This is a genomic window from Variovorax sp. YR266 (genome assembly GCF_900107295.1).
Taxonomy (GTDB): Bacteria; Pseudomonadota; Gammaproteobacteria; order Burkholderiales; family Burkholderiaceae_C; genus Variovorax.
The window spans coordinates 446,496-501,927 of sequence record NZ_FNPM01000002.1 but is presented as its reverse complement, the minus strand read 5'-3'; the positions used below and the strand labels follow the sequence as shown (position 1 = coordinate 501,927).

The following is a 55,432-nucleotide window of genomic DNA, read 5'->3' as shown; positions in this document are numbered from 1 at the left end:
CGCCATTTCCGATGGCGTCGACGAACTCTGGCGCGATCCGCACAACGCAGGCGACATCCTCGTCTTCCTGCCCGGTGAGCGCGAAATCCGCGAGGCGGCCGACCACCTGCGCCGCCACCTGAGCCACCAGCCGCTGCTGCGCAATGCCGAGGTGTTGCCGCTGTTCGCACGGCTCTCGGGTCCCGAGCAGGACCGCATCTTCGACGGCCACACGGGACGGCGCATCGTGCTGGCCACCAACGTGGCCGAAACCTCGCTCACGGTGCCGGGCATCCGCTACGTGATCGACACCGGCACGGCGCGCGTCAAGCGCTACAGCTTCCGCAGCAAGGTCGAGCAGTTGCTGGTCGAGCCGATCAGCCAGGCGGCGGCCAACCAGCGCGCGGGTCGGTGCGGGCGCGTGGCGAACGGCATTTGCATCCGGCTCTACGACGAGAAAGATTTCGAAGGCCGCCCGCGCTTCACCGATCCGGAAATCCTGCGTTCGTCGCTGGCCGGCGTGATCCTGCGGATGAAGTCGCTGCGCCTGGGCGACGTGGCGCGCTTTCCGTTCCTGGAGGCACCGTCGCCGCGCGCGATTGCCGACGGCTACCAGTTGCTCAACGAACTGGGCGCGGTCGACGATGCCAACGAGCTCACGCACACCGGCGCCGAGCTGTCGAGGCTGCCGCTGGACCCGCGCGTGGGCCGCATGATCCTGGAAGCCCGCTCGCGCGGTGCGCTCGAAGAAGTGCTCATCATCGCGTCGGCCCTCAGCGTGCAGGACGTGCGCGACCGCCCGATGGAAGCCCAGCAGCAGGCCGACCAGGCGCATTCGAAGTTCGACGACGAGAAGAGCGAGTTCAGCGGCTACCTTCGCCTGTGGAAATGGATCGCCGACGCGCGCGGCGGCCACGGTGACACGCACAAGCTCAGCAACCGGCAGTACGAACAGCTGCTGCGGCAGAACTTCATCAACATCCGCCGCGTGCGCGAATGGCGAGACATCCATTCGCAGCTGCTCACGGTCGTCACCGAGCACAAGTGGCGCCTGAATGCGGAGCCTGCCGGCTACGAGCCGCTGCACCTGTCGATGCTCGCAGGCCTGCTGGGCAACGTCGGCTGGAAGCTCGAAGACGACGAGGCGTACCTCGGCGCGCGGGGCATCAAGTTCTACAAGCACCCCGGCGCGCACCTGAAGAAGAAGCCGGGCCGATGGATCGTCGCGGCCGAACTGGTCGAGACCACGCGGCTCTTCGGGCGCGGCATCGCCAACATCGAGCCGCAGTGGCTCGAACAGGTGGCGGAGCATCTGCTGAAGAAGCAGTTGCTCGATCCGCACTGGGAGAAAAAAGGCGCGCAGGTGTCGGCGCTGGAGCGTGCAACGCTGTACGGCCTTGTTGTCTACAGCGGGCGGCGTGTCGATTTCACCAAGGTCGATCCGGTCGCGGCGCGCGAGATCTTCATCCGCGAAGCGCTGGTCGCCGGGCAGTGGGAGAGCAAGTTTCCGTTCCTGCAGGCCAACCGCAAGCTGGTGCGCGAGGTCGAGGGGCTGGAACACAAGTCGCGCCGGCAGGACGTACTGGTCGACGACGAACTGATCTTCGCCTTCTACGACGCACAGCTGCCCGTCGACGTGGCCAGCGGCATCACTTTCGAGAACTGGTACCGCCAAGCCTCCAAGGAACAGCCGCGCCTGCTGTTCCTGACGCGCGACGAGCTGATGCGCCACCAGGCGGCCGGCATCACGACGCAATCGTTCCCGCCGACGCTGCGGCTCGGCGGCGTGGATTGCGCCGCGACATACCTGCACGAGCCCGGCGACGCGAAGGACGGCCTCACGGCCAGCGTGCCGCTGTTCGTGCTCAACCAGGTGAGCGAGGAGCGCTGCGAGTGGCTGGTGACGGGCATGCTCAAGGACAAGATCCAGGCACTGCTCAAGAGCCTGCCGCAGCGTCCGCGCTCGCGGCTGGTGCCGCTGCCCGAGTCGGCCTCGAAGCTGGCGGAAGAGCTGTCCGTGCCTGAGCTGTTCGGCACCGGCTCGCTGACCGACGTGCTGCTCAAGCGCGTGCGCGACATGACCAGCATCGACGTCAAGCGCGCGGACTTCAAGCTCGACATGCTGCCGCCGCACCTGTTCATGAACCTGCGCGTGATCGACGAGCACGGCCGGCAATTGGGCATGGGGCGCAACCTCGGTGCGCTGAAGGCCGAGCTTGGAGCGCAGGCGCGTGGTGCCTTCCAGGCGCTGGCTGGGCTCAACGTCAAGGCGTCGCCGGAGAAGAATGCGGCTGCTGTGTCCGAAAGCAGGTCCGGGGCGCCCGCGAAGGACGCGAGCCAGCCCGCACCCGCCCCATTGCCTGCCGGCCAGCGCTACACGGGCTGGACCTTCGGCGAGCTGCCCGAGCTGATGGAAGTGCGCCGCGGCTCGCAATCGCTGATCGGCTTTCCGGCGCTGCGCGATGAAGGCGACGCGGTGACCATCGAAGTGTTCGACGAGCCCGCCGTGGCAGCTGCCAAGCACCGCGCCGGCCTGCGCCGCCTGTTCGCGCTGCAGCTGAAAGATGCGCTCAAGTACCTCGAGAAGAACATTCCCGACCTGCAGAAGATGTCGGTGGCCTACATGCCGCTAGGCACCTCCGAAGAGCTGCGTACGCAGATCATCGATGTGGCGATCGACCGCGCCTTCCTGCAGGAGCCGCTGCCGACCGACGAGTTCGCGTTCAAGCGCCGGCTGGAGGAGGGCCGTGGCCGCCTCACGCTGATCGCCAACGAGGTGGCCCGGCTCGCGTCGACCATCCTCATCGAATACGCGGCGGCCGCGCGCAAGATCAAGGACACGAAAATCCAGCCCGACGCCGTGCAGGACGCCGCGCAGCAACTGCAGCGCCTCGTCGGCAAGCGCTTCATCGCCGATGCGCCGTGGACGCAGCTGCAGCACTTCGCGCGCTACCTCAAGGCCATCGTGCTGCGGCTCGACAAGCTGCGCGCCGACCCGGCGCGCGATGCCGCCAAGCTCGCCGAGCTGAAGCCGCAGGACCAGCGCTACTGGCGCCTTGTGGCCGAACGCAAGGGCGTGGTGGACGACCGCATGCTCGAGTTCCGTTGGCTGCTCGAAGAACTGCGCGTGAGCTTCTTCGCACAAGAGCTGCGCACGCCGCAGCCGGTGAGCGTGAAGCGGCTCGACAAGGCCTGGGCGCAGTTGCAGGCCTGATCCGCTGGCCGCAGTGGACGAAAAAAAGCCCGCTTGCGCGGGCTTTTTCTTTGCGGCGTGCCTGGGCCTATATGCGTCCCATGAGAACCAGGATCACGACGATCAGCACGACCAGGCCGACACCGCCGCTGGGACCATAGCCCCAGGCCCGGCTGTATCCCCAACTCGGCAGCGCGCCGATCAATATCAGGATCAGGACGATCAGCAGAATGAACGAGAGCGACATGTTTTCTCCAGGGCGGTTGTTGTGACGAGCTTTCATGCTCCCCCTGACATGTCGCGCGGATCGCCGGAGAGCCGCCCCTTCGGTGGTCGGTGAACGTCCTACCCTGGCCGTCGGCGCGTTGCCGGCGCCAGCGCAGGCAGGAACAGCATCGCCACCGCGACGAGCAGGAAAACAAGGCCAATGCCGCCGGTGATGGCGGCGCCGCCCCACAGCGAGAAAAAGCCGTTCAGCATGGCGTCCTGCGGGTTGCGTGGATCGAAGAAGACGTCGACTTTCTCGCCGACGTCGTAGGCCGGCGGGTTGCTGCTGCTCGACGGAGTGAACTCGATGATCTCGCCGCCCGGCGCCTTGAAGCGCACCAGCGGCTTCCAGGTGCCCGAACTGTTGCTCTTCGAGCTTTCCACGTGGAGCAGCCGCAGGACTTCGCCCTGCGTGCGGCTGGCCGACGCGATGAAGGCCGACGTATGCTGGTACAGCAGCAGGGCAATGCCGCACAGCAGCGCGCCGACCACGCTGAAAACGAGCCTGATGATGGTGGTGGGCTGTTTCGTCATCGACGTGCGGCTGCCGCAGGCGTCAGAGCCGCGCGAGGCGCTCCAGCGCGGCGAGCAGCGTCTCGTCCTTCTTGGCGAAGCAGAAGCGCACCACGCGCTGGTCGAAGCCGTCGCCGTAGAAAGCCGACAGCGGGATCGCCGCCACGCCGATCTCGCGCGTGAGCCACAGGCAGAACTCGGCTTCGGACAGGTCGCTCACCGCCGAGATGTCGACGCACTGGAAGTAGCTGCCTTCGCTGCGCAGCAGCTTGAAGCGGGTTTTTTCGGCCAGGCCCGCCGCGAACAAGTCGCGCTTGCGCTGATAGAAGGCCGGCAGTTCGAGGTACGGCTTCGGCTCGCCCATGTACTGCGCAAGCGCATGCTGCATCGGCGTGTTCACGGTGAACACGTTGAACTGGTGCACCTTGCGGAATTCGGCCATCAGCGGGGCCGGCGCGGCCACGTAGCCGACCTTCCAGCCGGTGACGTGGTACGTCTTGCCGAAGCTGCTGACGATGAAGCTGCGCGCTGCCAGGCCCGGGAAGCGAGCCACGCTTTCGTGGCGGGCGTTGTCGAACACCATGTGCTCGTAGACCTCGTCGCTGATCACGAACACGTCGGTGGGGGCGAGCAGTTCTTCGAGCTGCCGCATCTCGGCTTCGGTCCAGACCGTGGCGCTCGGGTTGTGCGGCGTGTTGATGATGATGGCGCGCGTGCGCGGAGTGAGCGCTGCGGCGATCTTGTCGAAGTCGGGGCGGAAGGTGCCCGGCGTGAGCGGCACGCGCACCACGCTGCCGCCGGCCAGCTCGATGTTGGGCACGTAGCTGTCGTAGCAGGGTTCCAGCACGATCACTTCGTCGCCCGGGCGCACGATGGCGAGGATGGCAGTGATGATGGCTTGCGTGGCGCCGGCGGTAACGGTGATTTCCGTGGCCGCGCTGTAGCTGTAGCCGTACATCGCCGAGATCTTGGCGGCGATGGCGTCGCGCAGCGCCGGGATGCCGGGCATCGGCGGGTACTGGTTGTGGCCCGCGGCCATGGCGGCCGTGACGTCTTCGAGCAGCTTCGGATCGCAGTGGAAATCCGGAAAGCCCTGGCCCAGGTTGACCGCGTTCTTCTCGGCGGCCAGCGCCGACATCACGGTGAAGATGGTGGTGCCGACGGCCGGCAGCTTGGTGACGATGTCGGGCGTGCGTGGGGTTTGAACTGTGCTCATAGCTCGTAGTCTTGTTGGTGGCCGCTCAGGGCCTTGGCGATCAGGTTGCGGTCGAGGCGGTCGGACAGCAGCTCTGCGAACTTGAAGACGAAGTTGCGCAGATAGGCGCTGCGCTTGAACGCGACACGCGCAATATTCTGGCCGAACACATGCCCCATCGGGCGCACCACGAGGTCGGCGTTCGACTCGTCGCGCACGGCCATTTCGGCCACGATGCCCACGCCCAGCCCGAGGCGCACGTAGGTCTTGATCACGTCGGAGTCGATGGCTTCGAGCGCGATGCGCGGTGTGAGCTTTTTCTGCGCGAACGCATGGTCGATGCGCGTGCGGCCGGTGAACGAGGGGTGGTACGTGATGATCGGCTCGCTCGCCAGGTCTTCGAGCGAAATGCGCTCCTTGGCGGCCAGCGGATGGTCCTTGGGCAGCACCAGAACGTGCTGCCATTCGTAGCAGGGCAGGGTCACCAGCTCGGCGTAGCCGTCGAGCGATTCGGTGGCGATGCCGATCTCGGCGATCTCGTCGATCACCATGCGAGCCACCTGGTCGGGCGAGCCCTGGTGCAGGCTCACGTTGACCTTGGGATAGGCCTCGCGCAGGTTCGCCACGGGCACGGGCAGCACGTAGCGCGCCTGCGTATGGGTGGTGGCGATGGAGAGGGTGCCGCTGTCCTGCGCGCTGAACTGTTCGCCGATGCGCTTGAGATTGCCCACCTCGCGCATGATGAGTTCGATGCTGGCGATGACGTGCTGGCCCGGCTCGGTAACGCGTTTGAGCCGCTTGCCATGGCGCGCGAAGATTTCAACGCCCAGTTCTTCCTCGAGCTCGATGATGGCCTTGGAGACACCGGGTTGCGAGGTGTGCAGCGCCTTGGCCGCCTCGGTGAGGTTCAGGTTGCGCCGCACGGCTTCCTGAACAAACTTGAACTGATGCAGATTCATATCAAATTCCGTCTTATTACGGAATTCATTATGCCTTCGGAATCTATCGAAATTGCCGGATGTTCACTATTTGACCGCAATTCTGGCCAGGAGATCGACCAGTTCGGGCTCTTCGCCGACGATGCGCGCGAGCGAAAAGTCAATGGCGGGCCATTTCTGGCGCAGTGCCTCGAGTTGGTGCGGCAGGTCTTCGCGAGCGTGCTTGCCCATGCCCAGGAACAGCGGAACCACGCGGATAGCGGTGGCGCCACTGGCAATCAGCGCCGCCGTCGCCGTGGGCAGGTCGGGCGTTGCCAGCTCCATGTAGGCGCAGGCCACGCGGGCATTCGGCTCGTTTTTGCACACGCGTTCGGCCACGGCCTCGATGGGCTCGCGCCAGCGCTCGTCGCGCGAACCGTGCGCCAGTAAAACGATGCCCTGGGTCATCGTCGCAAGACCAGCCAGCTGAAGGCCGTCAACGACATCACCGAATAGATCATGCCCGGCGCCGCCGCCGTGAGCCATGGCGACCAGTTGCTGAGGTTGCCGAGGTAGCCGAACACGTTGTTCAGCAGGAAGAAGCTGATGCCGATCATCACGCCGCCGAACACATAGGTGGTGATGCCGGCCTGGCGGAAGTGCAGGTAGGCGAAGGGCAGGGCGAGCACCACCATCACCAGGCACGAGAGCGGATAGAACACCTTGCGCCAGAACTCGATCTCGTAGCGCTGCGCGGTCTGGCCGTTGGCGTCGAGGTGGCGGATGTAGTCGAACAGGTCGATCGTGCTCATGCGGTCGGGGCGCAGGAGCGCGACCGAGACCATTTCGCTGGTCAGCGAGGTGGCCCAGTTCAGCTGCGGGGTCTTGGTCGTGGCGATGCGGGCCTGGTCGGCCGCGCCGCGCGTGTCGTACTTCTGCTCTTCCACGTCGGTGAGCATCCAGTGCCCGTCGCCGATGCGGGCCGAGCCTGCGGTGATCTGGGTGCTGATGTAGCCGTTGTCGTCGAATTCGAAGATGCGCGGGCTCTTCAGCGCGCCTTTGCGGTCGATGGACAGCACGTTCACCGCGTACGAGACATTGCCCCGTTTTTCCTTGAGCCAGGCGCCCGTGTTGCCCGCCAGCGAATAGATGCCCTGGTACTTGGCCTTGAGCAGTTGCCCCGTGCGCTCGGAGGCCGGGGCGACATAGTCGCCGACGGCGAAGGTCAGCACGACGAAGCCGACGCCCAGCAGCAGCAGGGTGCGCAGCGCACGCCAGGGCCCCAGCCCGCTGGTGCGCAGAATGGTGTATTCGGAGCTTTGCGCCAGCCGGGCCATCACGAAGATGGAGCCGATCAGCACCGTGATCGGCAGCAGTTCGTAGAGGTGGCTCGGCACCAGCAGCATCACGTAGGCCAGCGCCTGTGCGGGCCCGTAGTTGAGGCTGTCCGGCTTGCCGATGGATTGCAGTTCGTCGACGAAGTCGAAGAAGAAAAAGAGGCTCAGGAAGCCGAGCGTCACGAACGCAACGGCCTTCAGCACCTCCACGTAGATCAGGCGTCTTATCGTTTTCACGTGGGTTCGATCTTGGGTGTGGGCAGCACGGCGGCAGACGAGCTTTGCTTTGATCGCCGGCCCCAGTTGTTCTGGCGAACGCCGAGCCATGCCAGGTTGATCAGCAGCACGCCGCCATGCAACAGCAGCATGAAACTGCCCATGCTGTATTTGCCCGAGCTGATCCAGCTTTGGCCCAGGTTGAGCATGTTGTAGTACACGACGAACGCGAACAGCGCGAGAAGCAGGTTGCCGCTTCGGCCGACGCGCGGGTTGGCGCTGGATACATTCAGCGCCAGCAGCACGAAGTTGATGGCCGTCAGCAGCATGCCGATGCGCCAGGCCAGTTCGCCGCGGCTGGGGTCGCTGGTGTCGGGCAGCAGGGACAGCGTGCTGCGCGCGCGCGGCGGTGTCGCGTCGTTGACCAGGCCGCTGTTGCCGCCTGCCCGGGTGCCGTAAGTCTTGAACTCGCTGATCTTCAGGCCGGTGTTTGTCATGGGCTGCTCGAGCCGCTGGCCGCTGTTGAGCAGCAGGTAGCGCGAATCGCCGATGTTCTCGATGCTGCCGCTGCGCGCCGAGGTCGTGATCTGCATGTTGCGCTCGATCGACCAGATGAAGACGTTGGTGGCCTTGGAGTTGTCCGGCGTCTCCTTGTCGATGAAGAACACGCGCACCCGGCCAGCGGATTCGCGGAACTCACCAGGCGCCACCCGCTCGATGTCGCTGCGCTGCTCGTACTGCTTGCGCATGCCGATGGTCTGCGAGTTGGCCCACGGCCAGCCCACCAGCGCCATCACCGCGATCAGGATCAGCACCGGCCAGGCGAAGCGGAAGAGTGGCTTGATGAAGTCGGTCAGGCCGCGGCCGCTGGAAAACCAGATCACCATTTCGCTGTCGCGGTACATGCGCGACAGGGTGCCGACGATGGCGATGAACAGGCTCAGGCTCAGGATGGTCGGCATGTAGCCGAGCACCGTGTAGGCCATCACCAGGAACACCTCCTGCGGGTTCACACTGCCCTTGGACGCGAGCCCGAGGGTACGGATGAGCATCATGGTCATCACGATGGTGACCAGTACCACGAGGGTCGCTCCGAAGCTGCGGGACAGCTCCTTGCGTAGGGAAGAATGGAATAACATCGTTCGAGGAAAAAAAGGATTATGGACTTTCAACTCAAGACCCTCACCGTCGCCCAGGCCGCAGCCGAGAAATCCGATGTCCTGATCGTGCTCGTCGGCAGCGCTCCTCTTACCTCCAAAGACCCGTTGTCGGTGCTCGCCGCCAGTGCCCGCAAGGCCGGCGACCTGCCTGACAAGGCCGGCAAGCTGCTGGGGCTTTACCGTCCGGAAGACGTCGTGGCGTCCCGCGTGGTGCTCGCCGCCATCGGCGACGGCAAGCCCGCCTCGGTTCGCAGCGGCGTGGTTGCGGCGGTCAATTCGGCCAAGGCCCAGGCCCCCAAGCGCGTGACCGTGGTGTTCGCCCAGCCTGCCGAGGGCGCGGCGGTGGCCAGCGCCGTCACGGCGGCGGCTGACGCCAGCTACGTCTACACCGCCACCAAGTCGAAGGCCGAACCCCGCAGCATTCGCCACCTGACCGTCGGCGTGGCTGATGCCGCCGCCGTCACCGGCGCCTTCGACGCCGCCCGTGCCACTGTCGCGGGCATCGAACTGGCCAAGGAGTGGGGCAACCGGCCCGCCAACCACGCCACGCCCACGCTGCTGGCCGAGGCCGCCAAGGGGCTGGCCAAGCTGCCGAACATCAAGTGCGAGGTGCTGGGGCCGAAGGAAGTCGAAAAGCTCGGCATGGGCTCCTTCGCCGCGGTGGCGCAGGGCTCGGCGGAGCCGCTGCGCTTCATCGTGCTGCGCTACCACGGGGCGCCCAAGGACCAGGCGCCCGTGGTGCTGGTCGGCAAGGGCATCACCTTCGACACCGGCGGCGTCTCGCTCAAGCCCGCTGCCGAAATGGACGAGATGAAGTTCGACATGTGCGGCGCGGCCAGCGTGCTCGGCACCTTCCGCGCGCTCGGCGACATCCAGCCCGCCATCAACGTCGTCGGCCTCATTCCTTCGTGCGAGAACATGAACGACGGCCGCGCGGTGAAGCCGGGCGACGTGGTGACCAGCATGAGCGGCCAGACCATCGAGGTGCTCAACACCGACGCAGAAGGCCGGCTCATCCTGTGCGACGCGCTGACCTATGCCAAGCGCTTCGAGCCGGCGGCAGTGATCGACATCGCCACGCTGACGGGCGCCTGCGTGGTGGCCCTGGGCGGCGTGCGCAGCGGCCTGTTCTCGACCAACGAAGCATTGGCCGCGGCGCTCGAAGCCGCTGGCGAGACCTCGCAGGACCGCTGCTGGCGCCTGCCGCTCGATGACGACTACGCGGAAGGCCTCAAGAGCAACTTTGCCGATGTGGCGAACATTGCCGGCCGCGCGGGTGGCGCCATCACTGCCGCCAAGTTCCTGCAGCGCTTCGCGGGCGACTTCGCCTGGGCGCATCTGGATATCGCGGGCACTGCGTGGAAGAGCGGCGCGGCAAAGGGTTCGACCGGGCGGCCGGTGGGCTTGCTGGTGTCGTACCTGACGAGTCGCGCGGCCAGCGGCGACGCCAAGACCGGCAAGGCCAAGAAAACCAAGACCCCTGAAGCTCCAGCCAAAAAGGCCCGGGCCACGAAGTGACGGAAATCGGCTTTCACTACAACGCGCGTGACAAGCTGAACTACGCCTGCCGGCTGGTTCGCAAGGCCGTGAACGCGCGCGGCCTGCGCGTGGTAGTCGTGGGCGATGCGCAGGCGCTCGACGCCGTGGATGCGGCACTCTGGCAGCTGTCGCCGGTGGACTTCGTCGCGCACTGCCGAGGCGATGCGCCGGCTCATGTGGTCGCGCGTTCGCCCGTCGTTCTGTCGGCGCAGGGCGCTGATGCGGCCTCGCTGCCGCACCGCGAAATGCTGGTGAATCTGGGCCTCGAAGTGCCTGCGGGCTTCGAGCGCTATGAACGCATGATCGACATCGTGAGCGACGAGGACAACGACCGCCAGGTCGGTCGTTCGCGCTGGCGCCACTATGCCGATCGTGGCTACACCATCCAGCCGCACGACTTCGCAAAGAGTCCCTGACATGGCCAGCACACTGCGCACGCCGCCCCGGTTCGTTCCCACGCTGACCACGGTGCTCGAGATCCCGGAGGAGCCCGCGGTCCCCGAGCCGCAGGTCGCACCAGCACCCCAGCCTGACCCGGCGAGTGCCATGGCATTGCCGCCGGCCGCGCAGCTTTCGCAGGCGGAAATCGTCAGCCTCGAAGAGCAGTTGTTGCACCGCGTCCTGCAGCGCGTCGACCTGTCTCTGGAAGAGCGTCTGAGCGACACCGTGTCAGCTGCCGTTCAGCATCAACTCGATGCGATGGTGCCGCGATTGCGCAATGAAATCGAAGCCGTTTTGCGTGCGTTGGTGATCGAGGCCATGGCCGCCGAACTCAGCGAAAACACAGGGTCTACGCCAGCTTCCGGAGCCTGAATCCTCGGCTAAACTGCGCCGCAGGTCGGAAGGGCGTGAGGGTGCCGCTGGTCCGCGGCGCGAAACTTGCGAGGTCTGCGCGCCCGGATCACACGACCGGTTTTTTATTCTTTTCATCCAAGTTCTGGAGGTTCTCATGCAATTGAAATGGACTGCGGTCGCACTGGCTGCAATCACGCTCGTGGCTTGCGGCAAGAAGGAAGAAGCTGCTGCTCCCGCTGCAGCGCCCGCGCCAACGGCTGCGGCCCCGGCTGCACCTGCACCCGCACCTGCCGGAGAAACCCTGGTCGTCAAGATCGGTCACGTGGGACCGACCAGCGGTGCCATCGCCCACCTCGGCAAGGACAACGAGTTCGGCGCCAAGATGGCCATCGAAGACCTGAATGCAAAGGGCCTCAAGATCGGCGACAAGGTTGCCAAGTTCGAACTGATCGCCGAAGACGACGCAGGCGATCCGAAGCAGGGCACGGCTGTGGCCCAGAAGCTCGTGGACGAAAAGGTCAACGGCGTGGTCGGTCACCTGAACTCGGGCACCACCATCCCCGCCTCGAAGCTCTACAGCGACGCAGGCATTCCACAGATCTCGCCTTCGGCCACCAACCCGAAGTACACGCGTCAAGGCTTCAAGACCACGTTCCGTGTGGTGGCTGACGACACGCAACTCGGCGGCACGCTGGGCAAGTACGCAGTCGAAACGCTCAAGGGCAAGAACATTGCCGTGATCGACGACCGTACCGCCTACGGCCAAGGCGTTGCCGAAGAGTTCGAGAAGTCGGCCAAGGCCGCTGGCGCCACCATCGTGGGCCACGAGTTCACCACCGACAAGTCGACCGACTTCAACGCCATCCTGACCAAGCTGAAGGCCTCCAAGCCCGACGTCCTGTTCTTCGGCGGCATGGACGCCGTTGGCGGCCCGATGCTCAAGCAGGTCAAGCAACTCGGCCTGAACGTCAAGTTCATGGGCGGCGACGGCCTGTGCACCAGCGAACTGCCGAAGCTGGCTGGCGATGCCATCGGCGAAGAGATGGTTGTTTGCGCCGAAGCCGGCGGTGTGGACGGCGACTTCAAGCAGCCGCTGGAAGACTTCAAGGCCAAGTTCAAGACCAAGAACGGCGTCGAAGTGCAGATCTATGCACCGTACGTGTACGACGCGGTCAACGTGCTGGCCGAAGCCATGGTGAAGGCCGGTTCGTCCGACCCCGCCAAGTACCTGCCTGAAGTTGGCAAGGTGCAATACAAGGGCGTGACCGGCCCGATCGCCTTCGACGAAAAGGGCGACATCAAGAACGGTGCCCTGACGCTGTACACCTACAAGGGTGGTGCACGCACGCAGATCGCCGTGGTGCGCTGATTCATTTCGGCAAACCTGCGGTTGTCCGCAAAAGAGAAAAGGGCCTTCGGGCCCTTTTTTCATGGCCGCTTCGAAGGCGGCTTATTCAGAGCTCAGAGCGGAGCAAGGCCCGATGGACGGTTGGCATTGCAGTACTCGATGAAGGCATCGAGGTCGCGTGACTTGTCGAATACCGCATCGGCGCCGAGCGCCGTGCAGCGCGCCCGGATATCCGCCGTCACGTAGTTGCTGAGCACGACCACTCGCTGGCTGGGCTTGCGGGTCTTGCAGCCGCCCAGCACGCCGAGGCCGGAGCCTTCCTTCAGGAACAGGTCGACGATCAGGAGCTGCCAGTCGTCGGGATGCGCCGCGAGCCATGCAAGGGCTTCCGTTTCGGTTTCGGCGAAGCCGACCACGCGGCCATTGACCAAATCCTCGAGTGCCGGGACCAGGTTATCCCTGATGGTCTTGTTGTCCTCGACGAGGAACGTGATGAGGGCCATGCCGTGGTTTCGCTTTGAGAACCAATAGCGTAGCGTGCCTGACGCTGATGCAGCGTAGGAGAAAGGATACGGACGGCGTATTGCGCGCCGGTCAGTCGGAGCTTTCGGCGCGGATCTTTGCCTTGAGCTTCTCGGCCAGAGCCTGGCTTTCGTCGCGCTCAGCCGTGACCTCGAGACGCTTCTCGATTTCCTCGCTCAGCGCGGCATTGACCTCGGCCAGCTTCTCGGCGGACTTGGCCAGCTTCTCTTCCAGCTGGCTGGTGTGTTCGATGGCCTGTGCCACCTCGCCAACCTGCACTTCTTCGGGCAGTTCCTGTTCGAGCACCGTGTTCACCACGGCGAGGTTGTCCGACGCCCGTTGCACGTCGGCAGCCACCTGCTCGCTCTTTTCGAGGGTGCGGTCCAGCGGTGTCTTGCCACGCGGCTGGGTTTTCGGTTGTCCGGCCATCGAGGCTCCTTTGTGGGCTTGAAATGAAAACCTTTGGATGGTACTGCCAGAAGAAAGTGTCTGAGTTCGGGGGGCAAGTTGTTGCAAAGCAACGCACTGCCTTTCAAGTCTGGTTGGGCCAGACGACAAAAAAGCCCAAGTGCTTGTGGCAACTTGGGCTTCTTGCTTTGTCTGCTTGTTCGCGAACGGTTACGAACAATCAATCTCTGGCGGAGCAGGCGGGATTCGAACCCGCGGAGGGCTATTAACCCTCACACGCTTTCCAGGCGTGCGACTTAAACCGCTCATCCACCGCTCCTGAGCCCACGATTGTAGCAGTCAGTTCAGGTCGGATTCGACGGCTTGCCTGCCTGGACCATGCGCATGGCCGACGCGATGAGCGCGGCGGTCTCGCTCATGTTGCTCGGCACGATCAGGGTGGTCTTGGAATCGGCCGCGACCTTGCCGTAGGCGTCGACGGCGCGCTCGGCTACCTTCAGCTGTACGGCCTGTTCGCCGCCCGGCTGGCGGATGGCTGCTGCCACGCGTTCGATGGCATCCGCCGTCGCGGTGGCGACTGCGGTAATGGCGGCGGCTTCACCCTGGGCGTTGTTGATCTGCGCCTGCTTCTCGCCTTCGGAGCGGGCGATGAAGGCCTCGCGTTCGCCAGTGGCGATGTTGATCTGCTCCTGGCGGCGGCCTTCGGAGGCCGCGATCAGCGCGCGTTTGCCGCGCTCGGCCGTGATCTGTGCCTGCATGGCCAGCAGGATTTCCTTCGGCGGCGTCAGGTCCTTGATTTCATAGCGCAGCACCTTCACGCCCCAGTTGAGCGCGGCCTCGTCGATGGCGGCAACCACCTGGGCGTTGATGACGTCGCGTTCCTCGAAGGTCTTGTCGAGCTCCAGCTTGCCGATCACGCTGCGCAGCGAGGTCTGTGCGAGTTGCGTCACGGCCACGATGTAGTTCGACGAGCCATAGCTCGCGCGCATCGGATCGGTCACCTGGAAGTACAGGATGCCGTCGACCTGCAGCTGCGTGTTGTCGCGCGTGATGCAGATCTGGCTCGGCACGTCGAGCGGGATTTCCTTCAGGCTGTGCTTGTAGGCCACCCGGTCGATGAACGGAATCAGGAAGTTGGGGCCGGGCGTCATGGTGCCGTGGTACTTGCCGAGGCGCTCGCGCACCCAGGCGTTCTGCTGCGGTACGAACTTCACCGACTGGCTGATGAAGATGATCGCGATGACCAGGATGATGAGAGGGACCGAAAATTCCATGGTGCGCTTCCTTTTCTGAGTTCTACGTATTGACTAAACCTTGTCGACGACCAGCCGGCTGCCGATGACTTCGACCACGCGGTGCTCGCCGGTCGACGGCGTGCGGCCCGCGCGCTGGACCACCGTCCATTGCGCGCCCCGGTAGCGCACGGTTGCCGTGCCGTCGGCATTCCAGGCGTCGACGTGAACGGTCTCGCCGATGTCGAGGTTCACGTCGCGGTTGGTTCCGGTGGGCGGGGCAGGGGGGCGCTTGCGCTGGATCGAGTACCAGGTCAGCACGGCACCCACGCCGATGACCGAGGCCACGATCAGTTGGGTGACGGTGCCGAAGCCCAGGTGCGCCGCGATTGCCGCGGCCGCGAAACCGGCGGCCAGCAGCAGAAGATAGACGGTGCCCGAGAGCAACTCGACCACGATGGCTACCCCCGCAATCAGCCACCAGACGGTGGAATTCGCCATGTCGACTCCTCTTTTCCTTATTCGATGCGCGCCATTCTGATGCATCTGCTCCAAGCGCTTGCCCTGCGTAGGGGTACTGCGCCCGAGCCGACGAAAGGGACCATGCCGGACAGGCCCGAATGGCTTGCACGAGCCTGACCAGATTCGTCATCCGAATTCCGTACACTTCGCGCCTCGCCTTATTGCCTGTCTGTCAGCCTGCCCGGAGCCCCGCTCATGAAATTCCGCTTTCCCATCGTCATCATTGACGAGGACTTCCGCTCCGAAAACACCTCGGGCCTCGGCATTCGCGCGCTCGCGCAGGCCTTCGAAAGCGAGGGCTTCGAGGTGCTGGGCGTCACGAGCTACGGCGACCTGAGCCAGTTCGCCCAGCAGCAAAGCCGTGCCAGCGCGTTCATCCTGTCGATCGACGACGAGGAGTTCACGGTCGGCCCCGACCTCGACCCGGCCGTGCTGAACCTGCGCAACTTCATCGGCGAAGTGCGGCGCAAGAACGCCGACGTGCCGATCTACATCTACGGCGAGACCAAGACCTCGCGCCACATCCCGAACGACATCCTGCGCGAGCTGCACGGCTTCATCCACATGTTCGAGGACACCCCCGAATTCGTGGCGCGCCACATCATCCGCGAGGCCAAGAGCTACCTCGAGGGCGTGCAGCCGCCGTTCTTCAAGGCGCTGATCGACTACGCGGAAGACGGCTCCTATTCGTGGCACTGCCCGGGCCACTCGGGCGGCGTGGCGTTCCTGAAGAGCCCGGTGGGCCAGATGTTCCACCAGTTCTTCGGCGAGAACATGCTGCGTGCCGACGTCTGCAACGCAGTTGAGGAACTGGGCCAGCTGCTCGACCACACCGGCCCGGTGGCGGCCAGCGAGCGGAATGCGGCGCGCATCTTCAACGCCGACCACTGCTTCTTCGTGACCAATGGCACCAGCACCAGCAACAAGATGGTGTGGCACCACACGGTGGCGCCGGGCGACGTGGTGGTGGTCGACCGCAACTGCCACAAGTCGATCCTGCACGCGATCATCATGACCGGCGCGATTCCGGTGTTCATGAAGCCCACGCGCAACCACTTCGGCATCATCGGCCCCATTCCCAAGAGCGAGTTCGAGCAGAGCGCCATCAAGGCCAAGATCAAGGCCAACCCGCTGCTGGCCGACGTGGACCCCGACAAAGTCAAGCCGCGCGTGATGACGCTCACGCAGTCGACCTACGACGGCGTGATCTACAACACCGAGACCATCAAGAACATGCTCGACGGTTACGTCGACACGCTGCACTTCGACGAGGCGTGGCTGCCGCACGCGGCCTTCCACCCGTTCTATGGCGCCTATCACGCGATGGGCAAGCGCCGCGTGCGCCCGAAGGAATCGCTGGTGTTCGCCACGCAGTCGACGCACAAGCTGCTGGCCGGCATCAGCCAGGCCAGCCATGTGCTGGTGCAGGACTCGCAGAATCGCCAGCTCGACCGCGACCTCTTCAACGAGGCCTATCTGATGCACTCGTCGACCAGCCCGCAGTACGCGATCATCGCGAGCTGCGACGTGGCTGCCGCCATGATGGAGCCGCCCGGTGGCACCGCGCTGGTGGAAGAAAGCATCCTCGAAGCGCTCGACTTTCGCCGCGCCATGCGCAAGGTCGAGGCGGAGTTCGGCAAGGACGAGTGGTGGTTCAAGGTCTGGGGCCCCGAGAAACTCGTCGAAGAAGGCATCGGCCGCGCCGACGACTGGATCATGCAGGGCGAGAAGAACGGCAAGCCCAAGAACAAGAAGTCTCCGCGCAACTGGCACGGCTTCGGCGAGCTGGCCGACGGCTTCAACATGCTCGACCCGATCAAGTCGACCATCGTCACGCCGGGTCTCGACCTCGAAGGCAACTTTGCTGAAACTGGCATCCCGGCCAGCGTGGTGACCAAGTTCCTCGCCGAGCATGGCGTGATCGTGGAGAAGACCGGGCTCTACAGCTTCTTCATCATGTTCACCATCGGCATCACCAAGGGCCGCTGGAACACGCTGCTGACGGCGCTGCAGCAGTTCAAGGACGACTACGCGCGCAACCAGCCGATGTGGCGCATCCTGCCCGAGTTCTGCCAGCAGCATCCGGGCTACGAACGCCTCGGCCTGCGCGACCTGTGCCAGCACATCCACCAGCTGTACGCGCGCTACGACGTGGCCCGCCTCACGACCGAGATGTACCTGAGCGACCTGACGCCGGCGATGAAGCCCAGCGACGCCTTCGCCCACATCGCGCACCGCAAGACCGAGCGCGTGGAAATCGACGAGCTCGAAGGCCGCATCACCACCAGCCTGATCACGCCTTACCCGCCGGGCATTCCGCTGCTGATTCCGGGCGAGGTGTTCAACAAGAAGATCGTCGACTACCTCAAGTTCTCGCGCGAGTTCAACACGCAGTGCCCGGGCTTCGAGACCGACATCCACGGCCTGGTTGCGCGCGTCGACGAGACGGGCAAGAAGCGCTACTACGCGGACTGCGTCAGGGAAGTGAAGTAAGGAAGCAGGCCGGCTGGACGGGCCGGCCTAACCTTCGCGCACCCGCATGAAGCGCGCGAATCGCGGCAGGCCCTTGGCGGTGGTGCCGTTGTAGCGGTAGGTCACCCAGCTGCCGACGGCGGGCGGGTTCTCGCGTTCGGCGTCGGTCAGTCCGGTGCCGAGCTTGAAGCGTTTGCCGTCGGCCGTCTCGACCACCAGCGCGCCGAGCCGGCCACTGTGCTTGCCCTTGCCGGGCACGTGCTCGACCACGCGGGCTTCGGCGTCTTCGTAGGGCTTGACCTTCAGCAGGTCGCTGTTCCGCTCCCCACGGTACGGGGAGCTGCCGCGGTGAAGCATCAGGCCCTCACCGCCCATTTTTACCGTCTTGTCGAGCAGCGCCTGCAAGGCGGCGTGCGTGGTTGCGCGTTCCTGCGGAACCGCGACGACCCATGGTGCGTCGGTAATCGGCAGCAGTCTGCGCAGCACGGCGAGGCGCGTCGTGAAGTCGCCACCCTGCGCGGGCAGGTCGAACACCATGAAGTGCATTTCGCGCCAGGCGATGTCGTTGGGCGTCTGGCTGCGCACCGTGGAGACGGCGCGTGTGAACTGGCCGCGGCCCACCCACAGTTCGCCATCGAGGGGTTGCTTCGGCAGCGGTGCGGTGAACCATGCCGGCGCCACGATCCGTTCGCCGCCGCGTGTCCAGAGCTGCTTGCCGTCCCAGTAGCCGCGTACGCCGTCGTACTTCTCGCTGACCCAGTAGTCGTGCAGCGACATGCCGGGGCGGTAGACGTCGGCCAGCATCAGCGAGGGCGCCGCCTCGCGCGCGAACGCGGCAGGCGCGGCGACCGCGCCGAAAGCGGCAAGCAGGAGGGAGCGTCGGTTCAGCACGATGCTATGAAATGAATAGCGCAGCACGGCCATCTGGTGGCCGTGTCGGGACTCGATGGCAGGATTACTCGGCCATCCCGCCGACGACGTTGCTGAAGCCGCCGTCCACGTAGGTGATCTCGGCGGTCACGCCGCTGGCCAGGTCGCTCAGCAGGAAGGCGGCCACGTTGCCGACTTCCTCGATGGTCACGTTGCGGCGGATGGGCGAGGCGTCGGCCACGGCCGCCAGCATCTTGCCGAAGCCCTTGATGCCGCTGGCTGCCAGCGTCTTGATCGGGCCCGCACTGATGCCGTTCACGCGCATGCCCTTCGGGCCGAGCGAGGCGGCGGTGTAGCGCACCGAGGCTTCGAGCGAGGCCTTGGCCAGGCCCATGGTGTTGTAGTTGGGCAGCGCGCGTTCGGCGCCCAGGTAGGTCAGCGTGAGCAGGGCCGCCTTGTCGTTGAGGTAGGGCAGCGCCGACTTGGCCATGGCCGGAAAGCTGTACGCGCTGATGTCGTGCGCGATCTTGAAGCCTTCGCGCGAGAGCCCGTCGAGGAAGTCGCCCGCAATGGACTCGCGCGGTGCGAAGCCGATGCTGTGCACGAAGCCGTCGAACTTCGGCCAGGTCTGCGAGAGGTCTGCAAAGAGCTTGTCGATCTGCGCGTCGTCGCCCACGTCGCAATCGAAAATCAGCTTCGAGCCAAAGTCTGCGGCATATTCGGTGATACGGTCCTTGAATCGCTCGCCGACATAGCTGAAGGCGAGCTCCGCGCCCTGTTCATGACAGGCCTTGGCAATGCCATAAGCAATGGAGCGATTGCTCAACACACCGGTGATCAACAGTTTTTTGCCGGAAAGAAAGCCCATGAAGTTGCCTCGTGAAAATCTTGGGCAGAATTCTCGCATGCGAGGTTGGCTGCTTCTGATGTTGGCTCTCTTGGCGCTCCCCTCGTGGGCAGCGCATGGTCTGGGCATGGGTTACGAGCCGAAGTACCCGGCGTCGTTCAAGAATTTCGACTACGTGAATCCCGATGCCCCCAAGGGCGGCGAGCTGATCCTCTCGGCCAGCGGAACCTTCGACAAGCTCAACCCCTTCACGCTGCGGGGCGTGCCGCCGCAGGGCATGGGCTACAGCGCCAATGGTTTTGTGTTCTCCGAGTACGGCCTGATCTTCGATTCGCTGATGACGCCGAGCGAAGACGAGCCCTTCTCCAACTACGGCATGCTGGCCGAAGACGTGCAGCTTGCCGCAGACCGCCTGAGCGTCACTTTCCGCCTGAACCCGAAAGCCAAGTTCTCCGATGGCTCCCCGGTGCTCGCGAAGGACGTGAAGTACTCCTTCGACACCCTGATGAGCAAGCAGGCAGGGCCGACCTTCCGCTCGTACTGGGTTGACATCAAGGGCGCCGTGGTGGTGGGGGAGCGCACGATCCGCTTCGACTTCAAGCGCCAGAACTCCGAGCTGCACATGATCATCGGCCAGCTGCCGGTTTTCTCGAGTGCCTGGGGCAAGGGCAAGCCCTTCGACCAGATCGTGAGCGAGCCGCCCATAGCCAGCGGGCCGTACGTGGTGGACAAGGTCGACTTCGGGAAGTACATCTCGTACCGCCGGCGGCCGGACTACTGGGCCGCCGATCTTCCGGTGCGCAAGGGGATGTTCAATTTCGGCGAGGTTTCGTACCAATACTTCAAGGACGCACTCGGAGAGGAAGAGTCTCTCAAGGCCGGCTCGCTCGACGCGATGGAAGAGCGTTCGATCATCGCCTGGGTGCGCCGCTACAAGGGGCGGCGCTTCGATTCCGGGGAGCTGGTCAAGGAAGAGATTTCGCACCGCCGCTTCACCGGCATGCAGGGCCTCTCGCCCAACCTGCGGCAGCCTCGCTTCCAGGACATGCGCGTGCGACAGGCATTGGCGCTGGCCTTCGATTTCGACTGGCTCAACCAGCATCTCTTCTACGGACGCAGGGCCCGCACGATGAGCTACTTCCAGAACAGCGATGACCTCATGGCCCAGCCCGAGATCAGCCCCGAGGAGCAAGTGCTGATCGAGCACCTCAAGAACAGGCAGCGATACATCGACAACACGAAGGGCGAACTACCGCGCCCCGCCAGCAGCGGAGACACCTCCGAAGGCCTGCGGCGCAACCTGGTCCGCGCGCAGGAACTGCTCAAAGAGGCGGGCTGGACATACAGGGATGGTGTCTTGCGCGACAAGGATGGCACGCCTTTCGTCATCAACTTCGACATTCCGGACCGCAGTTCGGGCGTGGTGCTGGCGCCTTACGCGCGCAACCTCGCCAAGCTGGGAATCGCGCTGGACTATCGCTTGCGCGACCCGAGCCTGATAAAGAAGAAACAGGACGATCTCGACTTCGACATGGTCATCAACATCGCGGGTGGCTCATCGAGTCCGGGCAACGAGCTGTACGACGATTTCGGCTCGAAATCGGCCAACGAAAAGGGGAGCCAGAACCTCAGCGGCATCAGCGATCCGGTGATCGACGAGATTCTCGAAGTGATCGTCAACAGCCCGGACCGCAAGTCGCTCGCAGCAGGCGCGCGGCTGCTGGACCGTTACTTGCTCCACCAGCATTACGTGATCCCGATGTACTACGGCAAGCAATATTTCATTGCCCACAAGCGCAAGCTGCGCCGCCCCGAAGCGCCATTGCCGCAACGTCTTCTCGCCGGCTCGGCGATGCTGACGACGTGGTGGATCGACCCGGCAGCGAAGTAGACGACAGACACAGACAGACCGCATGGCCGCCTACCTGCTCCGACGCCTTCTGCTGATCATTCCCACGCTGTTCGGGGTGCTGCTGATCAATTTCGCCATCGTTCAATTCGTTCCGGGCGGTCCGGCCGAGCAGTTGCTGTCGCAACTGACCAACAAGGAAAACCGCCTCTCGGGCGGCCCCACGGGGCGCTCCCTCGACGCCAAGCAGGTGGCGGAGATCAAGGCCCTCTACGGCTTCGACAAGCCGGCACCCGAGCGCTTCTGGCAGATGCTCAAGCAGTTCGCGCGCTTCGACCTGGGCAAGAGCTTCTTCCAGAGCAAGGACGTGTGGCAGCTCATCAAGGAGAAGCTGCCGGTCTCGATCAGCCTGGGGCTCTGGACCTTCTTCATCAGCTACCTGATAGCGGTGCCGCTCGGCGTTGCGAAAGCGGTTCGCGCCGGTTCGCGCTTCGACTTTCTGACGACGCTGCTGGTGCTCGTTGGCTACGCCATTCCGGGCTTCGTACTGGGCGTGGCGCTACTGGTGATCTTCGGCGGCCAGCTGCAATGGTTTCCGCTGCGCGGGCTGACTTCGCCGAATTGGGAGTCGCTGAGCTGGGGCGCGCGCATCGTCGACTACCTGTGGCACATCACCTTGCCGGTGACGGCGATGGTGCTCGGCAGTTTCGCGATCACCGCGATGCTCACCAAGAACTCCTTCCTCGAAGAGATCCGCAAGCAGTACGTGCTGACGGCGCGTGCCAAGGGACTGGCCGAGCGCCAGGTGCTCTGGAAGCACGTGTTCCGCAACGCGCTGATTCCGATCATCACGGGCTTTCCGACGGCCTTTATCGGCGCCTTCTTCTCGGGCGCGCTGCTGATCGAGACGCTGTTCTCGCTCGACGGGATGGGCCTGCTCAGCTACGAAAGCGTGCTGCGGCGCGACTACCCGGTGTTTCTGGGCACGCTCTATCTGTTCACGCTGATCGGTCTGGTGACCAAGCTCATCTCCGATCTTTGCTATGTCTGGGTCGATCCGAGGGTGAAGTTTGACTAAAGCGCCTGTCGTGTCCGTGAGCCCCGGCCGCCGCGCCTGGCGCCGTTTTCGCCGCAATCCGCTGGGATTCTGGAGCCTGTTGATCTTCTCGGCGCTGGTGGTGCTGAGCCTTTTCGCCGACGTGCTTTCCACCGACAAGCCGCTCGTGGTGCTCTACGAAGGCAAGACCTATTTCCCGGTGCTGCGGGACTATTCCGAGAAGACCTTCGGCGGCGACTTCGAGACGCCGGCCGACTACCTCGATCCGTTCATCGAGCAGCGCATCACCCAGGGCGACAACTGGGCGATCTACGCGCCCAACCGCTATGGCCCGGCCACGCTCAACTATTTCTCGAAGCCTCCGAACCCCGCGGCCCCTTCGAGCGAGAACCTGCTCGGCACCGATGAGCGGGGCCGCGACCTGCTGGCCCAGCTGATCTACGGCTTTCGCGTGAGCGTGCTGTTCGCGCTGGCGCTCACGGTAATAGGGGTGGTGCTTGGTATCGCGACCGGTGCGGTGCAGGGCTTCTTCGGCGGAAAGATCGACCTGACCTTCCAGCGGCTGATCGAGATCTGGGGAGCGATGCCCGAGCTGTACCTGCTGATCATCTTCAGTGCGATCTTCACGCCCAGCGTGGCGCTGCTTCTGATCCTGCTGAGCCTGTTCGGCTGGATGGGGTTGTCGGACTACGTGCGCGCCGAGTTCCTGCGCAACCGGCAGATGGACTACGTGCGTGCGGCGCGGGCGCTCGGTGTGGGCAATCTGCAGATCATGTGGCGCCACATCCTGCCCAACAGCATGGTGCCGGTCGTCACCTTTCTGCCGTTCCGCATGAGCGCGGCCATTCTGGCGCTGACCTCTCTGGACTTTCTCGGCCTTGGCGTGCCGCCAGGCACACCGTCGCTCGGTGAGCTGCTGAGCCAGGGCAAGGGCAACATCGACGCCTGGTGGATCTCGCTGTCCACTTTCGTCGTGTTGGTCGTCACGCTGATGCTGCTGACTTTCATGGGCGACGCGCTGCGCGATGCGCTCGATCCGCGCAAGGCAGACAAGTGATGAGCGATTCACAACAACCCAACCAGCCCCTGCTCGACGTAAAGGGCCTGCGCGTCGCATTCAGCGGCAAGGAGGTCGTGCACGGCATCGACTTCCAGATGGCCGCTGGCGAAAAGCTCGCGCTCGTCGGCGAGTCGGGCTCGGGCAAGACGGTCACTGCGCTGTCGCTGCTGCGGCTGGTGCAGAACGCCGATCTGTCCGGCACTGCCCGGCTTTTCGGCGGGGAGCGCTCGCAGGGCGCGCGCGACCTGTTGTCGATTCCCGAGCGCGAATTGCGCGGCATCCGCGGCAAGGAGATCGCGATGATCTTCCAGGAGCCGATGACTGCACTGAATGCGCTCTACAGCGTCGGCGACCAGATCGCCGAGGTGCTCGAACTGCACGAAGGGCTGTCGGCCCGGGCCGCGCAGGCGGCGGCTGTCCAGCTGCTGGCTGACACCGGCATCCCGGAGCCGGCGCGACGGGCGAGGGCGTTTCCGCACCAGCTCTCGGGCGGCCAGCGCCAGCGCGCGATGATCGCGATGGCGCTTGCCTGCAAGCCGCGCCTGCTGCTGGCCGACGAGCCCACCACCGCGCTCGACGTGACCGTGCGCGCGCAGATCCTCGAATTGCTGGCCGACTTGCAGCGCAAGTACGGCATGGCGGTGCTCCTCATCACGCACGACCTGAACCTGGTGCGGCGTTTTGCCGATCGCGTGGTGGTCATGGAGAACGGCCACATCGTCGAGCATGGCGCGGTGGCGCCTGTGTTTGACGCTCCGCAGCATCCCTACACGCGCAAGCTGATCGACAGTCATCCGGAGCGCAACGTGGCGGCCGTCGCTGCGCGCGCCGACGCGGCGCCAGTGATCGAGGCCAAGGCCCTGCGCGTGATCTATCCCGTGCCGAAGCCGGGCTTCGCCGGCTGGTTCCGCAAGGGCGAATTCGTAGCAGTGCAGGGCGCAGATTTCCGCATCGTGCCGGGCGAGACGCTCGGCGTGGTCGGTGAGTCGGGTTCGGGCAAGTCGACGCTGGCGCTGGCGGCGCTGGGGCTGCTGAAGCACCAGGGCGCGCTGACGGTCACGGGCAAGGGCTGGGCGGTCGACCGCGCCTCCGATCTCGGCCTGCGACGCGTGATGCAGGTGGTGTTCCAGGACCCGTTCTCGTCGCTGTCGCCGCGCATGACTGTGGAGCAGATCGTGGGCGAGGGGCTGCGCGTGCACGCGCCCGAACTCGATACCGCGGCGCGCCGTGCCCGTGCACTCGTCGCGCTGGCCGATGTCGGGCTGACGGAGGCCCAGTTTCCATCGCTGCTCGACCGCTATCCACACGAGTTTTCGGGCGGTCAGCGGCAGCGCCTGGCGATTGCCCGCGCGCTGATCGTCGACCCACAGCTGCTGGTGCTCGACGAGCCCACCAGCGCGCTGGACGTGACGATCCAGAAGCAGGTGCTGAGCCTGCTGCAGCGCCTGCAGCGCGAGCGGGGGCTGAGCTATCTGCTGATCACGCACGACGTCGAGGTGATCCGGGCGATGGCGCACCACGTCATCGTGATGAAGGACGGGGCCATTCTCGAAACAGGGTCGGTCGAGCGCGTGCTCGACGCGCCCGAGCACCCCTATACAAAGAAGCTGGTGGCCGCCGCGCTGCTGGAATAAACGGAGACTGCAAGAAATGTCGGAAATCGGACGCGACCGGCGCGGAGCCTGGCGCGCGGCGCTGGCCTGCATGGTCACCCTCGCAGTGGCGATGGGCCTGGGGCGCTTTGCCTTCACACCCATGCTGCCCATCATGCTGCACGAGGGAAAGCTGGAGCTGGCGGCGGGCGGGGTTCTGGCGTCGCTCAACTACCTGGGGTACTTCCTCGGTGCGGTGAGCTGTGCCGCCATCGGCATCAAGGCGTCGAGCATGGTGCGGGGCGGACTGGTGGCCACGGCCGCTCTGCTGATCGGCATGGGCTTGCTGCACAGCTTCACGAGCTGGGGCGTGCTGCGCACGGCGGCAGGCGTGATGAGCGCCTGGGTCTTCGTCTTCGCTTCAGGCTGGGGCCTGCGCCGGCTGGCGGAGACGAACGCGCCGACGCTGGCCGGCGTGATCTACACCGGGCCGGGAATCGGCATCGCGATGACGGGCCTGCTCGGTGGTGCGCTTGGGCGCTGGGGTTCCGAGGCGGGGTGGATCGGCCTTGGCATCCTGGCGGTCGTGCTGATCGCGGTGATCTGGAGGGTGTTCGACGACGGCGAGCGGGCATCCGCAGGTGGCGGTGCCGCTCCGGCGCCTGCTGCGGCGGTTCGCGTGGCCGGGCCGGCCGATCGCAGCGACGCGATCTGGCTGGTCGCGCTCTATGGGCTGGCGGGCTTCGGTTACATCATTACCGCCACCTTCCTGCCGGTGATCGCCCGGCAGGCGCTGCCGGGATCGTCCTGGCCGGACTTCTTCTGGCCGCTTTTCGGGCTGGCTATTATCCCGGGCGCGCTGATCGGAGCCCGCGCGCCGACGCATTGGGACAACCGGCTGCTGCTGGCTTGCGCCTACGCGTTGCAGGCGCTGGGCGTCGTGCTGTCGGTGGCATGGCCGAGCATTGCCGGATTCGCGCTCGGAAGCCTGCTGCTGGGCATGCCGTTTACCGCGATCACTCTTTTTGCCATGCGGGATGCGCGCCGGCTGCGCGGCAATGCGGCTGCCGGGCTGATCGGCTACGCGACGGCATCCTATGGAGTGGGGCAGATCGTCGGGCCGCTGTTTGCGGCGCCACTGGCCCAGCGGACGGGGTCTTTTCAGCTGCCGTTGCTGGTCGCGGCGGCGGCATTGGCACTCGGCGCGGTGCTATTCGCATTGGTTTGGTTCAAATCGCGCCAATCAATAGGTGGCTGAGCCTCGAAGCCCCTTCATTTATTACACAAATAGCATATAATTCGAGGCTCACGACCAAACGGGCGGGTACCAACCGCCCGTTTTTTTTGGTCTATGCATTCTGAGCATTCATGGCGATCTGGCATCCGTGGCGGGCGGATGGCATGAACCCAGTATTTAAAAGGCACCTTCGAACACGTGGCATTGCAGCAAATAGTGGAACAAACCGTGGCCGGTCTCGGCTATGACCTGGTCGAGATCGAACGCTCGGCCGGGGGATTGCTGCGCGTGACGATTGATTTGCCCTGGGCGGCCCCCACCTTGGAAGATGCGGCTGCTGGCGTGCCAGAGCCCTTCGTGACGGTCGAAGACTGCGAGAAGGTAACGCGCCAATTGCAATTTGCGCTCGAGGTCGATGGTGTCGATTACAAGCGGCTCGAGGTGTCCTCGCCCGGTATTGACCGTCCGCTGCGCAATGAGCAGGATTTCGAGCGTTTCGTGGGCGAGGTGATCGACATCACGCTCAAGGCGCCAATGGGCGCTGCGGCGGCGGGCCAGGTGTCGGCCACTCGCAAGAAGTTTCGCGGCACGCTGGAGCGTGTTGCACTGGTTGAGGGCGCTGTCGGCGCCCAGGGCTGGCAAATCGTCTGGAGCGACGCGCCGGAGCCCAAGCCGGGTCAAAAAGTGAGCAAGAAGCGCGCGCCTGCAACGCTGCAGGCGCTGGGTTTCGTGCTGGACGAGCTGCGCGAGGCGCGGCTCGCGCCTATTGTGGATTTCAAGGGCCGCAAGGCCAAAACCCAACCGGGTTTTTCGGATATTGACGACGGAACGCAGGTTCCGGACTGACTAGAGGAGTGGTGGCATGAATCGCGAAATGTTGATGTTGGTGGATGCGATCTCGCGCGAGAAGAACGTCGAGCGTGACGTGGTCTTCGGTGCGGTCGAGTCCGCTCTGGCGCAAGCCACCAAGAAGCTCCATCAGGGCGACGTGGACATTCGCGTCGCGGTCGATCGCGACAGCGGCGACTACGAAACCTTCCGCCGCTGGCACGTCGTGCCCGACGAGGCCGGCCTGCAGCTGCCCGACCAGGAAATCCTCCTGTTCGAAGCCAAGGAAGAAATGTCGGACATCGAAGTCGGCGAGTACATCGAAGAAGCGGTGGACTCGGTGCCGATCGGCCGCATCGGCGCCATGGCTGCCAAGCAGGTCATCCTGCAGAAGATCCGCGACGCCGAGCGCGAGATGCTGCTCAACGACTTCATGTCGCGCGGCGACAAGATCTTCGTGGGCACCGTCAAGCGCCTGGACAAGGGCGACATCATCGTCGAGGCCGGCCGTGTCGAAGGGCGCCTGCGCCGCAGCGAAATGATCGCCAAGGAAAACCTGCGCAACGGTGACCGCGTGCGCGCCATGATCATGGAGGTTGACCTGACGCTGCGCGGCGCGCCGATCATCCTGTCGCGCTCGGCCCCCGAGTTCATGATCGAGCTGTTCCGCCAGGAAGTGCCCGAAATCGAGCAAGGCCTGCTCGAAATCAAGAGCTGCGCCCGTGACCCGGGTTCGCGCGCCAAGATCGCCGTGCTATCGCACGACAAGCGCGTCGACCCCATCGGCACCTGCGTCGGCGTGCGCGGCACCCGTGTCAACGCCGTGACCAACGAGCTCGCCGGCGAGCGCGTGGACATCGTGCTGTGGAGCGAAGACCCGGCCCAGTTCGTGATCGGTGCGCTGGCCCCGGCCAACGTGTCGTCGATCGTGGTGGACGAAGAAAAGCACGCCATGGACGTGGTGGTCGACGAGGAAAACCTCGCCATCGCCATCGGCCGCGGCGGCCAGAACGTGCGCCTGGCTTCCGACCTCACCGGCTGGAAGATCAACATCATGGACGCCAACGAGTCGGCCCAGAAGCAGGCGACCGAAACGGACGCCAGCCGCAAGCTCTTCATGGAAAAGCTCGACGTCGACGAGGAAATCGCCGACATCCTCATTTCGGAAGGCTTCAACAGCCTCGAAGAAGTGGCCTATGTGCCAATTTCCGAAATGCTGGAAATCGAGGCCTTCGACGAAGACACCATCAATGAGCTGCGCTCGCGTGCCAAGGATGCGCTGCTGACCATGGAAATCGCCAAGGAAGAGGGCGTCGAGGCCCAGTCGACGGTGTCGCAAGACCTGCACGACCTCGAAGGCCTGGACCCCGAGCTGATTCCCAAGCTGACCGAAGCGGGTGTGAACACCCGTGACGATCTTGCCGACCTCGCGGTCGATGAACTCACCGAGATCACCGGCCAAAGCGCCGATGACGCCAAAGCCCTCATCTTGAAAGCCCGCGAACACTGGTTCGCCGGCCAAGAGTGACGGTCATGGAGGCACGAAACCAATATGTCCAGTACCACTGTCGCCGAGTTCGCGAACGAGCTCAAGAAGACTCCCGAAACCTTGCTTGACCAGCTCAAGAGCGCAGGTGTGCCCAAAGCGGCCGCCACCGATGCGCTCACCGAGGCTGACAAGCAGCGCCTGCTCGGCCACCTGAAGGCCAGCCACGGCACGGTCGAGCCCGAGCGCAAGAAGATCACGCTGACCAAGAAGTCGACTAGCGAGATCAAGCAGGCCGACGCCACCGGCCGCGCCCGCACCATCCAGGTCGAGGTGCGCAAGAAGCGCACCTTCATCCAGCGCGAAGACGGCCATCCCGCCACGCCCGAGACGGCGCAGCAAGTGGCCGAGGCACCTGCCGCCGCGCCCGCCGCTCCCCGCATCGACGAAGCCGAACTGGCCCGCCGCGAGGAAGAAGCGCGCCGCCAGGCCGAGCTGATCCGCCGCCAGGAAGAAGAGCTGGCTGAAAAGCGCCGCCTGCGCGAAGAAGCCGAAGCTCGCGAACGCGAGCAGGCCGAAAAGGCTGAGAAGGCCGAGCAGGAAGCCGCACGTGTCGCCGCCGAAACCGCCGAGAAGAAGGCCGCTGCCGCAGCAGCTGCTGCCGCCGCGAGCGCAAAGGACAGCACCACGGCCACCAAGCCGGCGGCTGCCCCCGCGCCCGCCGTGACGGCCGCCGCCGCTGCTGCAGAGCAGAAGGCTGCCGATACCAAGCTCGCCGCGCAAACTGCTGCGACGCAGGCCAAGGAAGACGCGAAGGCCAAGGCCGCCGCCGAATCGAAGGCCCGCGCCGACGAAGAAGCCGCGCGCGCCAAGGATCTCGACGAGCGTCGCCGCAAGGCCCTTGCCGAAGCCGAAGCCATCCGCGCCATGATGAACGCACCGGCCCGCGTGCTGGTGCCGCACAAGGCACCCGAGAAGCCGCAGCCCGAAAAGGCCGCGGTCAAGGGAACGCTGCACAAGCCGACCGCGCCCGCAGCGCGTGCCGGCGCACCTGCCGCGCCCGGCGCTGCAGCAGCTGCACCCGGCGCTGCCGGTGCCGCAGGCAAGGAAGTCAAGTCCGCCAAGCTCTCGTCGAGCTGGGCTGGCGATCCTGCCAAGAAGAAGGAAATCAAGACCCGCGGCGATGCCAGCGGTGGTGTCGGTCGCGGCAACTGGCGCGGAGGCCCGCGCGGTCGCCGTGGCAACGACCGCGGCGGTCACGACGAGCAACATGCGCCGGCCGCACCGGTCGAGGCGCGCATTCTCGAAGTGCATGTGCCCGAAACCATCACGGTGTCCGAGCTCGCGCACAAGATGGCCGTCAAGGCGCAAGAGGTCATCAAGCAACTGATGAAGCTCGGCCAGATGGCGACCATCAACCAGTCGCTCGACCAGGACACCGCAATGATCCTGGTGGAGGAAATGGGTCACAACGCGGTGGTTGCCGCGCTTGACGACCCGGAAGCCTTCACCGACGAGGACGTGTCGGCGCAAACCGCCGAAGCCTTGCCGCGCGCGCCGGTCGTGACCGTCATGGGTCACGTCGACCATGGCAAGACCTCGCTGCTCGACTACATCCGCCGCGCCAAGGTCGCTGCGGGCGAAGCCGGCGGCATCACGCAGCACATCGGTGCCTACCATGTGGAAACCGATCGCGGCATGGTGTCGTTCCTCGACACCCCGGGTCACGAGGCCTTCACGGCCATGCGTGCTCGCGGTGCGCAAGCTACCGACATCGTGATCCTGGTGGTGGCGGCCGACGACGGCGTCATGCCCCAAACCAAGGAAGCCATCAAGCACGCGAAGGCGGCTGGTGTGCCGATCGTGGTTGCCATCAACAAGGTGGACAAGCCCGACGCCAACCTGGACCGCGTGAAGCAGGAACTGGTGGCCGAAGAGGTCGTGCCCGAAGAGTACGGCGGCGACGTGCCGTTCGTGCCGGTGTCCGCCAAGACGGGCCAGGGCATCGACGACCTGCTCGAACAGGTGCTGCTGCAGGCCGAAGTGCTGGAACTCAAGGCGCCGGTGGATGCCGCCGCCAAGGGCCTGGTCATCGAAGCCCAGCTCGACAAGGGCCGCGGCCCGGTTGCTACCGTGCTGGTTCAGTCCGGTACGCTCAAGACCGGCGACGTGGTGCTGGCTGGCTCGACCTATGGTCGCGTGCGTGCCATGCTGGACGAAGACGGCAAGTCGACCAAGACCGCAGGCCCGTCGATCCCGGTCGAAATCCAGGGTCTGACCGAAGTGCCGCAAGCGGGCGACGAGTTCATGGTGATGAGCGATGAGCGCCGTGCGCGCGAAATCGCTACCTACCGTGCCGGCAAGTTCCGCAACACCAAGCTGGCGAAGGCCCAGGCCGCGAACCTGCAGAACATGTTCACCGACCTGTCGGCGGGCGAAGTGCAGACGCTGCGCATCATCATCAAGGCCGATGTTCAGGGCTCGCAGGAAGCTCTGGCGCAATCGCTGCTCAAGCTGGCGACGGACGAAGTCAAGGTGCAGGTGGTGTACGCCGGCGTGGGTGGTATCAGCGAAAGCGACATCAACCTCGCCATCGCCTCCAAGGCGGTCGTGATCGGCTTCAACGTGCGTGCCGATGCCGGTGCGCGCAAGCTGGCCGAGAACAACGGCGTGCAGCTGAACTACTACAGCATCATTTACGACGCCGTGGACGAGATCAAGGTCGCGATGTCGGGCATGCTGGCACCGGAGCGCCGCGAAGAAATCATCGGCTCGGCCGAAATCCGCACGGTGTTCGTGGCCTCGAAGATCGGTACCGTTGCAGGTTCCTACATCACCTCGGGCTCGGTCAACCGCACTGCGCATTTCCGCCTGCTGCGCGACAACGTGGTGGTCTATACGGGCGAAATCGACTCGATCAAGCGCATGAAGGACGATGTGCGCGAAGTCCGCGAAGGTTTTGAGTGCGGTATCAAGCTCAAGAACTACAACGACATCAAAGAGGGCGATCAGCTCGAATTCTTCGAGATCAAGGAAATCGCCCGGACGCTGTAAGCGTTCCATGCGAGAAAGTCCATGCCGAAGAGAAAAGCCGCCGCCCCCAACCGCGCATTCAAGGTCGCCGATCAGATCCAGCGCGATCTGACGGAGCTGATCGCGCGCGAGTTGAAGGATCCGCGCGTGGGCATGGTCACGATCCAGGCCGTCGAGGTCACGCCCGACTATGCGCACGCGAAGATTTTCTTCAGCCTGCTCACGGGCGACGTGGCCGAGACGACCGAGGCGCTGAACCAGGCCGCGGGCTTCCTGCGCAACGGCCTGTTCAAGCGCCTGCACATCCACACCGTGCCCACGCTGCACTTCCTGTTCGACCGCACCACCGAGCGTGCGGCCGACATGAACGCGCTCATCGCGCAAGCCGTCGCTTCGCGCTCGAAAGACGACTAGCCATGAACGCGCCACGCACAAGGGTGCAGCGGCGCCCTGTGCATGGGGTGTTGTTGCTCGACAAGCCGCTGGGACTCTCCAGCAACCAGGCCTTGCAAAAGGCCAAGTGGTTGCTGCGCGCGGAAAAAGCAGGCCACACCGGCACGCTCGATCCGCTCGCGACGGGAGTCCTGCCGCTTTGTTTTGGCGCGGCGACCAAGTTCAGCCAGTTGCACCTCGATGCCGACAAGACTTACGAGGCCACGGCTCGCCTGGGCATCAAGACCGCGACCGGCGATGCCGAGGGCGAAGTGATCGCCGAGCGGCCGGTGCACGTCACGCCTGAAGACCTGGCGCGCGTCGAGGCACAGTTCACCGGCCCGATCCGCCAGGTGCCCCCGATGCACAGCGCGCTCAAGAAGGACGGCAAGGCGCTGTACGAATACGCGCGTGAAGGCGTCGAAGTCGAGCGGGCGCCGCGTGACGTAGTGATCCACAAGCTCGAACTCGGCGCGATCGGCGACGACGTCATCCGCATCCTCGCCTCCGTCAGCAAGGGCACCTACATCCGCACCCTCGGCGAAGACATCGGCGAGGCGCTTGGCTGCGGTGCACACCTGAGCTCGCTGCGCCGGACCGCCACGGGCGGCTTCGTCGAGGCCCAGTGCATCACGCTCGAAGCGCTCGAAGCCATGGACGAGGAAGAACGCCTGGCACAACTCCTGCCTGCCGAAGCCCTGGTGGGCGGCCACAGCCGCGTCACGCTCGGCGCGGAAGATGCGGCACGTTTTCTTTCGGGCCTGCGCCGCCGTGGCGGCTGGGCCGATGCCGATGAGGTGGCCGTGTTCGGCTCCGACCCGCAGGCGTTCCTGGGCACAGCCCATGTAACGGCCGGCGAATTGATCCCGGGGCGCTTGCTGAACCCCATCGAAATCCAGCAAATTCTTTTGAACGCACAACAGACCGAAGCGACACCATGAGTACCAAGCAAATTCGCAATATCGCCATCATTGCCCACGTGGACCATGGCAAGACCACGATGGTCGACCAATTGCTGCGCCAGTCCGGCACCTTCGCCGAGCACGAGAAAGTGGTCGACACGGTGATGGACAACAACGCCATCGAAAAGGAACGTGGCATCACGATCCTGGCCAAGAACTGCGCCGTGACCTGGGAAGGCACGCACATCAACATCGTCGACACCCCGGGCCACGCGGACTTCGGCGGTGAAGTGGAACGCGCGCTGTCGATGGTCGACGGCGTGGTGCTGCTGATCGACGCGCAGGAAGGCCCGATGCCGCAGACGCGCTTCGTGACCAAGAAGGCGCTGGCCCTCGGCCTGAAGCCCATCCTCGTGGTGAACAAGGTCGACAAGCCGGGCGCCAACCCCGACAAGGTGGTCAACGCCGCCTTCGACCTGTTCGACAAGCTCGGCGCGACCGACGAACAGCTGGACTTCCCCGTGGTGTACGCCTCGGGCATCAACGGCTGGTCGTCGCTGGAAGAAGGCGCGCAGGGCGAGCAGTGGGGCCCCGACATGTCGGCCCTGTTCAACACCATCCTGAAGCACGTGCCGGCGCAAAAGGGTGATCCCGCCGCGCCGCTGCAGCTGCAGATTTCCGCGCTCGACTTCTCGACCTTCGTCGGTCGCATCGGCGTGGGCCGCATCAGCCAGGGCACCCTGAAGCCGATGATGGACGTGGTGGTGATGGAAGGCCCGGACGGCAAGGCCATCAAGGGCCGCGTCAACCAGGTGCTGACTTTCCAGGGCCTGGACCGCGTGCAGGCCACTGAAGCCGGCCCGGGCGAGATCGTGCTGATCAACGGCATCACCGACATCGGTATCGGCGTTACCGTGACCGACCCCGCGAACCCCGCGCCGTTGCCGATGCTCAAGGTCGACGAACCGACCCTGACGATGAACTTCTGCGTCAACACCAGCCCGCTGGCCGGCCGCGAAGGCAAGTTCGTCACCAGCCGCCAGATCTGGGACCGCCTGCAGAAAGAACTGCAGCACAACGTTGCGCTGCGCGTGAACGAAACCGACGAAGAAGGCATCTTCGAAGTGATGGGTCGCGGCGAACTGCACCTGACCATCCTGCTGGAAAACATGCGTCGCGAAGGCTATGAAATGGCCGTGTCGAAGCCGCGCGTGGTGTTCCGCACCGTCAACGGCGAGAAGCACGAGCCGATCGAACTGGTGACGGCCGACATCGAAGACCAGCACCAGGGCGGCGTGATGCAGGCACTGGGCGAGCGCAAGGGCGAACTCGTCAACATGGAACCGGACGGCCGTGGCCGCGTGCGCCTCGAATACCGCATTCCGGCGCGTGGCCTGATCGGCTTCACGAACGAATTCCTGAACCTGACGCGTGGCTCGGGCCTCATCAGCAACATCTTCGACAGCTACGAGCCGCACAAGGGCGACATCGGCAGCCGCAAGAACGGCGTGCTGATCTCCATGGACGACGGTGAAATCTTCACCTACGCCCTGGGCAAGCTGGACGACCGCGGCCGCATGTTCGTGAAGGCGAACGATCCGGTGTACGAAGGCATGATCGTCGGCATCCACAGCCGCGACAACGACCTGGTGGTGAACGCCACGCGCACCAAGCAGCTGACGAACTTCCGCGTCTCGGGCAAGGAAGACGCGATCAAGATCACGCCCCCGATCGAACTCACGCTCGAATACGGCGTGGAATTCATCGAGGACGACGAGCTGGTCGAAATCACGCCCAAGAGCGTGCGCCTGCGCAAGCGCTACCTGAAGGAACACGAGCGCAAGCGCGCCGGCCGCGATACGTCGCAAGGCTGATCGACTCCGTCGATTTGCCATGCGCCTGACGCACGGCGGCGCCGTCTGGCTGATGGTCGTCGTGACCCTGATGTGGGGCACGGCGGGCGTCGTCACCCGCCACCTGGCGCAGGCGCACAGTTTCGAGATCACCTTCTGGCGCAGCCTCTTCACGACGCTGGCGCTGCTGGTGATCTTGCCGCTTTGGCGGGGCCGCGCCGTGTTCTCGCAACTGCGCCGCGGCGGGCGCGAACTCTGGATCTCGGGCGTGTGCTGGGCCGTGATGTTCACGGCCTTCATGGTCGCGCTCACGCTGGCTTCGACGGCCAGCGTACTCGTCACCATGTCGCTCGGGCCGCTGCTCACGGCGCTGGCGGCGCGCTTCTTCATCGGCCATAAGCTGCCCGCGCGCACCTGGCTGGCCATCGTGGTCGCGGGTGCGGGCATCGGCTGGATGTACGGCACGCAGCTCATGCAGGGCGGGGGCGGATCGCTGGCCGGCACGCTGCTCGCGCTGTGCGTGCCGCTGGCGGGCGCGGCCAACTGGACCGTGGTTCAGCACGCGCAGGCGAAGGGCCACAAGGTGGATCTGGTGCCTGCGGTGCTCATCGGCGCGGTGCTCACGGCGCTCTTCACGCTGCCCTTTGCATGGCCGTTCCAGGCCAGCGCGCATGACCTTGGACTGCTGGCCTTTCTGGGCGTGTTCCAGCTCGCCATTCCCTGCGTTCTGTCGGTGTTGTGCGCCCAGGTGCTGAAGGCGCCTGAAGTCGCGTTGCTGGCCTTGCTGGAAGTCATTTTCGGCATCGCGCTGGCCTGGATCGGTGCGGGCGAGCAGCCCGCAGCGAGCGTACTGACCGGCGGGGCGCTGGTCATTGGCGCGCTGGTGTTCAACGAACTGCTGGCGCTGCGCGGTCGGCGCACCACGGTCGCCGACACCGCGGTGCCGGGCGCGCACTGATCGACTGGCGCTTCTGCCTACTGCGGCATGGCTGCGTCGGTGACGCCCATGCTGCTCAGCCGCGCTTCGAGCACCTTGCGCACGAAGGTCTTCGGAAAGTCGTCGCTGACGCGCCAGTTGCCGTTGTCTTCCACGAAGGTGAATTCTCCGGTCACGGGCAATGAGGTGTCGCTGCCTGAGAGGGCGCCCAGCAGGCTGTCGTTGTATTCGATGACCAGCGGGCAGGTGTGGCCCATGCCATCGTCCAGCTTGCGGCAGGGGCCCGTGGGCTCGATCTCGGCGATTTCTCGCGAGCGGTTCGGGTCCTTGCGCACCAGGCCCGAGTCGGTGCGCGGACGCATGCGCATGGCCGAAGCCGATCGTGCCGCGCTCAGCGGCGCCGCGCCTTCGCGGAAGGCTTTTTCCATCGCCTCGCGGCCGATGGGCTCGGCGTTGTAGAGCGGCCTGCCATCGGCGTCGAGGTGCCCGAAGCGTGCCTCGACGATGGCTACGTCCGCGCCGCGCACCACCATCTCGTCGCTCTTCGGCTCCGTGGGACCGATGGTGTACGCCATGGGTTCCTTGCTGTCGCCCCGCGTCATGACCGCCACGCAGCCTCGCACGCGCTCCGGCTTGCGGTAGCCGACTTCGCGCATGCTGCCGACGGAGGGCGTTTCGATCACGGTGCCGGCGTTCGGGTCGAGGTGGCGCATGCGCACGTCCATGGTCACGCGGCGCATGAGGCTGTCGAGTGTCTTGCGCGTAGAGGCGGCGTCGCAGGCGGGCACGCTCGCCGGGGCGAACAGGTACCAGCCGAGGCCGCCGCCGATCACCGCCACGGCCAGGATGAACTTCCACGCGCCGATGCGGCGGCTGCGTTGCGCGCGAGCCTGCCATGCCTTGATGGCCTGCTCGTCGGCCTCGATCAGGGCCTGTGCCTCGTTCACGATGCGCGTGCGCTCGGCGGCCATGGCAAAGGCCGGCTCGGCGGCGACCTGGGCGCGCAGGGCGTCGAAGCGTTCCTTTTCGAGCGGGCCTTCGGTTGCCAGCCAGGCCAGCGTGGCCACGGGTGACGCAGCCACGGTGCCCACGACCGGCGTTTCCGTCAGCGCCATGTCGCGCGTCTCGGCGTCGATGAGGCTGTCCCTGAAGAGCACCTCGATTGCCTCGTGCGTGATGCCTTGCCCGGCCAACTCGATGAGGTCGTCGGCATCGATGGCGGTATCCGCCGCGTCGTCGGCGTGCGGGGCGTCGTCGCCGATCTTGTCGAGCGCCGCGTTCTGTTCTTCCTCGGTGACCAGGCCGCGTACGCGCATCCAGGCCAGCGCATGGGCCGGGCTCGGGAGCGGGGGAAGGGCGGCGGTTTCGGGGTGGGCGCGCGCGGCGTCGTGCTGTGCGTCGCTGATCAGGCCCTGGGTCAGCAGGGCGAGGAACGCATCCGGATTGGCGTCAGGGCTCATGCGGGGATTCTGCCGTGGGTGGTGCGGCCTCTACACCGGGAAACGCCGGGAAAAGCCGATAAAAGAAAACGCCGGCAGGCGCCGGCGTTCTTGCGTCAGATCCTTGATGGATCAGGGACGAGCGACTTTCCAGGCGCCGTTTGCCACGCCGTCGCCGGTCTTGTCACCGGGCTTGGCATCTTTCGCCCAGTAGTACAGCGGCCAGCCCTTGTAGGCCCACTGGCGCTTGCCGTCTTCGCGAATGATGATGGTGTAGCCGCCGATGGGCTTGGCGGTGTCGGCCACGGCGAGCGCGGGCCAGTTGGCGGCGCACTGGGCGTTGCAGGCGGAGGTGCCGGAGCCGGCGGTGTCCTTGGTGAAGGTGTACAGCGTCATCCCGTTCGGTCCGACCAGCACGCCGTCGGCGGTGCGGGTGGGCGTGTCGGGGGCGCTGGCGGTCTTGTTGGACATGCCGCCGCAGCCGGCGAGCAGGGCCGCCGCGAGGATCGAGGCGCTGAGCAATTTCATGCAGTTTCTCCTTCAGTTGAAAAATCGCGAAAACAAGCCAGGTGACGGAAAGCCGGGCAATGTAATTGCGCGACCGGCAGTTTATGCGGTCGTTACGACAAATCGCGGTAGGCCAGCGTCGCAAGTTTGAGCAGAACTTCTCGCGGCAGCTTGCCGGCGAGGGCATAGCCGAAGCCCTGGTCGACCCAGTAGAAGCTGGGCACGGGCCCTTCGGAGGCGAAGCGGAAGGCGGTTTCGCGTGCGGCGGTGGCTCCGGCGGCATTGGCGTCCAGCGTGCCGATGTAGAGCGTCACGCGCTCGCCGGCCGCATCTTCGAACATGAACTGGGCACGCGCGCCGGTTTCCCCGGGCAGCAGGCGGCCGCCGACCAGGGTGTAGCCCTGGGTGGAGAGGTCGGGCACCTTCAGCGGCCTGTCGAGGCGCCTGGAGAGCCACTGGACCAGGTGCTGCTGCTCGGAGGCGGCCACTTCGACGGGATGTCTTTTCTCGGGTGCGTAGACGGCGTGCGCGACAGAGGCGTCGTGCACGAATTCGCGCACCGCCGGCACCTTGGCCAGTTGCGTGCCGCCGCGCGGCGCGGACCATTGGGCATTCCCGAGCCAGCCGGCAGCGAAGGCGATCAGCAGACCTGCCGCCATGCCGCCCCAGCGAAGCCAGGAGACGTGCCGTGCCGTTCGCGGCAGATGCCGATCGAGTGCGCCCATCAGGGCCGCGGGAACCGGTTCGTCGAGCAGTTCGCCATGCAGCCGGCGCAAGGCATCGCGCTGCGTGTGCCAGGCAGCGACCTTGGCGGCCACGGCGGGATCGCTGGCAATGGCTTCCTCGACCGCGCCATGGCGTTCGGCGGCCAACTGGCCATCGACCCAGGCGTGCAGCTCGTCGTCGGTAGGGGGCGGGGCGGGGTGGCTCATGGTGCGGCGGGTTTCATTTGAGGCGGCGCAGGCCGGGGCGAATGGGCGCCGATGCGCCGTCCATCAGTTCCTGCAGCCGGACGCGGGCACGCGACAGGCGCGACATCACCGTGCCGGCCGGGATGCCGAGCACCTTGGCCACTTCGGCATACGACAGGTCTTCGAGCGTCACCAGCAGCAGCACGGCGCGCTGTTCCTCCGGCAACTGCATCAGGCAGCGCTGCAGGTCGAGGCTGGTGCCCTGGTCGCGACCAGGATCGACGCCGCCCTGCAGTTCGTGCGGCAGGTCGTCGAGCGGCACCACGGCATGGGGTGGTGGCGTGCGGCGGACCTGGCTCGCGAAGATGTTGTGCATGACGGTGAAGAGCCACGCGCGCAGGTCGCTGCCCACCACCCACAGACGCCATTTGCTGCAGGCGCGCTCCAGCGTGTCCTGCACCAGGTCGTCGGCCGCCCACGCATTGCCCGTGAGTGCCCGCGCATAGCGGCGCAGGCTCGGGATGTGCTCGACCAGCAGGCGGGCGTCCATGGAGCGTGGATCGATCGGTCAGGGCTTGGCGGTTTTCCAGGTGCCGTTGACGCCGTCGCCGGTCTTGTCGCCCGGCTTGGTGTCCTTGGCCCAGTAGTACAGCGGCCAGCCTTTGGCGGCCCATTGCTTCTTGCCGTCGTCGCGGGTGACGATGGTGAAGTCGCCGCTCGGCTTGTCGCTGTCGGCGGCCATGAAGGGCGGCCAGTTGGTGGCACAGCCGCCATTGCAGACCGACTTGCCGTTGCCGGCCGTGTCCTTGTCGAAGGTGTAGAGCGTCATGCCGTTCGCACCGACCAGCGCGCCGTCGGCGGGCTTGGGCTGGGCGAAGGCGGGGAGCGCGAGAACGGCGCTCAGCAATACGGCGGAAGATGCGCGAAAAGGCGACATGGAAAGACTCCTGGGTTGTGTGTGGCGACACCTGTGGTCCGGTGACAACCGCACAAACGCCCGCAGCCCGTCTTTTATTCCATTGCCCGCAAAAAAAGATTCAGCGGCTGCGGTTCTTCATTGCGCGCTCGACTTCGCGCTTGCCTTCGCGGTCCTTGATGGTGTCGCGCTTGTCGTGTTCGGCCTTGCCCTTGGCGAGCGCGATCTCGCACTTCACCTTGCCGGCCTTCCAGTGCAGGTTGAGCGGCACCAGCGTGTAGCCCTTTTGCTCGACTTTGCCGATCAGGCGACGGATTTCGTCCTTCTTCAGCAGCAGCTTCTTGGTACGGACCGAATCGGGGTTGACGTGGGTGGATGCGCTCTTGAGCGGGTTGATCTGGCAACCCACGACGAACAGTTCGCCATTGCGGATCACCACGTAGCCGTCGGTGAGCTGCACCTTGCCTTCGCGCAGCGATTTGACTTCCCAGCCTTCGAGGACCATGCCGGCCTCGAAGCGTTCTTCGAAGAAATAGTTGTACGCGGCCTTCTTGTTGTCGGCGATGCGGGAGGAGGTATCTTGTTTCTTTGTGGCCATGACTCGGGAATGTGGGGGCTGCATGGCTTCAATACAATCCGTCGCGCACGCTGTGTCGATTCTATGAAAACAGTCAACAAGTCCGTCCTCATCTGGTACAGCGCCGAAGAGATGTATGCGCTCGTCACCGATGTGGCGAGGTATCCGCAGTTTCTTCCCTGGTGCGACAAGGCCCGCATCATCGAGCAGGACGAGGCCGGCATGACGGCCGAAGTCGGCTTGGCCTTTGCCGGTTTGCACCAGAGCTTTACCACCCGCAACACCCATGTTCCGGGGCGCGAGGTGCAGCTGAAGCTGGTCGACGGGCCGTTCTCCAACCTCGACGGCAAGTGGAAGTTCGTGCCCGTGGGCGAGCAGGGCGAGCGCGCCTGCCGCGTCGAGCTGCACATGAGCTACGGCTTCAGCAATTTCGCCCTGCAGGCGCTGGTCGGACCGGTGTTCGACACCATCGCCTCCAGTCTTGTCGAAGCCTTCGTCAAGCGCGCCGAGCAGGTCTACGGCGCACCCTGATGACCATCGAGGTCACGCTGAGCTGCTCGCCCGCGGCACGCGAGGTGTTCGAGCAGGTGCTGCAGCTCTTGCCCGAGACAACACTGGCCGATGCGGTGCGGGCCAGCGATCTTTCGCTGCGTTTTCCGGACCTGGATTGGCGTCATGCGATGACGCCGGGCATCTGGGGCAGGGTTGTCGAGTGGGACCAGCCCCTGAAGGACGGCGACCGCATCGAGCTGTGCCGCCCTCTCGCGGCGGACCCCAAGGTGGCGCGCCGGGAGCGCTTCCAGCGCCAGGGCTCGAAGGGAACCGGCCTGTTCGCGAATCGCCGCAAGGGCGGCAAGGCCGGCTACTGAGCTCGAGCTGCCGGGCTACTTGCAGTCGCTGTTGATGACCGTCTGAAGGCGCTTCTGCTCGGCGGCGCGCGCAGCGTCGTCCATGATCTCGCGCTCGCCCTGCGAATTGACCTTGGCAATGCGCATGCCGCTGTCGACGGTGGCCTTGCCCTGGCGTGCGAGAGCGCAGTTGTCGGCCTTGGCCTTTGCGACCTTGGCGGCTTCTGCGGCTTCCTTGGCCTTTGCTTCGGCTTCGGCCTTCTTGGTCTTTTCCTCGAGTTCCTTGTCGACACCAGTCGGCTTCGGCGTACCCGCCGTCTTGGCCGGTGCAGTTGCCTCGGCCGGCGTACCTTCAGCGGGCGGCGCATCGACGTTGGGGTTCGCAGTGGAGCGCGCCGCTGGCGGCGGGCCCACGCGGCGCAGGATGTTCTTCTCGGGCACATCGGGCGGTGGCGCCTGATCGCTGAAGACCTTCTTGCCGTTCTTGTCGAGCCATTGCCATTGCGCGCTTGCCGAAAGCGGCAGCGCAACGACACATCCCAGTACCAGCCAGTGCACGAATTTCATCCCCGAAGTTTAGCCGGGCCTTACTTTTTGCAACATCCCGCTTAGGTAGTTTTGCAACGCCCATGAAAAGCCCGGGCCGGCGAACAGGTCGGGCGCCTCGTTACAATCCGTCTTTTGGAGCTTCACCCATGCGCCTTCTCGGCAAAGCGCTCACCTTCGACGACGTGTTGTTGGTGCCAGCGTTCTCCCAGGTCCTGCCCAAGGACACCTCCCTCGCCACCAAACTCTCCCGCAACATCACGCTGAACCTGCCGCTCGTCTCGGCGGCCATGGACACCGTGACCGAAGCCCGCCTGGCGATCGCCATCGCGCAAGAGGGCGGCATCGGGATCGTTCACAAGAACCTCACCGCGCAACAGCAGGCCGCCGAAGTGGCCCGCGTGAAGCGCTACGAGTCGGGCGTTCTGCGCGACCCGGTGGTGATCACCCCGACGCACTCGGTGCGCCAGGTGATGGCGCTGTCAGACCAGCTCGGCATCTCGGGCTTCCCGGTGGTTGACGGCGGCAAGGTCGTTGGCATCGTGACGGGGCGCGACCTGCGCTTCGAGAACCGCTATGACGTGCCGGTCAGCGAAATCATGACCCAGCGCGAGAAGCTCATCACCGTGCCCGACGGCACCACGCTGGCCGAAGCCAAGGCATTGCTCAACAAGTACAAGCTCGAGCGGCTGCTCGTCATCAACGGCGACTGGGAGCTCAAGGGCCTCATCACCGTCAAGGACATCACGAAGCAGACCAGCTTCCCCAATGCCGCACGCGACGCCAATGGCCGCCTGCGCGTAGGCGCTGCGGTCGGCGTGGGCGATGGCACCGAAGAGCGCGTCGAAGCCCTGGTGAAGGCCGGCGTCGACGCCATCGTGGTCGACACCGCCCACGGCCATAGCTTTGGCGTGATCGAGCGCGTGCGCTGGGTCAAGAAAAACTACCCGCAGGTCGAAGTCATCGGCGGCAACATCGCCACCGGCGACGCCGCGCGCGCGCTGGCCGACGCCGGCGCCGACGCGGTCAAGGTCGGCATCGGCCCGGGCTCCATCTGCACCACCCGCATCGTGGCCGGCGTGGGCGTGCCGCAGATCATGGCGGTCGACAGCGTCGCCACCGCGCTGCAGGGCACGGGCATTCCGCTGATCTCCGACGGCGGTGTGCGCTACTCGGGCGACATCGCCAAGGCCATCGCGGCCGGCGCGAGCACCGTCATGATGGGCAGCATGTTCGCCGGCACCGAAGAGGCACCGGGCGAAATCGTGCTGTACCAGGGCCGCAGCTACAAGAGCTACCGCGGCATGGGCTCGATCGGTGCGATGCAGCAGGGCAGTGCCGACCGGTACTTCCAGGAATCGACCACCGGCAACCCCAACACCGACAAGCTGGTGCCCGAAGGCATCGAAGGCCGCGTCCCCTACAAGGGCTCGATCGTCTCCATCGTCTACCAGATGGCTGGCGGCGTGCGCGCCAGCATGGGCTACTGCGGCTGCGCGACCATCGAGGACATGCAGAACAAGGCCGAGTTCGTCGAGATCACCACGGCCGGCATCCGTGAGAGCCACGTCCACGACGTGCAGATCACGAAGGAAGCGCCGAACTACCGCGCCGAGTAGTCTGGCCCCCACGCTCCCCCACTGCGTGTGGGTCGCTGCCCCCCAAGGGGGCCGCAGGCCGCCTTGGGACGGCCCGGCGTCGGCCTGAAGCCCATTCTGGCCAGACCTTGAAAGTCAGGCCAGAATGGGTTTAGAATTTGGGCCAGATTCAAATTTTCTGGCCCAAATGCAATCCATCGGCATCGCTGAAGCCAAGAACAACTTCTCGGCCCTGATCGACCTGGTCGAAAAGGGCGAGGAGGTTCGCATCACCCGCCACGGCAAGGAAGTCGTGCGCATGCTGCCGGTGCGCCGCAAGCCGGTCATCACCGACGAGCAGATCGAGCGCGAACTCGGCCAGATCGACGCGCTGCACGCCACCATCCAACCCGGCCTGCCATTGCGCGCCTTGCTCGACGAAGGGCGCCAATCGTGACAGCCTTCGTCATGGACGCCTCCGTCACCGCCGCCTGGCTGCTGCCCGACATGGCCAGCGAACACACCCGCAAGCTCTACGCCGCCATCCGCCGCGACGAGGTCGAGCCGCAGGCGCCCAACGCCTGGCAGTGGGAGTGCGCCAACATTCTTGCCAATGGCGTACGCAGCGGCCGCATTCCGGCGTCCGCGGTCGAAGGGCTGTGGAGCGTGCTCGACGCCATCCGCCATCGCGTCGAGCTGCATGAACTCGCGCCGGCCCAGCACAAGGCTGTGCTCGCGGTCGCCATCGATGCCGGCGTCTCGCTCTACGACGCGGGCTACCTCTGGCTCGCCAAGTCGCTCAATCTCCCGCTCGCCACCTTCGACGAGCACCTCATCCAGGCGGCGCCGCAAGCGGGCGTCAAGCTGTTCGACATTTCAACGCTCTGAGTCCTTTCGCCATGCAACACGACAAGATCCTCATCCTCGACTTCGGCTCGCAAGTCACGCAGCTCATCGCACGCCGCGTGCGCGAGGCGCACGTGCTGAGCGAAGTGCACCCCTGCGACGTTACCGACGAATGGGTGCGCCAATACGCCGCCGACGGCCACCTCAAGGGCGTGATCCTTTCCGGCAGCCACGCCAGCGTGTACGAAGAGACCACCGACAAGGCTCCGCAGGCCGTGTTCGACCTCGGCGTGCCCGTGCTCGGCATCTGCTACGGCATGCAGACCATGGCGCACCAGCTCGGCGGCAAGGTCGAGGGCGGCCACAAGCGCGAGTTCGGCTTCGCGGCCGTGCGCGCCCATGGCCACACCGCGCTGCTGAAGGACATTGCCGACTTCACCACGCCTGAAGGCCACGGCATGCTCAACGTGTGGATGAGCCACGGCGACAAGGTCACCGAACTGCCACCGGGCTTCAAGCTCATGGCAAGCACCGACAGCTGCCCCATCGCCGGCATGGCCGACGAGGCGCGGCGCTACTACGCGCTGCAGTTCCACCCCGAAGTGACGCACACCGTGCAGGGCAAGGCGATCATCGAGCGCTTCGTGCTCGGCATCTGCGAAGCCAAGCCCGACTGGGTCATGCGCGACCACATCGCCGAAGCCGTCGAGAAAATCCGCGAGCAGGTGGGCGACGAGGAAGTGATCCTCGGCCTTTCGGGCGGTGTGGATTCGAGCGTGGCAGCCGCGCTCATCCACCGCGCCATCGGCGACCAGCTGACCTGCGTGTTCGTCGACCACGGCCTGCTTCGCCTGAACGAGGGCGACATGGTCATGGAGATGTTCGAAGGCAAGCTGCACGCGAAGGTGATCCGCGTCGACGCCAGCGACCTGTTCCTCGGCAAGCTCGCAGGCGTGAGCGACCCTGAAGCCAAGCGCAAGATCATCGGCGGCGAGTTCGTCACCGTGTTCAAGCAGGAGGCCGCCAAGCTCAAGGCGGGCGACGGTGGCCACAAGGGTGCGACCTTCCTGGCGCAGGGCACTATCTATCCCGACGTCATCGAGTCTGGCGGCGCCAAGAGCAAGAAGGCCGTCACCATCAAGAGCCACCACAACGTGGGCGGCCTGCCCGAGCAGCTTGGCCTGAAGCTGCTCGAACCGCTGCGCGACCTGTTCAAGGACGAAGTGCGCGAACTCGGCGTGGCACTCGGCCTGCCGCCCGAGATGGTGTATCGCCATCCGTTCCCCGGCCCGGGCCTGGGCGTGCGCATCCTCGGTGAAGTGAAGAAGGAATACGCCGACCTGCTGCGCCGCGCCGACGCGATCTTCATCGAGGAGCTGCGCAACTTCACCGACGCCGAAACGGGCAAGACCTGGTACGACCTCACGAGCCAGGCCTTTACCGTGTTCCTGCCCGTGAAGAGCGTGGGCGTGATGGGCGACGGCCGCACCTACGACTACGTGGTGGCACTGCGCGCCGTGCAGACCAGCGACTTCATGACGGCCGACTGGGCCGAGCTGCCTTATGCGCTGCTCAAGAAGGTGTCGGGCCGCATCATCAATGAAGTGCGGGGCATCAATCGCGTGACGTACGACGTTTCGAGCAAGCCGCCGGCGACGATCGAGTGGGAGTGATTTGCCGCATTTCGCGGACATGCGTCTGCCATAGGTAGGCCGGGCTTCCGGCCTACCACTTCGGTCAGAAACTCGCCTTCAGACCCACCGTCAGCATGCCGCCCTTGGCCTGCTTCGACAGCTTGCCGAAGTAGTCGTAGTCCGCGGTGATGGCAAGGTTCTGCGTCATGCGGTACTCCGCGCCGAAGCCTGCCATTACGCCGGTCGAACTGCCCGAGATGCGCTGGTTGACCGGCACCCAGTTGTTGTCGCCGGAAATGCGTCCACGCGAAACACCGAGGCGGCCGTTGATGGCGAAGGAATCGCCCAGCGGCAGGCGCGCGGTGGCGGCTGCGTAGAAGACCTGGCCCGTGCCGCTTTGCAGGCGGGAGTAGGCGCCGCCCGAGCTCCACTGGCTTACGCGGCCGAGGCGCGCATAGCCGGCTTCCACACCGAAGTTTTCCGTCAGCCTGTAGCCGCCGTAGAGCTTGTAGGCCGTGCCGGCCTTGCTGCTCTTCTCGCCGCCCCATGGCATGGGCACGCGGTTGGACGACGGCAGGCTGTAGCTCGAGCGGCCGATGGCGCCGCCTACATAGAGTCCGGTATCTGCGTTCGGAGCGGCGGCGTGCGCGCCGATGGCAGTGGTGCCGAGCAAAAGTGCGGCGAGGGCAGAGCAGGCAAGCGAATGCTTCAAGATGAAATTCCTGGTTGGATCTGTTGAGATTTGTGCGACGCGTGACCGGCTGTTTGACCCGGTCACCGGCGTGCGACGATTCTCAAATTCCAATCTGAAGAAGAGCTTTGTGCTTGCTGAAGGGCTCATGAAGCGCACTCTCGATGCGCGATGATCGGAGCAATGCCAGAACAGCTTTTTCTTCCCGGAATCGATCCCCCGCCGCGGCCCCTGCCGCGTCCACGAAGCAAGGTGCTCCGCAAGGAACCACTGCCGCACGCACTCTTTTTCGCACTGCTCCCCGACATGCAAGACGCCGCGATGATCGCCGCGCTCGGCGAGCGCATGAATTCGCAACACGCCCTGAAGGGAACGCTGGTCGAGGCGCATCGCCTGCATGTCACGCTGTTCGATCTCGGCGACTACGCGCAGGTGCCGGCCGACAAGGTGGCGCAGGCTTCGAACGCTGCCGCCTCGGTGCCTGTGCCGGCATTCGATGTCGTTTTCGAGAAATCCATGAGCTACGCGAAAGGCGCGCTGGTGCTGTGCGCCGACGATGCGGAGAGCGGCTCGGCCCTGCGGGCTTTCAGGCAGCGCCTGGGCGAGGCACTGGCCGATGCCGGCCTGAAACCCTCGCGCTCATTCACGCCGCACATGACCGTCGCCTACGCGCGGCGCAAGCTCGAGAAGCACGCGCTCGAAGCGCCAGTCCGGTGGACTGCCGGGTCGCTCGTTCTGATCGACAGTCACGTCGGCGAGGGCGTGCACGAGGTGCTGGGCCGGTGGCCTGACAACACTGCGGTCGCCTGAGGCGAGCGTGCGGCGTCTCCCTGCCAGTCGCGATCAATCGCCGTCCGCGAAGTTGTCGAACAGCAGCCCGCGCAGCCATTGGTTGCCCGGGTCGCGGTGCGCCTTCGCGTGCCAGAACAGATTGATCGCAATCTGCGGCAGTGCCACCGGGTGAGGGCGCCACACCAGCCCGAAAGGCTCGGCGATGCTCTGCGCGAGCCGCTCGGGCACGGTCGCGATCATGTCGCTGGAGCGCAGGATGTGGCCGATGGCCACGAAGTGCGGCACCTTGAGCTTGATACGCCGGTGAATGCCCTGAGCCGCCATCACGTCGTCGGCCTTGCCATGGCCCGTGCCGGCCGCCTGCACCTGCACGTGGTCGGCCGCGCTGAAGTCCTTGAGCGACACGCTGCGCTTGCGTGCGAGCGGATGCTCCTTTGAAAAGATGCACACATAGCGCTGCAGGAACAGCCGGCGCTGGAACACGCCGGCTTTCAGCTGCGGCAGCAGGCCGATGGCGATGTCGACGTGGCCGGCTTCCAGCTCGTCGCGCAGGCTGGCCGCGGTGTTGTTGCGCACGGTACTGATGGTCACGCCGGGCGCCGCCACTGACAGCGCCTCCATCAGCCGTGGCGTGAAGTAGATCTCGCCGATGTCGGTCATCGCGAGCGTGAAGCCGCGCGTGCTCGTGGCGGGGTCGAACACCACTTGCTGGTTGAGCGCAGTATGCAGCGCACCCATCGCGTAGGCGACAGGCTCGGCCAGCTGCAGCGCGAAGGGCGTGGGCTCCATGCCGCGCGCGGTGCGCAGGAACAATTCGTCGCCCAGCAGCTTGCGCAGCCGCGCCAGCGCATTGCTGATGGCCGGCTGCGAGAGTCCGAGTGACTCGGCCACGGCCGATACGCGTTTCTCGGCCAGCATGCGGTCGAACACGAGCAGCAGGTTGAGGTCGATGTCCTTGAGTTGCATGGCGCACCTTTATTCATCGTGGTGATGCAGAGGATTCACCAAATTCTATTGGTCAATCGGCAGCGGCCGCGCATCATCCGGCCCCAGAGACAAGCCGGCCATGACGCCGGCGCAAGAGAACCCCACGATGGACCTGCATATTCACCCCCTTGCCCGTACCCTCGAAGTTCGCCCCGGCGCGAACCTGCTCGAAGTGCTGCGCGAGCACCATGTGCCGGTGTCGTACAGCTGCATGTCGGGGCGCTGCGGCACCTGCCGCTGCAAGGTGGTTTCGGGCCAGGTGCTCGACGCTGGCCAGGACGCGATCCGGCCAGACGGGCAAGGCGAGCGCTACGTGCTGGCCTGCCAGAGCACGCTGACCGAAAGCTGCGCCATCGAGATCCCGGAGCCCGACGAAGTGGTGGTGCACCCGGCGCGCATCCTCAAGGCCACTGTCACCGGTATCGACGTGCTCACGCATGACATCCGCCGCCTGCGCCTGAAGCCGAACAAGCCGCTGGAGTTTTCTCCTGGACAGTATGCGCAGCTGCAATTCGCGCCCGACCTGGCACGGCCATATTCGATGGCGGGGCTGAGCCACGACTCGGAGCTTGAATTCCACGTGCGCAGGGTGCCCGGCGGGCGAGTCACGGCGCACATCTTCGAGCAACTGTGCGTAGGCGATTCGGTGCGCGTGAGCGGGCCGCTGGGCACGGCCTACCTGCGCACGAAGCATCGAGGGCCGATGCTCTGCGCAGCGGGTGGCACGGGGCTGGCGCCCATCCTGTCGATCGTGCGGGGCGCCATCGCGGCGGGGCTCAAGCAGGCCATTCACCTCTACCTGGGCGTGCGCTCCGATGCCGACGTCTACGGCCTGCAGGAACTGCGCGAGCTGCAGGCGCAGCACTCCGGCCTGAACGTCCACGTGATCGTCGTCACCGGCCCCGCGCGCGACGGCCAGCGCGTCGGCCTCATTACCGACGCCATTCGCGCCGACTGGCCCGGCAGCCTCGATGGCTGGCGCGCCTACCTCTGCGGCTCGCCGCCGATGGTCGAGGCCGTGACGCAACTGGTGCGCGGTCGCGGCCTTGCCCCCGAGCAAACCCATGCCGATGCCTTCTACCTGCAAGGCACCTGAAGCGAAGATCCACGAGAAAAGAAAAGGAGACCCGCGATGACCACGCAAGCCGTGTTCCCCATCGAGCTGAAATGGGAAAGCGAAAAGAGCAGCCGCATTCCCTTCATGGCCTATACCGACGAGGCACTGCACAAGAAGGAGCTGCAGCGCTTCTTCTACGAAAAGCACTGGTGCTACGTCGGCCTGGAAGCCGAGATCCCGAATCCGGGCGACTTCAAGCGCACCACCATCGGCGAACGCTCGGTCGTGATGTCGCGCGACGAGGAGGGTGCCATCCACGTCTTCGAGAACGTCTGCGCCCACCGCGGCATGCAGTTCTGCCGCGAGCGCCAGGGCAACCGCAAGGAGTTCGTCTGCCCCTACCACCAGTGGAACTACACGCTCAAGGGCGATCTTCAGGGCGTGCCGTTTCGCCGCGGCGTGAAGCAGGACGGCAAGGTCAACGGCGGCATGCCGGCCGACTTCAAGACCGAGGAGCACGGCCTCACCAAGCTCAAGGTGGCCTCGCGCGGCGGCGTGGTGTTCGCGTCGTTCGACCATGAAATCGAGTCGTTCGAAGACTTCCTCGGCCCCGACATCCTTCATTACTTCGACCGCCTGTTCGATGGGCGCAAGCTCACCATCCTCGGCTACAACCGCCAGCGCATTCCGGGCAACTGGAAGCTCATGCAGGAGAACATCAAGGACCCGTATCACCCGGGCCTGCTGCACACCTGGTTCGTCACTTTCGGGCTCTGGCGCGCAGACAACAAGTCGGAGCTGAAGATGGACGCTCGCGGCCGCCACGCCGCCATGATTTCCACGCGCGGCAACGCCGGCAAGGCTGCGCAGGTCACGCAGGTGTCGAGCTTCAAGGAGAGCATGCAGCTGAAAGATCCGCGCTTTCTCGACATCGTGCCCGAGCCCTGGTGGGGCGGGCCGACCGCGGTGATGATGACGCTGTTTCCGAGCCTGATCCTGCAGCAGCAGGTCAACAGCGTGTCGACGCGGCATATCCAGCCGGTGGGGCACGATGCCTTCGATTTCGTCTGGACGCATTTCGGCTTCGAGGACGACACCGAGGAGATGACGCAGCGACGCCTGCGCCAGGCCAATCTGTTCGGGCCGGCCGGCTTCGTCTCGGCCGACGACGGCGAGGTGATCGAGTTCTCGCAGGAGGGCTTCGAGCAGAAGCCCTTCCACCGCACACTGGCCGAGCTCGGCGGACGCGAGGTCGAGAACACCGATCACATGGTGACCGAGACGCTGATCCGCGGCATGTATCGCTACTGGCGCGAGGTGATGGAAGCATGACGAACCTCGACGCCAACATTTATCTCGATCTGTCGCGGCTCTACGCGGCCTACGCGCATGCCGTCGATTCCGGCAACTGGGACCTGTGGCCTGCGTTCTTCATCGAGCAATGCAGCTACCGCCTGCAGCCGCGCGAGAACCACGAGCGCAACCTGCCGCTGGCCACGCTCTCCTTCGAGAGCCGGGGCATGCTGGAAGACCGGGTCTACGGCATCAAGGAGACGCTGTTCCACGACCCGTACTACCAGCGCCACGTCGTCGGACTGCCGCTGGTGCACAAGGTCGATGACAACGGCACGATTCATAGCGAGGCCAACTATGCGGTGTTCCGCACCAAGCTTGACCAGGCCTCGACCGTGTTCAACGTGGGGCGCTACCTCGACACCGTGGTGCCCACGCCCGAGGGCCTGAAGTTCGCCACGCGCCTGTGCGTGTTCGACAGCGAAATGATCCCGAACTCCATCATCTACCCCATCTGAAAGCAACCATGAGCACGATGACCTGGGTCGACGCCGCGGCAGTCGACGACGTTCCCTCCGACGACGTGGTGGGTATCGAGGTGCAGGGGAGGGACATTGCCCTCTACGGCACCGAGGACGGCATTCACGCCACCGACAACATCTGCACGCACGGCCACGCGCGGCTGTGCGACGGCTTTCTCGAAGGCCACGAGATCGAATGCCCACTGCACCAGGGGCGCTTCGACGTGCGCACAGGCAAGGCGATGTGCGCGCCGCTCACGGAAGACCTGCGCAGCTATCCGGTGAAGATCGAAGGCGGGCGGGTGTTTCTCGCGTTCGAGGGCTGATCTGTTCTGCCGCTTGTCTGCACCGTCTGTATCTGTTCTGCCGCGAAAGGGCTGGCGACAATGACGCTCCCTTTCACGGAACAGCCATGACAGCAGAAAAGACCCGGGACCAGATCGCCGACCAGATTGCCGCCGAACTCGGCCACAGCTTCGACGGCGAGATCATCGCCGGCGGCCACTACGTGCCGCTGGTGCGCGACGGCCGCACGATCTACCTCAGCGGCCAGGTGCCACGCGTGGGCACCACGGTGGTGGTTACCGGCCGCGTCGGCGACGCGGTGTCGCTCGACAAGGCCCGCGAAGGCGCGCAGATCAGCACACTGCGCAGCCTCGCGCTGCTGCGGCGCGCGCTCGGTTCGCTCGATGCGGTAGAGAAGGTCTTGCGCGTGGGCGTATTCGTGCAGTGCACGGCCGACTTCACCCAGCAGAGCGAGGTGGCCGATGCCGCATCCGACCTGCTGCACCGCGTGTTTGGCGATGCCGGCGTGCATGTGCGCACGGCGGTCGGTGTCTATGCGCTGCCGAAGAATGCGACCGTCGAGGTCGAGATGACGGTCGCTGCCAAGCAGAACATAGGCTAACGCGACGTCAAGCCGGTGAGGTCGCGCGCCAGTTGGGCGATGGTCAGCGGTGCGCAGCCTTCGGCGTTATTGCTCACGGTGACGAAGGCGTTCTGGCCTGCACGGGTGGTGCCCGCAATCACTTTGGCCAGTGCCTCGCGCGTCTCGGGATCGGGGTCGACGATCTTGTCGAACGGGCCGTAGAGCTTTTCCGCGTCTTCGTAGCCGAAGCGGCCGTGGCGCCGGTGCAGGTTCCAGCGGCACACCAGCGGGCCGGGCCACAGCGCGCGCAACATGGGCAATTGCTCTTCGATGGGGGGCATCTTGGCGTGCAGGCCCATGCAGAAGGTGGCGCGCACGCTGCGCAACATTTCGGCGAAGGCGGGGTTCAGCAGTTGCGGGTCGCGCACCTCGACGGCGATCACCGCGTCGGGCGCGACCGATGTGAGGTCGGGCAGTGATTCGAGCATTGCCGCGATGCGCGCGAGCAGCGCGGGCTGGTCGGCGAGGATGTGCCCGGGAATCGGGCTCAGCTGGAACACCAGCACGCCGATGCGATGGCCCAGGCCTTCGAGCGCGGGCAGCACGAATTCCTGCCGCGCGATCTCGCTGCTGAGGAAGACGGGGTTGGCCTGCATGCCGCGTCCGCTTTCATCGCGCACGGTGGCATCGGTGACAAGGCTCGGCGCTTTCACCACGAAGCGGAAGTCGTCGGGCACCATGGCCGCGTAACGTGCGTACTGGCTGGCTGTGAGGGCGCGGTAAAAGTTGCGGTCCAGGCTCACTGTGCGGAACAACGGGTGCTTCGCCAGTGCGGAGAGGCCGTTTTTCGACAGCACGGTCTCGGCGTATTCGCCGTCCCACACCAGGTCGGCCCAACCCGGATAGCTCCACGACGAGGTGCCTAGCCGCAGCTTGGGCGGCAGTGCTGCGGCGAGCTCGACCAGCTCCGGGTCGGTGGGCGCGGGCTCGACCGTGCCGGTGCGCGATTTCTTTTTCGCGGGTGGCTCGGGGGCGGGGGCCGCAGCCGCCTCTTGAGGGCGCGGCAGTTCGGGGAAAAGGGAGTCCTGTACTTCAGCCATGTCTGGGCTCGCATTCTGGGCCAACATCGAACAGGCCTGCCGCGCCGGGCACAATCCGCGCCATGAAACAGTGGTTGCGGACGCAGGGTGGTTGGTGGCTGGCATGGCTGGCGCTCACCGCCGTGGGCGCGGTGTGGATCGCGCGCGCAGAGCTGGCGCAGATGCATCAGGACTTCGAGACCGACGTGCGCATCGCGCACCGGCTCCTGAGCCAGCAGATGGTGCAGTACGACGCGGTGCTGGCCACGCTTGCGCTGCTGGAGCCAAGCACCGGCGCGGACCATCCGGAGCAGCGCCTGCCCTCGGTGTACTCGTCGATCCTGCGCGTGCAGCGGCGCGATCGCGACGAGCCCTGGTCAGACAGCGCGCAGGCCGCTGCACTGGCCGCGGCGGAGGCGCGCTCGCGCAGCCAGCAGCGCGCAGAGTTGGCGGTTCTCGACCTGGTCCACGGCCGCTACGTGCTGGTGATCGGCGCCACACCGTTCAGCTATGCACTCGACATCGACCTGGCCGGCTCCGTGCCGTGGCGCGACTGGCCTATGAACCCGCAGCGCAGCCCCGTGCGGCTGAGCCTGCAGCGCGACGGTCAGCAACTGGTGCTGCAACCCGGCGTGCCGGCCGCGAACGGCTGGCGCTTCGACCTGACAAAGCCACTGGCGTCGCCGAGCCAGCCGTTCGACCTCGTTGCCGAGCGACAGGTGGGCTGGGGAGAACTGCCGTGGCGTGGCATCGCCGGCTGGGCCGTGGCGATTGCGGTGTTGCTGGCGGGCCTGTGGGCCGCGCAGCGCCAGCGCGTTGCGCGGCGGCGGGCCGAAGAACTGCTGCGGCTTGGACAGGTCGCGCGGCTCAATGCGCTGGGCGAGTTGTCGGCCGGCCTGGCGCACGAACTCAACCAGCCGCTCACGGCTGTGCTGGCCAACGCGCAGGCCGCGCGCCGCCTGCTCGACGACGATCCTCCTGACCTGGCCACGGCACGCGACGCGATGGGGCAGGCCGTGGAGCAGGCGCGCCGCGCGGCCGGTGTGGTGGGGCGCCTTCGCCGCGTCATCGAGCGGCCCGAGGCGGGTGGCGAAGAAGCGAAGCCGCTGGTGCTGCAGGAGGTAGTGCGCAGCGCCATGCACCTGCTGGTGCCGGAGTTCACCAAACACGCGATCAACGCGCAGTTCGATGCCACTGCGCAGGCGCCGGTGCGCGTACAGGCCGAGGCGGTGGCGCTCGAACAGATCGTGCACAACCTGCTGATGAACGCGCTGCAGGCGCTCGACCTCGTGCCGGCGGCCGAGCGGCGCCTCGTCGTATCCGTCGGCCGCAATGGGCAGGAGGGCGTGCTGACCGTGACCGACAACGGACGCGGCATCGCCCCCGAAGCCTTGCCGCGCCTCTTCGAACCTTTCTTCAGCACACGCGAAGGCGGGCTGGGCCTCGGCCTGAGCCTCAGCGAAACGCTGGCCAGCGGCATGGGCGGCAGCCTGAGCGCGGCCAACGCCTCGCCGCGCGGCGCGCGCTTCACCTTGCTGCTTCCGCTTGTTGCGCCGTCTCAATGAACATACCGAGCACCCATCAGCCGCAATCCCCGCTGGTCCACCTGATCGACGACGACCAGGCGGTGCGTGACAGCCTGTCGCTGCTGATCGGCACGGTCGGCCTGCGCGTGCAGGCCTGGGCCGATCCGCAAGCCTTCATCGACGGTTTCGATCGCGCGAGCGTGGGCGCCATAGTGCTCGACGTGCGCATGCCCGGCATCAGCGGTCTTACGGTGCTCGACCGGCTGGTGGCGCAGGGCGTCGACCAGCCCGTGATCATGCTGACGGGCCACGGCACGGTCGAGATGTGTCGCCGTGCCTTCAAGGCCGGGGCAGCGGAGTTCCTCGAAAAACCGGTGGACGACGAGCAACTGCTCGAGGCGCTGCAGCAGGCGGTGCGGCAGCACGTGCGCTCGCGCCAACGCTCGCAGGCCGACAACGCGGCGCGCGAGCGGGTGGCGCAACTGTCGGAGCGCGAGCGCGAGGTGCTGGCCTTCATCGTGCAGGGGCTCACCAACAAGGAGATCGCGCGCACGCTGACGCTGTCGCCGCGCACGGTCGAGACGCACCGCGCCAACCTGTTCGCCAAGCTCGACTGCGATTCGCTCGCGCAGCTGATCCGGCGCTATGCCGTGCTGGTGGACAGCGCTCCGTAGTTCTACGGAGCGCCGGGCGTAGCCGTACGAATGGTTGCGGCGGCGCATGTTTTCTACAGTGGCGCAGCTGTCGGCAACAGCCGGCGCAACCACCCGTTTCACTGGAGAAAACGAACAATGCAATCCATCCTTCGCCTCGGCGGCCTCGCCGTTCTGCTCGCCGCTTCCGTCGCCCAGGCCCAGACGCCCGCACCTGCGGTGCGCACCGAAAAGAACATGTCGCTCGTGCTGGCCAACCAGATCGCGGCCGAAGCCGTGGCGGCCTGCGCTGCCAACGGCTACAACGTGGCGGCCACCGTGGTCGACCGCGCCGGGACCGTGCGTGCCGTGCAGCGCGCCGACAACGCCGGCCCGCACACGCTGGCATCGAGCGAGCGCAAGGCCTGGACTTCGGCTTCGGCCAAGAGCCCGACGCAGGCCATGATGGAAGGCGTACAGAAGAACCCGGCCGCCGCCAACCTGGTGTACCTGCCGGGCTTCCTGGTGCTGGGCGGTGGCGTGCCGATCAAGTCGGGCAATGAAGTGATCGGCGCGGTCGGCGTGGG

Annotated in this window: 57 protein-coding genes and 1 tRNA gene (2 of these 58 only partly in view); 34 read left to right on the top strand and 24 right to left on the bottom strand. The window is 65.5% G+C overall.

The features are described from left to right. Positions 1-3,193, top strand: the 3' portion of a protein-coding gene (gene hrpA / locus BLW48_RS07895; protein WP_371127541.1) for an ATP-dependent RNA helicase HrpA. Its footprint begins 593 nt before the window's first position; the window shows 3,193 of its 3,786 coding nt (coding positions 594-3,786); its start codon lies off the left edge, out of view; it ends in the stop codon at positions 3,191-3,193. A gap of 67 nt (positions 3,194-3,260) precedes the next feature. Here the strand turns inward: hrpA and BLW48_RS07890 are convergent, their stop codons facing one another. From BLW48_RS07890 to lptF, 7 genes are all read right to left on the bottom strand, one after another. Next, the gene (locus BLW48_RS07890) at positions 3,261-3,419 is read right to left on the bottom strand and encodes a DUF3309 family protein (RefSeq protein ID WP_093054714.1); all 159 of its coding nucleotides are present in this window, start codon (positions 3,417-3,419) and stop codon (positions 3,261-3,263) included. 98 nt (positions 3,420-3,517) lie between these two features. Then, the gene (locus BLW48_RS07885; protein WP_093173886.1) at positions 3,518-3,973 is read right to left on the bottom strand and encodes a DUF3592 domain-containing protein; all 456 of its coding nucleotides are present in this window, start codon (positions 3,971-3,973) and stop codon (positions 3,518-3,520) included. Between the two features lie 22 nt (positions 3,974-3,995). Next, on the bottom strand, positions 3,996-5,168 hold the full coding sequence (locus tag BLW48_RS07880) for a pyridoxal phosphate-dependent aminotransferase (RefSeq protein ID WP_093173885.1): 1,173 nt from the start codon (positions 5,166-5,168) through the stop codon (positions 3,996-3,998). After that, positions 5,165-6,106, bottom strand: coding sequence for a CysB family HTH-type transcriptional regulator (locus tag BLW48_RS07875; RefSeq protein ID WP_007832298.1), 942 nt, complete (start codon positions 6,104-6,106; stop codon positions 5,165-5,167). Before BLW48_RS07875 ends, BLW48_RS07880 begins: the two co-directional genes overlap by 4 nt. A 66-nt stretch (positions 6,107-6,172) precedes the next feature. Further along, the gene (locus BLW48_RS07870; protein ID WP_093173883.1) at positions 6,173-6,532 is read right to left on the bottom strand and encodes a sirohydrochlorin chelatase; all 360 of its coding nucleotides are present in this window, start codon (positions 6,530-6,532) and stop codon (positions 6,173-6,175) included. Further along, the gene (gene lptG, locus BLW48_RS07865; protein WP_093054722.1) at positions 6,529-7,638 is read right to left on the bottom strand and encodes an LPS export ABC transporter permease LptG; all 1,110 of its coding nucleotides are present in this window, start codon (positions 7,636-7,638) and stop codon (positions 6,529-6,531) included. The genes BLW48_RS07870 and lptG overlap by 4 nt, the downstream gene beginning before the upstream one ends. After that, the gene (lptF, locus tag BLW48_RS07860; protein WP_093173881.1) at positions 7,635-8,756 is read right to left on the bottom strand and encodes an LPS export ABC transporter permease LptF; all 1,122 of its coding nucleotides are present in this window, start codon (positions 8,754-8,756) and stop codon (positions 7,635-7,637) included. The genes lptG and lptF overlap by 4 nt, the downstream gene beginning before the upstream one ends. 21 nt (positions 8,757-8,777) lie before the next feature. On the opposite strand from lptF, the gene BLW48_RS07855 reads away from it, so the two are divergent. The 4 genes from BLW48_RS07855 (at position 8,778) to BLW48_RS07840 (ending at position 12,480) form a co-directional block, all read left to right on the top strand. Further along, positions 8,778-10,295 carry a leucyl aminopeptidase gene (locus BLW48_RS07855; protein ID WP_093173879.1) on the top strand — a complete coding sequence of 506 codons (1,518 nt, stop codon included), beginning with the start codon at positions 8,778-8,780 and terminating at the stop codon, positions 10,293-10,295. Continuing rightward, positions 10,292-10,732 carry a DNA polymerase III subunit chi gene (locus tag BLW48_RS07850; RefSeq protein ID WP_093173877.1) on the top strand — a complete coding sequence of 147 codons (441 nt, stop codon included), beginning with the start codon at positions 10,292-10,294 and terminating at the stop codon, positions 10,730-10,732. Before BLW48_RS07855 ends, BLW48_RS07850 begins: the two co-directional genes overlap by 4 nt. Before the next feature lies 1 nt (position 10,733). Continuing rightward, positions 10,734-11,129 (top strand): hypothetical protein, encoded by a 396-nt coding sequence (locus BLW48_RS07845; RefSeq protein ID WP_093173875.1) that lies wholly within the window; start codon positions 10,734-10,736, stop codon positions 11,127-11,129. A 136-nt stretch (positions 11,130-11,265) separates the two neighbouring features. Continuing rightward, positions 11,266-12,480: a branched-chain amino acid ABC transporter substrate-binding protein gene (locus BLW48_RS07840; RefSeq protein WP_093054731.1), complete on the top strand. Its 1,215-nt coding sequence runs from the start codon at positions 11,266-11,268 to the stop codon at positions 12,478-12,480. A 92-nt stretch (positions 12,481-12,572) separates the two neighbouring features. On the opposite strand, the gene BLW48_RS07835 is transcribed toward BLW48_RS07840, so the two are convergent. The 5 genes from BLW48_RS07835 to BLW48_RS07815 all read right to left on the bottom strand — a co-directional run bounded on the left by BLW48_RS07835 (position 12,573) and on the right by BLW48_RS07815 (position 15,122). Further along, on the bottom strand, positions 12,573-12,962 hold the full coding sequence (locus BLW48_RS07835; RefSeq protein ID WP_093054733.1) for a response regulator: 390 nt from the start codon (positions 12,960-12,962) through the stop codon (positions 12,573-12,575). Positions 12,963-13,053: 91 nt separating this feature from the next. Further along, complete coding sequence (locus BLW48_RS07830) at positions 13,054-13,410, bottom strand: hypothetical protein (RefSeq protein ID WP_093054735.1); 357 nt, start codon at positions 13,408-13,410, stop codon at positions 13,054-13,056. A gap of 207 nt (positions 13,411-13,617) precedes the next feature. Then, positions 13,618-13,708: transfer RNA gene (locus tag BLW48_RS07825), tRNA-Ser, on the bottom strand. A gap of 25 nt (positions 13,709-13,733) precedes the next feature. Continuing rightward, the gene (locus BLW48_RS07820; protein WP_093054740.1) at positions 13,734-14,663 is read right to left on the bottom strand and encodes an SPFH domain-containing protein; all 930 of its coding nucleotides are present in this window, start codon (positions 14,661-14,663) and stop codon (positions 13,734-13,736) included. Between the two features lie 33 nt (positions 14,664-14,696). Then, on the bottom strand, positions 14,697-15,122 hold the full coding sequence (locus BLW48_RS07815) for an NfeD family protein (protein ID WP_093054742.1): 426 nt from the start codon (positions 15,120-15,122) through the stop codon (positions 14,697-14,699). Positions 15,123-15,338: 216 nt separating this feature from the next. On the opposite strand from BLW48_RS07815, the gene BLW48_RS07810 reads away from it, so the two are divergent. After that, positions 15,339-17,636, top strand: coding sequence for an arginine/lysine/ornithine decarboxylase (locus tag BLW48_RS07810; RefSeq protein WP_093054744.1), 2,298 nt, complete (start codon positions 15,339-15,341; stop codon positions 17,634-17,636). Positions 17,637-17,663: 27 nt separating this feature from the next. On the opposite strand, the gene BLW48_RS07805 is transcribed toward BLW48_RS07810, so the two are convergent. Both BLW48_RS07805 and fabI read right to left on the bottom strand, forming a co-directional pair. After that, a complete protein-coding gene (locus tag BLW48_RS07805; protein WP_093174160.1) occupies positions 17,664-18,506 on the bottom strand; it encodes a DNA ligase in 843 nt (280 codons plus the stop codon). Positions 18,507-18,570: 64 nt separating this feature from the next. Continuing rightward, positions 18,571-19,353 carry an enoyl-ACP reductase FabI gene (gene fabI, locus BLW48_RS07800; RefSeq protein WP_007832278.1) on the bottom strand — a complete coding sequence of 261 codons (783 nt, stop codon included), beginning with the start codon at positions 19,351-19,353 and terminating at the stop codon, positions 18,571-18,573. A 106-nt stretch (positions 19,354-19,459) separates the two neighbouring features. Here fabI and BLW48_RS07795 point away from each other — a divergent pair, with 106 nt between their 5' ends. From BLW48_RS07795 to BLW48_RS07740, 12 genes are all read left to right on the top strand, one after another. Then, entirely contained in the window at positions 19,460-21,223 is a 1,764-nt protein-coding gene (locus tag BLW48_RS07795; protein WP_256330732.1) for an extracellular solute-binding protein, read from the top strand. Positions 21,224-21,245: 22 nt separating this feature from the next. Then, positions 21,246-22,259, top strand: coding sequence for a microcin C ABC transporter permease YejB (locus BLW48_RS07790; RefSeq protein WP_093054750.1), 1,014 nt, complete (start codon positions 21,246-21,248; stop codon positions 22,257-22,259). Next, positions 22,252-23,295, top strand: a complete 1,044-nt coding sequence (locus BLW48_RS07785) for an ABC transporter permease (RefSeq protein ID WP_093173872.1) — start codon at positions 22,252-22,254, stop codon at positions 23,293-23,295. Before BLW48_RS07790 ends, BLW48_RS07785 begins: the two co-directional genes overlap by 8 nt. Further along, positions 23,295-24,932, top strand: a complete 1,638-nt coding sequence (locus BLW48_RS07780; protein WP_093173870.1) for an ABC transporter ATP-binding protein — start codon at positions 23,295-23,297, stop codon at positions 24,930-24,932. Before BLW48_RS07785 ends, BLW48_RS07780 begins: the two co-directional genes overlap by 1 nt. Positions 24,933-24,948: 16 nt before the next feature. Then, a complete protein-coding gene (locus BLW48_RS07775) occupies positions 24,949-26,148 on the top strand; it encodes a YbfB/YjiJ family MFS transporter (RefSeq protein WP_093173868.1) in 1,200 nt (399 codons plus the stop codon). Positions 26,149-26,325: 177 nt separating this feature from the next. Next, positions 26,326-26,973 carry a ribosome maturation factor RimP gene (gene rimP / locus BLW48_RS07770; RefSeq protein WP_093173866.1) on the top strand — a complete coding sequence of 216 codons (648 nt, stop codon included), beginning with the start codon at positions 26,326-26,328 and terminating at the stop codon, positions 26,971-26,973. A 16-nt stretch (positions 26,974-26,989) separates the two neighbouring features. Next, on the top strand, positions 26,990-28,483 hold the full coding sequence (gene nusA / locus BLW48_RS07765; RefSeq protein WP_093054760.1) for a transcription termination factor NusA: 1,494 nt from the start codon (positions 26,990-26,992) through the stop codon (positions 28,481-28,483). Between the two features lie 24 nt (positions 28,484-28,507). Next, positions 28,508-31,495: a translation initiation factor IF-2 gene (gene infB, locus BLW48_RS07760; protein ID WP_093054762.1), complete on the top strand. Its 2,988-nt coding sequence runs from the start codon at positions 28,508-28,510 to the stop codon at positions 31,493-31,495. 21 nt (positions 31,496-31,516) lie between these two features. Further along, positions 31,517-31,888 (top strand): 30S ribosome-binding factor RbfA, encoded by a 372-nt coding sequence (gene rbfA / locus BLW48_RS07755; RefSeq protein ID WP_062479819.1) that lies wholly within the window; start codon positions 31,517-31,519, stop codon positions 31,886-31,888. Positions 31,889-31,890: 2 nt separating this feature from the next. Then, complete coding sequence (gene truB / locus BLW48_RS07750; protein WP_093173864.1) at positions 31,891-32,847, top strand: tRNA pseudouridine(55) synthase TruB; 957 nt, start codon at positions 31,891-31,893, stop codon at positions 32,845-32,847. Beyond that, entirely contained in the window at positions 32,844-34,682 is a 1,839-nt protein-coding gene (gene typA / locus BLW48_RS07745) for a translational GTPase TypA (protein WP_093054766.1), read from the top strand. Before truB ends, typA begins: the two co-directional genes overlap by 4 nt. Positions 34,683-34,701: 19 nt before the next feature. Beyond that, positions 34,702-35,619: a DMT family transporter gene (locus BLW48_RS07740; RefSeq protein WP_093173862.1), complete on the top strand. Its 918-nt coding sequence runs from the start codon at positions 34,702-34,704 to the stop codon at positions 35,617-35,619. 17 nt (positions 35,620-35,636) lie between these two features. On the opposite strand, the gene BLW48_RS07735 is transcribed toward BLW48_RS07740, so the two are convergent. The 6 genes from BLW48_RS07735 to smpB all read right to left on the bottom strand — a co-directional run bounded on the left by BLW48_RS07735 (position 35,637) and on the right by smpB (position 39,969). After that, positions 35,637-37,058 carry a hypothetical protein gene (locus BLW48_RS07735; protein WP_093173860.1) on the bottom strand — a complete coding sequence of 474 codons (1,422 nt, stop codon included), beginning with the start codon at positions 37,056-37,058 and terminating at the stop codon, positions 35,637-35,639. A 111-nt stretch (positions 37,059-37,169) separates the two neighbouring features. Continuing rightward, positions 37,170-37,565, bottom strand: a complete 396-nt coding sequence (locus BLW48_RS07730) for a COG4315 family predicted lipoprotein (RefSeq protein ID WP_093054772.1) — start codon at positions 37,563-37,565, stop codon at positions 37,170-37,172. Between the two features lie 92 nt (positions 37,566-37,657). Next, positions 37,658-38,476, bottom strand: coding sequence for an anti-sigma factor family protein (locus BLW48_RS07725; RefSeq protein WP_093173858.1), 819 nt, complete (start codon positions 38,474-38,476; stop codon positions 37,658-37,660). 13 nt (positions 38,477-38,489) lie between these two features. Next, the gene (locus tag BLW48_RS07720; protein ID WP_093173856.1) at positions 38,490-39,005 is read right to left on the bottom strand and encodes an RNA polymerase sigma factor; all 516 of its coding nucleotides are present in this window, start codon (positions 39,003-39,005) and stop codon (positions 38,490-38,492) included. Between the two features lie 18 nt (positions 39,006-39,023). Beyond that, entirely contained in the window at positions 39,024-39,392 is a 369-nt protein-coding gene (locus BLW48_RS07715) for a COG4315 family predicted lipoprotein (protein WP_093054778.1), read from the bottom strand. Between the two features lie 100 nt (positions 39,393-39,492). Further along, positions 39,493-39,969, bottom strand: coding sequence for an SsrA-binding protein SmpB (gene smpB / locus BLW48_RS07710; protein WP_007832247.1), 477 nt, complete (start codon positions 39,967-39,969; stop codon positions 39,493-39,495). A 63-nt stretch (positions 39,970-40,032) separates the two neighbouring features. Between smpB and BLW48_RS07705 the strand changes: the two genes are divergently transcribed. After that, positions 40,033-40,479 (top strand): type II toxin-antitoxin system RatA family toxin, encoded by a 447-nt coding sequence (locus BLW48_RS07705; RefSeq protein WP_093054780.1) that lies wholly within the window; start codon positions 40,033-40,035, stop codon positions 40,477-40,479. Beyond that, positions 40,479-40,817 carry an RnfH family protein gene (locus tag BLW48_RS07700; protein WP_093173854.1) on the top strand — a complete coding sequence of 113 codons (339 nt, stop codon included), beginning with the start codon at positions 40,479-40,481 and terminating at the stop codon, positions 40,815-40,817. The genes BLW48_RS07705 and BLW48_RS07700 overlap by 1 nt, the downstream gene beginning before the upstream one ends. 15 nt (positions 40,818-40,832) lie before the next feature. Here BLW48_RS07700 and BLW48_RS07695 read toward each other — a convergent pair whose 3' ends face one another. Continuing rightward, positions 40,833-41,363, bottom strand: coding sequence for a DUF4124 domain-containing protein (locus tag BLW48_RS07695; RefSeq protein ID WP_093074568.1), 531 nt, complete (start codon positions 41,361-41,363; stop codon positions 40,833-40,835). A 128-nt stretch (positions 41,364-41,491) separates the two neighbouring features. On the opposite strand from BLW48_RS07695, the gene guaB reads away from it, so the two are divergent. The 4 genes from guaB to guaA all read left to right on the top strand — a co-directional run bounded on the left by guaB (position 41,492) and on the right by guaA (position 45,438). Further along, a complete protein-coding gene (gene guaB / locus BLW48_RS07690) occupies positions 41,492-42,961 on the top strand; it encodes an IMP dehydrogenase (RefSeq protein ID WP_093054786.1) in 1,470 nt (489 codons plus the stop codon). Positions 42,962-43,127: 166 nt separating this feature from the next. Beyond that, positions 43,128-43,376 carry a type II toxin-antitoxin system Phd/YefM family antitoxin gene (locus BLW48_RS07685; protein ID WP_093074566.1) on the top strand — a complete coding sequence of 83 codons (249 nt, stop codon included), beginning with the start codon at positions 43,128-43,130 and terminating at the stop codon, positions 43,374-43,376. An 11-nt stretch (positions 43,377-43,387) separates the two neighbouring features. Further along, positions 43,388-43,807, top strand: coding sequence for a type II toxin-antitoxin system VapC family toxin (locus BLW48_RS07680; RefSeq protein ID WP_093054789.1), 420 nt, complete (start codon positions 43,388-43,390; stop codon positions 43,805-43,807). 11 nt (positions 43,808-43,818) lie between these two features. After that, positions 43,819-45,438 (top strand): glutamine-hydrolyzing GMP synthase, encoded by a 1,620-nt coding sequence (gene guaA, locus BLW48_RS07675; protein WP_093173852.1) that lies wholly within the window; start codon positions 43,819-43,821, stop codon positions 45,436-45,438. Between the two features lie 64 nt (positions 45,439-45,502). Here the strand turns inward: guaA and BLW48_RS07670 are convergent, their stop codons facing one another. Continuing rightward, positions 45,503-46,111 (bottom strand): porin family protein, encoded by a 609-nt coding sequence (locus tag BLW48_RS07670; protein WP_177142294.1) that lies wholly within the window; start codon positions 46,109-46,111, stop codon positions 45,503-45,505. 1 nt (position 46,112) lies between these two features. Between BLW48_RS07670 and BLW48_RS35365 the strand changes: the two genes are divergently transcribed. Further along, a complete protein-coding gene (locus BLW48_RS35365) occupies positions 46,113-46,265 on the top strand; it encodes a hypothetical protein (protein ID WP_177142293.1) in 153 nt (50 codons plus the stop codon). A 131-nt stretch (positions 46,266-46,396) separates the two neighbouring features. Beyond that, a complete protein-coding gene (locus tag BLW48_RS07665; protein ID WP_256330731.1) occupies positions 46,397-46,900 on the top strand; it encodes a 2'-5' RNA ligase family protein in 504 nt (167 codons plus the stop codon). Between the two features lie 33 nt (positions 46,901-46,933). On the opposite strand, the gene BLW48_RS07660 is transcribed toward BLW48_RS07665, so the two are convergent. Further along, on the bottom strand, positions 46,934-47,848 hold the full coding sequence (locus BLW48_RS07660) for a LysR family transcriptional regulator (RefSeq protein ID WP_093054799.1): 915 nt from the start codon (positions 47,846-47,848) through the stop codon (positions 46,934-46,936). A gap of 127 nt (positions 47,849-47,975) precedes the next feature. Here BLW48_RS07660 and BLW48_RS07655 point away from each other — a divergent pair, with 127 nt between their 5' ends. From BLW48_RS07655 to BLW48_RS07635, 5 genes are all read left to right on the top strand, one after another. Beyond that, positions 47,976-48,965 (top strand): 2Fe-2S iron-sulfur cluster-binding protein, encoded by a 990-nt coding sequence (locus BLW48_RS07655; protein WP_093173846.1) that lies wholly within the window; start codon positions 47,976-47,978, stop codon positions 48,963-48,965. Positions 48,966-49,001: 36 nt separating this feature from the next. After that, positions 49,002-50,258, top strand: a complete 1,257-nt coding sequence (locus BLW48_RS07650) for an aromatic ring-hydroxylating dioxygenase subunit alpha (protein WP_093173844.1) — start codon at positions 49,002-49,004, stop codon at positions 50,256-50,258. Further along, entirely contained in the window at positions 50,255-50,737 is a 483-nt protein-coding gene (locus tag BLW48_RS07645; RefSeq protein ID WP_093173842.1) for an aromatic-ring-hydroxylating dioxygenase subunit beta, read from the top strand. Before BLW48_RS07650 ends, BLW48_RS07645 begins: the two co-directional genes overlap by 4 nt. An 8-nt stretch (positions 50,738-50,745) precedes the next feature. Next, positions 50,746-51,066, top strand: a complete 321-nt coding sequence (locus BLW48_RS07640) for a non-heme iron oxygenase ferredoxin subunit (RefSeq protein ID WP_093074550.1) — start codon at positions 50,746-50,748, stop codon at positions 51,064-51,066. An 86-nt stretch (positions 51,067-51,152) separates the two neighbouring features. Continuing rightward, complete coding sequence (locus tag BLW48_RS07635) at positions 51,153-51,647, top strand: RidA family protein (protein WP_093074548.1); 495 nt, start codon at positions 51,153-51,155, stop codon at positions 51,645-51,647. Here BLW48_RS07635 and BLW48_RS07630 read toward each other — a convergent pair. Then, entirely contained in the window at positions 51,644-52,708 is a 1,065-nt protein-coding gene (locus BLW48_RS07630; protein WP_093173840.1) for a DUF72 domain-containing protein, read from the bottom strand. The two genes, BLW48_RS07635 and BLW48_RS07630, sit on opposite strands and share 4 nt — an antisense overlap. Positions 52,709-52,770: 62 nt before the next feature. Here BLW48_RS07630 and BLW48_RS07625 point away from each other — a divergent pair, with 62 nt between their 5' ends. The 3 genes from BLW48_RS07625 to BLW48_RS07615 form a co-directional block, all read left to right on the top strand. Next, the gene (locus BLW48_RS07625; protein ID WP_093173838.1) at positions 52,771-54,252 is read left to right on the top strand and encodes a sensor histidine kinase; all 1,482 of its coding nucleotides are present in this window, start codon (positions 52,771-52,773) and stop codon (positions 54,250-54,252) included. Beyond that, complete coding sequence (locus tag BLW48_RS07620; RefSeq protein ID WP_093173836.1) at positions 54,249-54,887, top strand: response regulator transcription factor; 639 nt, start codon at positions 54,249-54,251, stop codon at positions 54,885-54,887. The genes BLW48_RS07625 and BLW48_RS07620 overlap by 4 nt, the downstream gene beginning before the upstream one ends. 117 nt (positions 54,888-55,004) lie before the next feature. Continuing rightward, positions 55,005-55,432, top strand: partial view of a GlcG/HbpS family heme-binding protein gene (locus BLW48_RS07615; RefSeq protein WP_093173834.1) — the 5' portion only. Its footprint extends 73 nt past the window's final position; 428 of the gene's 501 nt are visible here — the first part of the coding sequence; its start codon is at positions 55,005-55,007; the stop codon falls past the right edge of the window.

Bases quoted from the DNA above. Each gene is read 5' to 3' on its own strand.
- BLW48_RS07890 (WP_093054714.1), bottom strand. From the start codon at position 3,419: ATGTCGCTCTCGTTCATTCTGCTGATCGTCCTGATCCTGATATTGATC.
- BLW48_RS07885 (WP_093173886.1), bottom strand. From the start codon at position 3,973: ATGACGAAACAGCCCACCACCATCATCAGGCTCGTTTTCAGCGTGGTC.
- BLW48_RS07880 (WP_093173885.1), bottom strand. From the start codon at position 5,168: ATGAGCACAGTTCAAACCCCACGCACGCCCGACATCGTCACCAAGCTG.
- BLW48_RS07875 (WP_007832298.1), bottom strand. From the start codon at position 6,106: ATGAATCTGCATCAGTTCAAGTTTGTTCAGGAAGCCGTGCGGCGCAAC.
- BLW48_RS07870 (WP_093173883.1), bottom strand. From the start codon at position 6,532: ATGACCCAGGGCATCGTTTTACTGGCGCACGGTTCGCGCGACGAGCGC.
- lptF (WP_093173881.1), bottom strand. From the start codon at position 8,756: ATGTTATTCCATTCTTCCCTACGCAAGGAGCTGTCCCGCAGCTTCGGA.
- BLW48_RS07855 (WP_093173879.1), top strand. From the start codon at position 8,778: ATGGACTTTCAACTCAAGACCCTCACCGTCGCCCAGGCCGCAGCCGAG.
- BLW48_RS07845 (WP_093173875.1), top strand. From the start codon at position 10,734: ATGGCCAGCACACTGCGCACGCCGCCCCGGTTCGTTCCCACGCTGACC.
- BLW48_RS07840 (WP_093054731.1), top strand. From the start codon at position 11,266: ATGCAATTGAAATGGACTGCGGTCGCACTGGCTGCAATCACGCTCGTG.
- BLW48_RS07835 (WP_093054733.1), bottom strand. From the start codon at position 12,962: ATGGCCCTCATCACGTTCCTCGTCGAGGACAACAAGACCATCAGGGAT.
- BLW48_RS07830 (WP_093054735.1), bottom strand. From the start codon at position 13,410: ATGGCCGGACAACCGAAAACCCAGCCGCGTGGCAAGACACCGCTGGAC.
- BLW48_RS07820 (WP_093054740.1), bottom strand. From the start codon at position 14,663: ATGGAATTTTCGGTCCCTCTCATCATCCTGGTCATCGCGATCATCTTC.
- BLW48_RS07815 (WP_093054742.1), bottom strand. From the start codon at position 15,122: ATGGCGAATTCCACCGTCTGGTGGCTGATTGCGGGGGTAGCCATCGTG.
- BLW48_RS07810 (WP_093054744.1), top strand. From the start codon at position 15,339: ATGAAATTCCGCTTTCCCATCGTCATCATTGACGAGGACTTCCGCTCC.
- fabI (WP_007832278.1), bottom strand. From the start codon at position 19,353: ATGGGCTTTCTTTCCGGCAAAAAACTGTTGATCACCGGTGTGTTGAGC.
- BLW48_RS07795 (WP_256330732.1), top strand. From the start codon at position 19,460: ATGGGTTACGAGCCGAAGTACCCGGCGTCGTTCAAGAATTTCGACTAC.
- BLW48_RS07790 (WP_093054750.1), top strand. From the start codon at position 21,246: ATGGCCGCCTACCTGCTCCGACGCCTTCTGCTGATCATTCCCACGCTG.
- BLW48_RS07780 (WP_093173870.1), top strand. From the start codon at position 23,295: ATGAGCGATTCACAACAACCCAACCAGCCCCTGCTCGACGTAAAGGGC.
- BLW48_RS07775 (WP_093173868.1), top strand. From the start codon at position 24,949: ATGTCGGAAATCGGACGCGACCGGCGCGGAGCCTGGCGCGCGGCGCTG.
- nusA (WP_093054760.1), top strand. From the start codon at position 26,990: ATGAATCGCGAAATGTTGATGTTGGTGGATGCGATCTCGCGCGAGAAG.
- infB (WP_093054762.1), top strand. From the start codon at position 28,508: ATGTCCAGTACCACTGTCGCCGAGTTCGCGAACGAGCTCAAGAAGACT.
- rbfA (WP_062479819.1), top strand. From the start codon at position 31,517: ATGCCGAAGAGAAAAGCCGCCGCCCCCAACCGCGCATTCAAGGTCGCC.
- truB (WP_093173864.1), top strand. From the start codon at position 31,891: ATGAACGCGCCACGCACAAGGGTGCAGCGGCGCCCTGTGCATGGGGTG.
- typA (WP_093054766.1), top strand. From the start codon at position 32,844: ATGAGTACCAAGCAAATTCGCAATATCGCCATCATTGCCCACGTGGAC.
- BLW48_RS07740 (WP_093173862.1), top strand. From the start codon at position 34,702: ATGCGCCTGACGCACGGCGGCGCCGTCTGGCTGATGGTCGTCGTGACC.
- BLW48_RS07735 (WP_093173860.1), bottom strand. From the start codon at position 37,058: ATGAGCCCTGACGCCAATCCGGATGCGTTCCTCGCCCTGCTGACCCAG.
- BLW48_RS07730 (WP_093054772.1), bottom strand. From the start codon at position 37,565: ATGAAATTGCTCAGCGCCTCGATCCTCGCGGCGGCCCTGCTCGCCGGC.
- BLW48_RS07725 (WP_093173858.1), bottom strand. From the start codon at position 38,476: ATGAGCCACCCCGCCCCGCCCCCTACCGACGACGAGCTGCACGCCTGG.
- BLW48_RS07720 (WP_093173856.1), bottom strand. From the start codon at position 39,005: ATGGACGCCCGCCTGCTGGTCGAGCACATCCCGAGCCTGCGCCGCTAT.
- BLW48_RS07715 (WP_093054778.1), bottom strand. From the start codon at position 39,392: ATGTCGCCTTTTCGCGCATCTTCCGCCGTATTGCTGAGCGCCGTTCTC.
- smpB (WP_007832247.1), bottom strand. From the start codon at position 39,969: ATGGCCACAAAGAAACAAGATACCTCCTCCCGCATCGCCGACAACAAG.
- BLW48_RS07705 (WP_093054780.1), top strand. From the start codon at position 40,033: ATGAAAACAGTCAACAAGTCCGTCCTCATCTGGTACAGCGCCGAAGAG.
- BLW48_RS07700 (WP_093173854.1), top strand. From the start codon at position 40,479: ATGACCATCGAGGTCACGCTGAGCTGCTCGCCCGCGGCACGCGAGGTG.
- BLW48_RS07695 (WP_093074568.1), bottom strand. From the start codon at position 41,363: ATGAAATTCGTGCACTGGCTGGTACTGGGATGTGTCGTTGCGCTGCCG.
- guaB (WP_093054786.1), top strand. From the start codon at position 41,492: ATGCGCCTTCTCGGCAAAGCGCTCACCTTCGACGACGTGTTGTTGGTG.
- BLW48_RS07685 (WP_093074566.1), top strand. From the start codon at position 43,128: ATGCAATCCATCGGCATCGCTGAAGCCAAGAACAACTTCTCGGCCCTG.
- BLW48_RS07680 (WP_093054789.1), top strand. From the start codon at position 43,388: ATGGACGCCTCCGTCACCGCCGCCTGGCTGCTGCCCGACATGGCCAGC.
- guaA (WP_093173852.1), top strand. From the start codon at position 43,819: ATGCAACACGACAAGATCCTCATCCTCGACTTCGGCTCGCAAGTCACG.
- BLW48_RS35365 (WP_177142293.1), top strand. From the start codon at position 46,113: ATGAAATTCCTGGTTGGATCTGTTGAGATTTGTGCGACGCGTGACCGG.
- BLW48_RS07665 (WP_256330731.1), top strand. From the start codon at position 46,397: ATGCAAGACGCCGCGATGATCGCCGCGCTCGGCGAGCGCATGAATTCG.
- BLW48_RS07660 (WP_093054799.1), bottom strand. From the start codon at position 47,848: ATGCAACTCAAGGACATCGACCTCAACCTGCTGCTCGTGTTCGACCGC.
- BLW48_RS07655 (WP_093173846.1), top strand. From the start codon at position 47,976: ATGGACCTGCATATTCACCCCCTTGCCCGTACCCTCGAAGTTCGCCCC.
- BLW48_RS07650 (WP_093173844.1), top strand. From the start codon at position 49,002: ATGACCACGCAAGCCGTGTTCCCCATCGAGCTGAAATGGGAAAGCGAA.
- BLW48_RS07645 (WP_093173842.1), top strand. From the start codon at position 50,255: ATGACGAACCTCGACGCCAACATTTATCTCGATCTGTCGCGGCTCTAC.
- BLW48_RS07640 (WP_093074550.1), top strand. From the start codon at position 50,746: ATGAGCACGATGACCTGGGTCGACGCCGCGGCAGTCGACGACGTTCCC.
- BLW48_RS07635 (WP_093074548.1), top strand. From the start codon at position 51,153: ATGACAGCAGAAAAGACCCGGGACCAGATCGCCGACCAGATTGCCGCC.
- BLW48_RS07630 (WP_093173840.1), bottom strand. From the start codon at position 52,708: ATGGCTGAAGTACAGGACTCCCTTTTCCCCGAACTGCCGCGCCCTCAA.
- BLW48_RS07625 (WP_093173838.1), top strand. From the start codon at position 52,771: ATGAAACAGTGGTTGCGGACGCAGGGTGGTTGGTGGCTGGCATGGCTG.
- BLW48_RS07620 (WP_093173836.1), top strand. From the start codon at position 54,249: ATGAACATACCGAGCACCCATCAGCCGCAATCCCCGCTGGTCCACCTG.